Below are 56,031 nucleotides of genomic sequence, written 5' to 3' on the forward strand. Positions count from 1 at the left end.
CCACGCTGGCGGGACACTTTGGGACGGCTTTCTTGCCGAGGCGGTCGCCTATATCGAGATGTCGCTGGAGCCGGAAATTCAGCGCATCATGTTGCTGGATGGTCCTGCTGTCCTCGGCGACCCATCGCGTTGGCCCAATCAGAACGCCTGTCTGCGCACCACGGCGGATACGATCAGCGCTCTCATCGCCGAAGGGACGGTCAAGAGTATGGATGCGGAGGCCGCCGCACGTCTCATCAACGGTGCGGCACTCAACGCCGCACTGTGGATCGCTGCGGCCGACGATCCGCCGGCCGTGTTGGAAAAAGCCGTCGAAGCGTTCCGTCATCTTGCCAGCGGGTTGCTGACGAAACAGCCCGTATGATCGCCCACCTCAACCTCGACGGCGATAAGTCGGAAGATTGCGAATTCCTGAGAGGATCTCCACTTCGTCCTCGCTCTTCGGCTTGCCGAGGAGAAAACCCTGCAGCTGTTCGCAGCCGTCTTCGACCACCATCCGGTGCTGCCCGAAGGTCTCGATGCCTTCCGCGACGACGGGCAAGTCCAGGCTCTTGCCGAGACCGATGATGGCTTTGACGATGGCACGGGCGCTGTCGCTTTCCTCCATCTCGCTGATAAAACTGCGGTCGATCTTGATCTTGTCAAAGGGGAAGCTGTGCAGGTTGCTGAGCGACGAATAGCCGGTGCCGAAGTCATCCATCACCACATGGACTCCCAGCGCCTTCAACCGGAGCAAGGTCGCGAGCGTTGTGTCGCGGTCCTTGAGCAGCGAGGTCTCTGTGATCTCGAGTTCAAGCCGATGGGGCTCCAGACCGCTCTCATCCAGTGCCGACGCAATCATGTCGACAAGGTTCGGGAAGCGAAACTGGATGGCCGAAACGTTGACCGCTACCGCCAGGCCGTCATCCCAGGTACTGGCGACCCTGCAGGCTTCGCGCATCGCCCATTCACCGATCGGCACGATGATGCCGGTTTCCTCGGCAACCGGAATGAAGACGCTCGGTGAGACATTGCCCCATTGCGGATGCTTCCACCGCATCAGGGCCTCATAGCCCGAGCAGAGGCCGCTTGTGGCATCAAAGAGTGGCTGGAATACCATGCTGAGTTGCGAGCGCAGTACGGCGTAGCGCAACTCGCTCTCGATCTCGCGCCGCTCGCGCAGCTCTGCGTCCATTGCCGCGGAATAGAATGCTGCCGTACCACGTCCCGAGAACTTCGCATTGTAGAGGGCCATGTCGGCCGCATTGCGCAAGTCATCAGGCGTTTCTCCGTCGTCCGGATAAACCGCGCAGCCGATGCTTACGCCCACGGCGGTGGGATCGAGTGCGACATTCATTTCGGTGCGGAAGGTTTCCAGGATACGCTCGGCGAGCAGGTTTGCGCCCGCCGGCTGCTCGACGCCTGTCTGGAGGATGATGAACTCGTCGCCGCCGATGCGGGACGGCGTATCGGCCGGACCGACACAGCGCCGCAGGATATCGGCGACCCGGATCAGGACACGATCGCCTTCCGCATGGCCGAACACATCGTTGACGGCCTTGAAGCGGTCGAGATCAAGGGCAAGCACCGCCAGCACATCGCCGGAAAGTGCAGCCGTCCTCAAGGCACCGTCGAGCCGATCGTTGAAGAGCGTACGGTTTGGAAGGTCGGTCAACGCGTCGTGGCGGGCCATGTGTTCGATGCGGCGCTCCGCAATGCGCTTCTCGGTCAGATCGCGGACAGCCAGAACCTGGCAGGAGCGACCGCGATACTCGATCGTATGGACGGCAACCTCGAGAAAGACCTCACGGTCCGTCACTTTCGGCGTGGCAGCGACTGCGGAATTCCTTTGAGCCGTCAGCGGAAGACCGTCGGCTGCCGCCAGAAGATCGTCGGGATCTCGGCCGAGGATGTCTCGGTCGCGCAGCAACAGCAATTCGGCAAAGCGAGCATTGGTCTCGATGACGCGGCCATCGCGAACCACCGCGAGGCCTTCAAGCGTCGCGTTGGCGAAGCCACGCAAATCCGTCAGGTACCGGTCGATGAAGCTCGCGGCAACAGTCGTCAGCACGATCACACTCATGACGATCGAAACCGCGCCAATGAGCCAGATCCGCCCGCCACCGTCGAGCGAGGCCTCTGGAAGCGTCGGATCGGGGATCAGCTCGGTCGCCGACATTGCAGTAAAATGCAGGATGCAAATGGCAGCAACACTGGCAGCGACTGCACAGATCAGGCGCAGGGTGCTTCTTCGAAGCGTCGTGGAGGCGAACGCCGCGGTGAAGAGAGAGAAAGAGACAACAGAGCCGATCAAGATGGGCGTCATTTCGTAGCGGGTCGTTGCCGCGGCACGGATCGCTTCGGTGCCGATCAAGTGCATCGCGGCGACCGTGACGGTGGCGACCATGCCGGCTGCGAGCGAAGAAACCGTCTTCGATCGATCGGCAATCTGCAGCGCCAACCAGAAGCCCGCGACGGCAGTCAGAGCCGAGACAAGGGTGAGGACGCGCTCGAATTCGATCGCGATCGTGCCCTGGTAGGCGAGCATTGCCACGAAATGCGTCGACCAGATGGAAAGCCCGCCCGTGGCGCTGGCGACAAGGAGCCAGATCCGCCGCCGACGTTCGTTGCACTCGATCGCCCGTCTATGGATCAGAAAAAATGCGAGCATGCCGACGACGCAGATGCCGGCCGCGAGAAGAACAGTGCTTCGATCATGCTGAACCACGACGCATTCGAGAACTCGAAACATGGATGCCACCACAAGAACGCACGACGAACAATTTCATCGACTTGTCAGCAAAACATTAGGTGTTAATATTTAAGGAAATAATAATATACAGTGCCGGCATGCACGTGTCCAAGAACGCGCCTTGGGTACGGGATATCGATCCCAAAAGGCTTATCCGGCCGCCTTTTCAAGCCCGGAGCTCAAATCCACCGCCGCGAACGCAGCGGTCAGGATTTCGGTCCCAGCGCCAGGCTTCGTCGCCTCCGACGACAGGATCTGGCGGAACCGACGCGCACCGGGATAACCCTGAAACAGACCAACCATGTGACGCGTCACGTGATGCAATCTGCCACCGGAGGCGATAACCTGATCCGCATAGGCAATCATCGCGTCGCGCAGCGCCATCCAGTCAGGGTCTGGATACTCAGGTCTTCCATCCAGAAGCGCATCGACGCCCGCCAGCAAGCCGGTGTTGTGATAGGCAGCGCGGCCGAGCATGACGCCATCCATCACCTCAAGGTGTTCAGCAGCTTGCTTAAGATCGGCAATACCGCCGTTGATCCCGAGAAACACATCCGGGTTCTCACGCTTCATCCGATGGACCAGATCGTAATCCAGTGGAGGAACCTCGCGGTTTTGTTTCGGCGACAGTCCCTGTAGCCAGGCCTTGCGGGCATGGATCCAGATCGCGTCGGCACCGGCACCAATCATTCGCGCGAGAAAGTCCGGCAGTATTTCGGCCGGCTCCTGATCATCAACGCCGATACGGCATTTGACGGTCACAGGCGCCTGTGAAACCTTCTTCATGGCTGTGACGAGGTCTGCAACATGCGCAGGATCGCGCATCAGGCAGGCACCGAACGTCCCCGACTGCACCCGGTCCGAGGGGCATCCGACATTGAGGTTGATCTCGTCGTAACCGTAGTCACCGGCGATCCGGATCGCCTCGGACAGCTTTTCCGCATTCGAGCCGCCGAGCTGCAAGGCAACAGGATGTTCTGCCGGCGAATAGGACAAGAGCCGCTCCCGCGGCCCATGGATGATCGCATCGGCGACGACCATCTCCGTATAAAGAAGCGCGCGCGACGACAGCTGCCGGTGCAGGAAACGGCAGTGACGATCGGTCCAGTCGATCATCGGGGCGACAGCGAAGACTTTTTTATGAGGATGCGTTGGCATTGGTTCCGAGCGACTATTCCGGTGCGTGGCGGCACGGATAACAAGATTTTGAGCCTGGCGAAAGACAAACGGCAAAAATGCGTTGTCGCCAGGTTGGTGCGGATTGGAACCGGCTGGAGCGTAGATGGGCTGTGTCTCGAGGTGAAAGCCTCTTCTACAGGGAATTCGACTTTGGACGGACGAGATGCCATCGAAGGTGAGCGGTCGCCAACCAAGGTGCAAACCCTACCCTTCAGTAGCAAATTTTGTTTAATCCGAGCAAAATGCGTGCTATTCAGGCATATGAGTTCTTCTCGCGGTCTTGAGATAGATTTTGCAGAGCCGGCCATGGCGCATGTCGCACGGGCGGCGTTCGACTTGAACGGATTTTCGGCCGAGTATGTCGAGCTGAGCGGTGCTGAACCGTATGACTTCAGAAGCCGTGGCGAGAACCACTATCTCGCGTTGCACGATATCACTCTCACTGATGGTGAGCTGCGCGTGGACGGTCTTCCGACGCTCCATAAAAAGGACTTGCGCGACACGATCACCTTCGTGCCCAAGGGCTGCGGCATCGAGGGCTGGTGCCAGCCTCAGCCACGAACCAACCGATTTGTCGCTATGTATTTCGATCCAAAGGCGATCCGCGAAGATCTGGCTGGTAGATATGCGGAGCGGGATCCTGCGCCGTTCGCTTACTCGCGCGATCCACAGTTACGCGTCACACTCAAGAAACTTGAAGCGGTTCTCAGGGCGCCTCATGTGGACGAGCTCCACGCGGAGAGCGTCTGCCTGCTGGCATCGCTTGAGGTTTTCGGGGTCATGGCCGACAGGCAGGGGCGTCTGTCGGACCGACAGATCGCCGCGGTCACGGATTTCGTGGAGGGGCATCTGCAGGCAACAGTCGGCCTGGCCGAGCTGGCCGCTGTTGCCGGGCTCAGCCGTTTCCACTTTTCCCGCGCCTTCAAGGCAACGACCGGGGAAAATCCACACTCGTTTGTTCAACGGCGGCGCATCTCGCGAGCTGTCACGCTCCTTGCTCAGGTTGACCTGAACATCGACGCGATTGCCGGGGCAGTCGGGTACAAGGGCACACCACAGTTTCGAAGGGCGTTTCATGACGTGATGGGGACCTCTCCGCTGAAATATCGTCTGCAACGTTAGGCAAAATGGCGGGGGCCACCAATGGGCTATGAGTACACAGATGCCAGTCTGATCGTCTGCGATAGGGAGCCGATCACGCGGCTCGAAGAGATCCAGAACTTCGCGTTCCTCGTTGCGATGTCGAACGACTGGACGATCGTTCGCGTATCCGAGAACTGCGAAACATTCTTCACCGTCAAACCGGAGAAACTCCTGGGCACGCGCTTCGACACGTGGATCAGTGAGACGGCGCTCCACGACATCCGGAACCGGATGGCGATTTTGGCGTCAACGACAGGAGAGAGAATCTTCGACGTGAAGCTGGTGCAGGGATTGCCCAACGTCGATCTGTCGATCCATTTTCAGGGCGATCTTCTGATTGTCGAAGGCGAACGGACACAAAAGACCGAACGGGTGGAGGCGGCTTCGATGGTTCGCGCAATGGCTGCGCGTCTGACCAAAGTTCCTTCAATCGAGAAATTCCACAGAGATGCGGTCCGACAGGTCCTGGCGATCACCGGCTTTGATCGAGTAATGATCTATCGGTTCGACACAGACGGCCATGGCGAAGTCATCGCGGAATCAACACGCGCCGGGGTGGACAGCTTCCTCGGGCTTCATTATCCCGCGTCGGATATCCCACGCCAGGCGCGCGAATTGTACCTGCGCAACCCCTTCCGCATCATAGCCGACGTCGCAGCACCGACCGTGGCGTTATTGCCTCCCGCGGACGCGGTCACGCCACCGCTTGACCTGTCGATGTCGATCAGCCGCGCCGTGTCTCCGATCCATATCGAATATCTGCGCAACATGGAGGTTGGTGCCTCCCTATCCATTTCGATCGTCGTCGAGGAAAAGCTGTGGGGGCTTATCGCATGCCATGCCAATGGACCGCGCCTGCCGAGCTTCATCATGCGGACCGCATCGGAACTGTTCGGCGCGATGTATTCGATGATGCTGGAGAGCCGTCTGCGGCGCGGCAGCGAGGAGCACGAGCATCGCGCACGTGCTTTGGCTGATCGCGTCATTACGATGATTGCTGGTGATGAATCGTTGATGGAAGATGCTCAGTGGCTGCAGGACATGACGCGCGACATGTTGGATTGCGATGGTGTCGCAATTTACCGTCGCGGCAAAGCTCATCTTCACGGGGCCACTCCGTCGGAACATAATGTCATCTCTCTGGCGCATCATCTGAACGCCGCCTCGCCGAGCCGGGTCTTCACGACCGACAACTTGGCTTCGGTCCATGCGCCGTGCAGCGAGACAGCGGACCGCGCCGCCGGCATGCTGTCGATCCCCATCTCGCGGGTTCCGCGCGACTATATCTTGCTGTTCCGCCGCGAGCGGCTGAGCGAGATCAGGTGGGGTGGCAATCCTGCAAAGCCAGCGGAAGCAGGCACCGAGAGCGAACGCATATCGCCCCGCAAAAGCTTCGCAGCATTCGCCGAACTCGTCCGCGGCAAATCCAACCCCTTTTCCGATCGCGATCAGCGCATCGGCGAAGCGATCAGACAGGCACTGATCGAAGTCATCCTGCGCTATTCGGACGGCGCCAGCGACGAGAGACGACGTGCTTCCGAACGTCAGGAAGTGCTGATTGCCGAACTCAATCACCGCGTCCGCAACATCCTTGCGCTGATCCGCAGTCTCATGACGAAGACAAGCCACACGGCCGTTGATGTCGCGAGCTATGTCGAATCGCTCGGCGGACGGGTGCAGGCGCTCGCACGAGCCCATGACCGCGTCACGCGCCAGAGCTGGGGCCCGGCGCCGCTCGCCGGCATCTTTCAGGATGAGATCGCGGCACATGACGGCGTACGCGGTCGATTTACCTTGAAGGGGCCGAACGTTCTGCTGCAGCCACAGGCGATGTCGACCATTGCGCTGGTGGTTCATGAACTCGTCACCAACAGCTGCAAGCATGGCGCGCTTTCGGCCAACGGCCGCATAGAGGTGACCGTCGACTCGGTCGACGGTGAAGGCGTTTACATCAAATGGAAGGAAATCGGCGGCCCGGCCGTGGTTGCGCCGACACGGCGAGGGTTTGGGTCTGTCATCGTCGAGAAAACGATTCCGTTCGATCTGAAGGGAACGGCAGAGGTCCGCTTCCTGCTGGCCGGGTTGGAAGCGGATTTCTTTATCCCGCTGAATTATGTGATCATTGCGCCTGAAGACCCGGCACCGGCGCAGACGATGCTTGAGCCCGATACCCTGAAAGCAACCAGCCTCCCCCCAAAGCAACTACTGCACGATGCGCAGGTTCTGCTGGTCGAGGACAACATGCTCATCGCACTGGAGGCCGAGGACATGCTGTACGAGCTGGGCGCGGTTCAAGTTCACCTCGCCTCCACTATTGCCGAAGCCGAACAGTTGCTTGCCAAGCAGAGTTTCCAGTTCGCTATGCTGGACATCAATGTCGGTCGCGGCACAAGTTTCGATCTTGCGACCAAGCTCGGGCAAGCCGGAACGCCGTTTATCTTCGCGACCGGCTACGGCAACGAACTGGCGATCGCGCGCAGAAAGGAAAGTGAGGTCGTCATCCAGAAGCCCTATGAGCGTGATCATCTTGCGCGCGCCGTGCAACAGGTGCTGACGAAAGCGACTGTCGAAGGTGGCTGACGAAAGTGCTCGCGCTCTCGTCATTCATCCGCTCTGAAACGACGTTCCCTGCTCCCACTGCGGTCAATGACCTCAACCGGCAGGTTCCCAGCATGACAGCCCGTTCAGTGAACCGACTGTCCGTCGTCCTCTTCGAGGAAGCTTTTGATGCCATCGCGTTCGGCGGTGGCGAGGAATTCTTCCCAGGCGTCCTTGTCGGTCGCGAACGTCTCTTCCCAGCTGGTCACGACTTCCGTCTGGCTGATGACCTCGAGCGTCCAGTCGCCATTGGTATCGGCCGGGCGATAGATATCGACGAGCACGGTGACGCCATCGTCTTCGAACTCACCGGCGAATTCTGAATGTTCGAGTTTGGGCTGTTTCGTCATCGGTGAAGAACCTTCGTTTTCGTGCTGTCTTTAGAGAGACGCCAGCTCAACAAGCCGGCCCTTGTTCGGTTGCATGGCCGGCATATTTGCCGAATGCGCTTTCCCTTATAGCAAAGCGGAAATTCACGCCAGCCGTACGGCTGTGCAGAAATCGGGCTAGGATTGTCGGCCGAATTGGTGGACAAAGGACGCATATTGATGACCGGAGGATTTTTTTCGATGCGCGCTACCGTGATCCCTGCCCCCAAGCCCGTGCTTCTTGATGTCGAGGGCGAGACCGAACAGTTCCCGGTGCGCCGGGTCTATTGCGTCGGCCGCAACTATGCCGACCACGCCATCGAAATGGGCCATGATCCCTTGCGTGAGCCGCCCTTCTTCTTCCAGAAAAATTCCGACAATCTCTATCATGGCGACACCTTTCCCTACCCGCCGGTCTCTTCCGATGTGCATTTCGAAGTCGAGCTGGTGATGGCGCTTTCCGGTGGCGGCGCCGACATTCCGGTCGAGGAAGCCCTGTCCAAGGTCTATGGCTACGGGATCGGCATCGACTTCACGCGGCGCGATGTGCAGGACAAGGCAAAGAAGATGAGCCGGCCGTGGGAAGCGGCAAAGGCGTTCGAACATTCGGCGCCCGTCTCCGCACTCGTCCCGGCCGCCAAGATCGGGCACCCGCAGGAAGGTGCGATCTGGCTTGAGGTCAACGGCGAACGCAAGCAGTCCGGCAACCTCAACCAGATGATCTGGAAACTGCCGGAAATTATCGCCGAACTGTCGAAGCTTTTCGTGCTTGCACCCGGTGACGTGATCATGACCGGAACGCCCGCCGGCGTTGGCCCGATCGTCAAGGGCGACACGATCACCTGCAGCGCCGAGGGTGTCGGCGAACTCTCTCTCTCAGTGGTCTGAAGCACGAACCGGGGATCAACAGATGCCGATCTACGCGCTTGGCGAATTCCAGCCGAAACTGCCCGCACCCGACCGCTTCTGGATAGCGCCGGATGCGAACGTGATCGGCAAGGTGGAACTGGGCGAGGATGTCGGCATCTGGTTCGGCGTGACGCTACGCGGCGACAACGAGCCGATTACGGTCGGCGCGCGGTCAAACATCCAGGAGGGCGTGATGGTGCATACCGATCCCGCCTACCCCGTCGTGATCGGCTCGGACTGTACGATCGGCCACCATGCGATCGTGCACGGCTGCATTATCGGCGACAATTCGCTGGTTGGCATGGGTGCGACCATTTTGAATGGCGCAAGGATCGGCCGGAACTGCCTGGTGGGCGCAAATGCGCTTGTGACCGAGGGGAAGGACTTCCCCGACAATTCACTGATCGTGGGATCGCCTGCCAAGGCGATCCGTACGTTGGATGATGACGCTGTCGAGCGGCTGCCGCAGTCTGCGGCGCGCTATGTGGAAAACTGGAAGCGGTTTTCCCGGGATCTCAGAGCCCTGTGATCACACAGGTTATGCTGCGCATTTCTCGCAGATGCCGCGGATCTCGATCGTCGTCTTTGATGGCTTAAAGCCTTTGCTGGATGCCCAGTCGGTAAGGTGGTGATCGACCTCGTGATCGTGGAATTCCAGCACCTGGCTGCAGCTTTCGCAGATCGCGAAGGCAACCGTGCCGTGGCCATGACCTTTTCCGCAGCATTCGCTTTCCCGGTGGGCGCAGGCGACGAAGGCGTTGAGGCTTTCGAGCCGGTGGACCATGCCGAACTCGGTCAGCTTGTCGAGCGCACGGTAAACCTGAAGCGGTGCACGGAAGCCGTGGTCGCGCAGTTTGTCGAGGATCGTGTAGGCGCTGAGCGGCCCATCGGCACGGTCCAGCGCATCAAACACCAGCGACTGGTTCTTGGTCAGGGCCGGATTGACGATCGGGGCGTTCATCCGCGCACTCCTTTATTGGTTGCCCGCTCATTCGTTTTGCGGCCGAAGGCGGGAAGCAAACTCATGATGAAAAGTAGGAGTGCGGCCACCACGATGGAAGGGCCGGACGGCGTATCATAGGTCAAAGAGCCGAAAAGACCGCCGACAACCGCCGCAGCGCCGATCAGCGAGGCGAAGACCGCCATCCATTCGGGGCTCGCCGAAAAGCGTCTGGCCGTCGCGGCTGGAATGATCAGCAGCGAGGTGATCAGCATGATGCCGACGATCTTCATGGCGATCGCGATGACCAGCGCCATCAGAAGCATGAAGAACAGCTTTGCCTGCGCCGGCCGCATGCCCTCAGCTTCCGCCACGTCTTCGCTCACAGTCGATGCGATGAGCGGGCGCCAGAGGAATGCGAGCGCTGCGACGACGACGATACCGCCTCCCCAGATCAGAGCGATATCGGACGGCGTGACCGCCAGGATGTCGCCGAACAGGAAGGCGATCAGATCGATCCGAACCCAGGTCATGAAGGCAACGAGGACAAGGCCGATCGCCAGAGCCGAATGGGAGAGGATTCCGAGCAGCGCATCCGCAGACAGCGACTGGCGACGCTGAAGGAGGAGCAGCAGGCCGGAGACGAGGACGGCGACGCCGAACACCGACAGAAGAAGATTGAGCTCGAAAAACAGCGACAGCGCCACGCCGAGCAGCGCCGAATGGGCCATCGTGTCGCCGAAATAGGCCATGCGCCGCCACACGACGAAGCAACCGAGCGGTCCGGCTGTCAGCGCCACGCCGACGCCGGCGATCAGTGCGCGAGTGAAGAAGTCGTCAAGCATGGGGCTTGCCCTCGCCGTGATGGTGGTGGGCGTGGTCGCCATCGTGGCGATGGTCGTGAGCACCATCGTGATGGTGCTCGTGGTCACAATGGTCGTGGTCGTGCCCGGCAGCAGGCTCGTGATGATGGCCGTCCTTGGGATGGCAATGATCGGTGATCGAGCCGTCGCGGTGCTGGACCCGACCATCCGGCAGATGGGTATGGTCGTGATTGTGGCTATAGACGGCGAGCGCACGGCCGTTGGCGCCAAACAGCTTGGCATAGTCCGAACTCTGGCTGACAACTTCCGGCGTGCCACGGCAGCAGATATGACCGTTGAGGCAGATCACCGTGTCGGTTCCCGCCATCACCATGTGCAGATCATGCGAAATCATCAGGATGCCGCAACCGGTCGTGGTGCGGATCTTGCGGATCAGATCGTAGAGCGCTGCCTCGCCAGCGAAATCGACGCCCTGCACGGGCTCATCCAGCACCAGCAGGTCCGGCTTGCGTGCCAAGGCGCGGGCCAGCAGCGCGCGCTGGAATTCGCCGCCCGACAGGTGCCGGACTTCGGCATCGGCCAGATGCGCGATGCCGGTCGCTTCGAGCGCTGCCATCGTATCCTGATCGGAAATCGAGCTTGTCAGCCGCATCAGGCGACGAACCGAAAGCGGCATCGTCCAGTCGATCGAAAGCTTTTGCGGCACATAGCCGATGCGCATATCGCTGCTGCGGGTAACGGTGCCCTCGTCCGCCTTCAGGACGCCGATCGCCATCTTGGCGGTCGTCGACTTGCCGGCGCCATTGGGTCCGATCAGCGTCACCACTTCGCCGCGGGCAATCGACAGATCGACGCCGCGCACCAGCCAGCGATTATCGCGGAAAATGCCGGCATTCGACAGCGATACGAGTTTCGCTGCGTCCTTTGCATGATCTCCAAGCGGCAGGTCGGCCCGGTTTCTCATCAGCATGGTCGTCTAAAAATCCTGTTGTCAGGCCTCTTGCAGACCCTCATCGCACACGTTATAGCATAACGCAATTGATGTAATAACATTACGTCATTTCACAAGGAGCTATCCGATGAAATTTGCCGCAACCCTCCTCCTCTCATGCTCGGCCCTGATGACCGCATCGAATGCATTTGCCGATGCACCCAGCGTCGTTGTCTCGATCAAGCCGATCCATTCGCTGGTCGCCTCGGTCATGAAAGGCGTGGGCGAGCCGAAGCTGATCGTCGAGGGCGCGGCCTCCCCGCATACCTACAACATGCGCCCATCCAACGCGTCGGCCCTGCAGAAAGCCGACCTGATCTTCTGGGTCGGCCATGGCATGGAAGCGTTTTTGGAAAAGCCGCTTGAGGCGCTCGGCGCCAAGGCTGCCGTGGTAAGCCTGGAAGACGCGCCGGGCCTGACCAAACTGAAGTTCCGCGAGGGCGGTGTGTTCGAGCCGGAAGCCGAAGAGGAAGGCCATGATCACGGACATAGTCACGGCAGCGAGGATCACGCAGCCGGCGCGGAGGACGACGGCGACCACGACCATGACGGCAATGACGTGCATCTATGGCTCGACCCGATGAATGCCAAGGCGATGGCGCAGGAGATCGAAAAGGCGCTGGTGCAGGCCGACCCGGAAAACGCGACGACATATCAGGCGAATGGCGCAGACCTGATGAAGAGGCTCGATGCACTCGATACGGAACTGAAGACCACGCTCGAGCCGGTCAAGGACAAGCCGTTTATCGTCTTCCACGATGCGTATCAGTATTTCGAGAACCGCTACGGCGTGAAGGTCGCAGGCTCGATCACGGTCAGCCCGGAATCCATTCCAGGCGCTGAGCGCGTCAAGGAAATTCATCAGAAGGTGGAGGAGCTGGGCGCCACCTGCGTGTTCGCAGAACCTCAGTTCGAGCCGAAGCTGGTGAAGGTCGTGACGGAAGGAAGCAAGGCGCGTTCCGGTGTTCTCGATCCGGAAGCAGGCGCACTGACCGAGGGGCCGGACCTCTACTTCGAGTTGATGCGCGGTCTCGCGACCTCATTGAAGACCTGCCTCTCGCAGGCTTCCTGATCCCTTAGAAATTCGCGGTGCTGCGACCTGCGATGCCGATCAGAGATAGTTGGGGGACGTCGATCACTCGACGTCCCCCAACTCAGTTCAACGACCGGAGATGATGTTTGCGATCACGCCGCTGGTGATGCCGACGAGAATGAAGTCGTTATCAACCTTCACCCAACGCTGGCCGCGCGGCGGGGCCGAGAGACGGTAGCGGCGATAGTCGCGGACTTCCGCCATATGGCGACGCTCGGCCTGAGTCATGCGGTGACCGCGCACAAAGCGCTTCTTGGTGACGACGACTTTCTTCTTCTCAATGACGACGTGCTTGCCGGCCGGGCGGTGATGCTCCTGCCCCTTGCGCCAGTCCTGCGCCTGCGCCGTGGAGGCGATCGGGGCGACCAGAACCGTTGCGGCTAGCATGGCAATGATGAACTTCTTCATGGTTGTTTCCTCGTATTGAACACACGAGAGAATTAGAGCCCAACCGATGAACGCGAAATGAATGCAATATTAAACTTACGTAATGATCCTAGTGTCTTGGCGTCTGATCCTAACACCGGAAGTTAAGCGCTTCGGGAGTTCTTCACTCGGTCGGCTTGTACACGAAGTCGTCGAAGTCAGCATGCTTCGCACGACCTGATGTATCGAAGGCGAACACGCCCACGAACGCGCCGGTGAATGAGCCATGCTCGCCGCGTCCACCTTCGTCTGAGATGACAGAGGCGTCCAGCATCGGTCCGATCGGCTCCCAGTCGCTCGCTCCACCGGCGCGCCAGAAGAACTGGAGATCATTGTCATCGACCTCAATTGCCAGATGCACCGGTCCGTCCGGCACCGGCACGCCGCTTCCGGCTGGCCAGACGAGCTTTGCATGAGGGAAGTCGCCGGGGCATGACAGTACCGTTACGACGCGGCCAAGCTTCTCGTGCAGCGTGACGGCAACCGCATGCAGCTTGTGGCGATTGTAGTAGTGGGTAAGGCCTGCCACCTGCTGGTACGTATCGGGTAAGAAATCGACCACCGTCTCGGCGCGGTAGCGATGGTGCTCTTGCCGCCGGGCGACCAGCGCCTGCTCGAACCAGGAACCAATGCTTTCCCGGCCGATCAGGCGCAGATGTCCGGGGCGCTCCGTCAGGCTGAAGATCCGCTCCGGCTCCGGCGTGCGCAGCCACTGGAATTCGCTCGGCAGCACCGCCGTGTCGAACCGGTGCGCTACGCGACCGGTATCCGACGTCACCGCCGCGCTGTTCGTTACGGGGACGTCGACGGCGGGAACCACGCCTCCATGTTCGAGATAGAGCCAGTCGTCCTTCCAGACGCATTTCTGCAACGCCGTCTCGCGCCCGAGAGGTGAGCGGCGATGCGGTTCGATCGGTCGGCTGCAAAGATGTGTATGATAGACCTCGCCTTGCGGCGTCTCCACATATTGCCCGTGTCCGGACCGCTGCAGCACAGCTTCCGGTGCATCCTTGGACGTGATGAGATGGTTATCGGGATGAAGCTCATAGGGGCCGCCGATCGTCCTGGACCGGGCCATCGTCACGGCGTGGTTATAGCCGGTACCGCCTTCTGCCGTCGTCAGATAGTACCAGCCATTGCGCTTGAAGAGATGCGGGCCCTCGACGAGCCCGAGCGGACTGCCCGGGAAGATGTTGCTGATCGGGCCCTTCAACGTCTTCGTCCCGGCGTCCCATTCCTGCATGAGGATGCCGTCGAACGCGGGAGATTGCGGCGCGCCGCCGAAGCTTTCGGTCCGGTGGTTCCATTGCATGTTCAGGAACCACTTTCGTCCATCGTCATCGTGGAACAGCGACGGATCGAAGCCGGAAGAATTGACATAGATCGGATCCGACCAGTCGCCTTCGATTGTCGGCGAGGTCACGATGTAATTGTGAGCGTCCTTGAAGCTGCCGTCGAACCGTTTCACGTCGGTGTAGACCAACCAGAACAATCCGTCCGCATAGGAAAGGCACGGTGCCCAGACGCCGCAGCTGTCGGGATTGCCGCGCATGTCGAGCTGGCTTTTCCGCTCCAGAGGTCGCCGCACGAGCGTCCAGTTCACGAGATCGCGGGAGTGGTGGATCTGAACGCCCGGATACCACTCGAATGTGGAGGTCGCGATGTAATAGTCCTCGCCGACACGGCAGATCGATGGATCGGGATTGAAACCCGGCAGGATGGGATTGCGGATCATGAATTTCCTCCGGTATGCACTAGGTCTCTAAGATGCAGACTGCTCTCCTCAGTCTGCATCCCGTTGTTTCCCGCTGTGGGGAGGTTCACTTGCGGCCGGGACCCTCGCGTTCGGCCGATGCTGCCCAGAGGTTGATATCGGCTTCCTTGGCGAAACCGTCGATCTCGGACAGTTCGTCTGCCGTAAACTCCGGGTTCTCCAGCGCCTTGACGCAATCCTCGACCTGTTCCGGACGGCTGGCGCCGATCAGCGCCGTGGTCACGCGGCCGCCGCGTAGAACCCAGGCAAGCGCCATCTGCGCCAGCGTCTGGCCTCGCCTTTCGGCAATGGCGTTCAGACCTTTGAGGTTCTCGACATTCTTGTCGTTGAGGAAGGCCGGGCGCAGCGACTTGCCCTGGGCGGCACGGCTGTCTTCTGGAATGCCGCCCAGATATTTCGATGTGAGCATGCCCTGAGCCAGCGGCGAAAACACGATCGAGCCGACGCCGAGATCATCCAGCGTGTCGAGCAGACCGTCTTCCTCGACCCAGCGATTGATCATCGAATAGCTCGGCTGATGGATGAGAACCGGCGTTCCGAGAGCCTTCAGGATCGCCGTAGCCTCCCGGGTGCGCTGGGAATTGTAGGACGAGAGGCCGACATAAAGCGCCCTGCCCGAGCGAACGATGTGATCCAGCGCGCCGCAGGTCTCTTCCAGCGGCGTATCCGGATCGAAGCGGTGCGAATAGAAGATATCGACATAGTCGAGACCCATGCGCTTCAGGCTCTGGTCGCAGGATGCGATCAGGTACTTGCGGCTGCCCCATTCGCCATAGGGGCCGGGCCACATGTTGTAGCCGGCTTTCGACGAGATGATCAGTTCATCCCGCAGTCCATGAAACTCATCGCGCAGGATCTGGCCGAAGGCCGTTTCGGCGCTGCCAGCCTTCGGGCCATAATTGTTGGCGAGATCGAAATGGGTGATGCCGAGATCGAAGGCTTTTCTGCAGATATCGACCTTGCGCTGGTGCGGGGTGTCGTCACCGAAATTGTGCCACAGGCCCAGCGAGATTGCCGGAAGTTTGAGGCCGGACCGGCCGCAGCGATTGTATTTCATGGTGTCGTAGCGGTTGTCCGCCGGGTGCCAAGCCATCTCTGAAAAATCCTCCGAATGAAAAACGGCGCCGACCTCTTCTTCGGCGCCGTGCACGTCATAGAGTATCAGACAAGAAGCGCCAGCGCTTCATCGATGCCGAGCGCGGCCGGTTGAGTGCAGGTCGTTGTGGTCGCAACGAAATTGCCCTCTTCTCCGGATTTCAGGATCGAGGTCATGACGTCGACGCCATGCAGCGCCCGGTCGATCGAGCAGCGGATGTCTCGCCCCTCGATCAGTGCCATTGCCATGTCTGCCAGACCTGCGGTGCGATAATTGGCGCGCGGGCCGTTCGTCGGATGCTCCTGGTTGTTTTTGCTGAAGGGATGATCCCAGTCCTTGAGCGGCTGGATATCCTTGCCGCGGCCGCTTGCTTCCACCACGCCACCGAAGAAGTTCGGGTCGGGGACGTAGATCGAGCCTTCCGTGCCGTAGAGTTCCATATTGGCATGACGATGCGACCAGACATCCCAGCTGGCCGAGAGCGTGATCGTTGCGCCTGCCGTGAACTCGAGCAGAGCATGGATGTTGGTGGGGGTCTCGACAGGGATGCTCTGTCCCTTCAGCGGTTCGCTGGTGATCGTCCGCGTCGGATTGGCCATCGACGTCAATGCCGCGACCCGTTTGACGGGACCGAGGAAGTTGACGAGGTTGGCGATATAGTACGGCCCGAGGTCGAGGATCGGCCCGCCGCCGTTGAGGAAGAAGAAGCCGGGGTTCGGGTGCCACATTTCCATGCCTGGGCTCATGACATGGCATGTACCCGACGTGATGCGTCCAACGCCGCCGTCATCGATAAATTTCCTCGCCAGCTGGTGCGCGCCGCCCAAAAAAGTGTCCGGGGCACAACCGATCGCCATCCCCTTTTCCCGTCCGAGGGCCTGCAGCTGCTTTCCCTCTTCCAGCGTGATGGTCAGCGGCTTTTCGGAATAGACGTGCTTGCCGGCATCGAGAATGGCTTTCGAGACCTCGAAATGCGCGGCCGGGATCGTCAGGTTGACGATCACGTCCAGCTCGTCATTGGCGAGCAGCTCCGGAATGGTCTGCGCCTTCACGCCGTATTCAGCTGCCCGCAGCCGCGCCGCCTCGGGATTGAGGTCGGCGCAGGCCAGAACCTTGATCCCCTTAAACAGCGGAGACAGCGCGAAATAGGTCATGGAAATGTTGCCGCATCCGATGATGCCGACGCCAAGTTCCTTGGTCATGGGAAACTCCGATCCAATATCTGAATTCAGTAGGTCTTGAAGGCGGCCATCGAACGGGATGCGAGCCGCTCGATATCCTTCGGGTTGTCGTGCTCCAGCACGAAGTGCTTGGCGGGTGTCTTTTTCAGTGCCGCCATCAGATCTTTCCACGGCACGGTGCCATGGCCGACATCGGCCCATCCGTCTTCATCCGTGTTCTCGCCCGCTGGCGCGATGTCCTTGACGTGAACCGCCGAGATCTTCTTGCCGTAGCTTTCGATCCAGGTGAACGGATCGGCGCCGCCACGGACGACCCAGGCGATATCCGCTTCCCAACTCAGATCAGGGCCGCCGGCAAAGATCTGTTCCTGGGGCGTGGAGCCATCCGGCAACTGCTTGAACTCGAAATCGTGGTTGTGCCAACCGAATGTATAGCCGGCGTCCTGATAGCGTTTTCCGGCTTCCTGCAGGCGCTGACCGAAGGCGAACCAGCCTTCCGCATCCGTGGGTCTCTGATCGGCTGCGAGGTGGGGGCAATAGATGGCACTGATGCCGAGCGTCTTTGCGATCAGCAGTGCCTGGTCAGGCTCCTGTTCGAGGAGGTCGAGACCGAAATGGCCTGTGGGCATCGTGAGTTCGTTGGCATCGAGCTCTGCACGAAACTTTTGGAGACCCGCTTCATCGAGTGTCCCGTAGAGACCGCCATAGCCCTCGACCTCACGGTAGCCGTGACTGGCCACGAGTTTCAGAACATCGGATAGCGGCGGGAAATTGCGGGCGCTGTAAAGCTGGAAACCGAGCGTCGTCATGTCATTCTCCTTGAAATGAAACTTTGGTCCGCGGAAAGCGAGAATACCGCCCCCACGGCTGGTCACCCTCCTGGGGAGAGGTGAACTGTTTAAAAGCTGAGGATCAGATCCGCTCCTCGGTCGCCGCATCAAACAGCGACGCCATGGTCATGTCGAAACCGAGCCGGACCTTCGATCCGACCGCGTAACGACGGGCCCCGCCGACGCGGACAGAGAGTGTGTGGGAGGCGAGTTTCAGCCAGATAAGATTGTCTGCACCCATCGGCTCCTCGATGTCGACGATCGCCTCATGGACCTCCTCACCGGCGATATCGGCATCGACCTTGATATGCTCCGGACGGACGCCGAGGACGACCTTGCGCCCGGGCGTCAACGGTTCAGATGCGCTGTAACCATCGAGCAGGAAGCTGACGCCGTTGGTCTTGAAGACCGGACGGCCGCCCTCCTCCGCAAGTTCACCATCCAGAAAATTCATCGAGGGTGAACCGATGAAGCCTGCGACGAACTTGTTCTTCGGGCGGTTGTAGATTGTGACCGGGTCGGCAAGCTGCTGGATGACACCGCTCTTCATGATGGCGATGCGGTCGGCCAGCGTCAGTGCCTCGATCTGGTCGTGGGTCACGTAGATCATCGTGTTCTTGAGCTGCTGATGCAGCCGCTTAATCTCGACGCGCAGCTCGGACCTCAGCTTGGCGTCCAGGTTGGAAAGCGGCTCATCGAACAGGAAGACGTCGACATCGCGCACCAGCGCACGGCCGATGGCGACACGCTGCCGCTGTCCGCCAGAAAGAGCTGCAGGCTTTCGCTGCAGAAGCGGTTCGATCTGCAGGATCGCCGAAGCACGCGCGACGCGTTTGGCGATGTCTTCCTTCGGCAGTCCGGCAACCCGCAGGCCGAAGGACAGGTTCTTTTCGACCGTCATCTGCGGGTAAAGCGCATAGGACTGGAACACCATGCCGATGCCGCGATCCTTGGGTTCTTCCCAGGTGACGTTGCGGCCCTTGATGAAGATCTGGCCATCTGTCGGCTCCAGCAGGCCGGCGATGCAGTTGAGGAGCGTCGATTTCCCGCAGCCGGAGGACCCGAGCAGAACCAGGAATTCACCATCGTGAATGTCGAGGTTCAGGTCTTCGAGAACGGTGACTGCCCCGAAGGACAGCGACAGGTCGCGGATCGAGACGCTGTGCTCGCCCGATACGGCAGAGGCTTCGGGCAACGAGGTTGCCCCTGGGGGAAATGCGTTGGTGTGTGGTGTCTGGACGGAAAGAGTGGTCATGGGGTCATCCCTTCACTGCGCCAGCGGCGATGCCGCGGACGAAAAGGCGGCCGGATACGAAATAGACGATGAGAGGGACAGCACCCGTCAGAAGCGTCGCCGCCATGTTGACGTTGTATTCCTTCACCCCCTGCACGGAGTTGACGATGTTGTTGAGCTGCACCGTCATCGGGTAGCTGTCGGGCCTCGTGAAGACGACGCCGAACAGGAAGTCGTTCCAGATGCCGGTAACCTGCAGGATCATCGCCACCACGAAAATCGGGAGTGCCATGGGCAACATGATGCGCCCGTAGATCTGCCAGAACCCGGCACCGTCGATGCGCGCCGCCTTGAACAGTTCCTCGGGCAGCGAGGTGAAATAGTTGCGGAACAGCAGCGTCAGGATCGGCATGCCGAAGATGGTATGGACGATGATGAGCCCGGTCAGGGTTCCGTAGATTCCCATTTCACGCAGGATGATGACGATCGGATAGATCATGACCTGATACGGGATGAAGGCTCCGATGATCAGGATGGAGAAGAACAGCTCCGACCCTTTGAAGCGCCAGTTGGCGAGCGAGTAGCCGCTGACCGAGGCGATGAAGATCGAGACCACCACAGATGGCAAAAGGATGCGGACGGAGTTCCAGAAGCCGCGTGACAAGCCGTCGCAATTGAGGCCGGTGCAGGCTTCTGCCCATGCCTTTACCCAGGGCTCGAACGTGATCTCCATGGGCGGCGAGAAGACGTTGCCCATCCGTATCTCCGGCATGCCCTTTAGCGATGTCACGACCATCACGTAAAGCGGCAGAAGGTAGTAAAGCGCCGCAAGGCCGAGCGTGCCGTAGAGGATGATGTTGCGGCGTGAGAGCCTGCGCTTTGGTTTGCGACCACTCGGGCCCTCCAGTGCGCGTGACGGTGTTGTCGCCAGCACTGCGGCATCTGTGACGACGGTCGATGTGGTGTCGAAAGTGGAAACGTTAGCCACGCTTGCGCCCTCCGAATTCGAGATAAGCCCATGGGACAATGATGATGGCGACGGTCAGCAGCATCATGGTCGATGCGGCAAAGCCCTGGCCAAGGTTCTGCGCCTGAAACATGTAGTCGTAGACGTATTTCGCGGGCACTTCGGACGCGTTGCCGGGTCCGCCTGAGGTCTGCGCCACGACGAGATCGTAGAGCTTGACGATGCCGCTCGCGATGATGACCAGCGTGGTGATGAAGACCGGACGCATCATAGGGATGACGATGAAGAGGTAGGTCCGCCACATCGGAATGCCGTCGACGCGCGACGCTTTCCAGATATCCTCGTCGATGCCGCGAAGACCTGCGAGCATGAGGCACATGACGAGCCCCGTGCCCTGCCACAGCCCGGCAATCAGGATGCCGTAGATGACGATGTCGGGGTCATAGACCGGATTGAATTCGAAGGTCTCCCAACCGAGCGACCGGACGATGTGCTGGATGCCGAATTCGGGGTTCAAGATCCATTGCCAGACGAGGCCGGTGACGATGAAGGACAGCGCGAACGGATAGAGAAAGATCGTCCGGAAAACGTTTTCGAAGCGGATCTTCTGGTCCATCAGCGCGGCGAGCACAAAGCCGACAACGAGGCTGAAGATCAGCGACAGGATGCCGTAGATCGCGAGATTCTGGATGGAGATCAGCCAACGTGCCGAGCCCCACAAGCGCTCGTACTGATCAAACCCGACGAATGTTGCGCGCGGCAGAAGTCTCGAATTGGTAAATGAGTAGATGACCGTCCAGACGGAACCGCCGAGGAAAATTACCAGCGCGACGAAGATCATCGGGATGGAGGCAATTTTCGAATTCAGGTTGCGAAACAGCTGGTTTGGTCTGGCAGATTGATGGGTTTTCGCCATGTGTTGTCCTCGATCGGCTGCAGCGTGAAGGCCGCAGGTTTCCGGGCCGGCCCCGCGCTGATGCGGGGCCGGTCAAGGTCAGCGATTTGAAGCGGTGTCAGTCCGCAGAGCTGATGATATCGACGAAGCGCGCCTGAGCATCCTTCACGGAGATGGAGCTGCTGAAGAACTCCGACATCAGATCTTCCTTCTGTTTCTGCGTATCGGCAGAGACAAGCTGGTCGGTGCTGGTGGCGGTGTTACCCTTGGCGATGATCGCGATACCCTTCTTCATGCAGTCGTTGGCGGCTGCCATGTCGATATCGCCACGGATCGGAACCGATCCCTTTTTCAGGTTGAATGCGACCTGTAGCTTGGGATCGACGATCGTTTCGGCGAGAACGTTCTGCGCCTCCGACTTGGCTTCATCCTTCAGCAATGGGAAATAGATGGCATCGCCGTTGGTTGTCAGCACGTCGTTGATGCCGAGCCCTGGCAGGCAGGTGTAGTCGGTGCCGGCAGTCTTTCCTGCCAGCGAGAACTCACCCTGTGCCCAGTCACCCATGACCTGGCCACCGGCCTTGCCGGTCAGCACCATGTTGGTGGCCTGGTTCCAGTCCTGTACGTTCGAACCCTTGGCGAGTTCGCGTGCCTTGTCGGCTGCTGCAAAGATCTTGGCCATTTCAGGCCCTGCAGCAACCTTCGCGTCCTTGTCCTTGTAGACCTTCTCGTAGAGGTCTTTGCCGCCCAGCGAGATCAGCAAGGTATCGAACAGGCCATTGGCCTGCCACGGCTGACCACCCAGTGCCAAAGGCTGGATACCGGCCTTCTTGAGCGCGGGCGCTGCTGCGACGAACTCGTTCCAGTCCTTCGGAACGGCAACGCCTGCCGTCTTGAAGGCTGCGTTCGAGAGCCACAGCCATTGCCACGAGTGGATGTTGATCGGGGCACAATAGATCTTGCCCTCGAACGTGCAGCTGTCGAGCAGGTTGGCAGGCTTGATAACCTCTTTCCACTTGCCCTTCTCAGCCACATCGCTCAGGTCTCGCATGAGACCCGACTGGACCAGTTCTTCGGCCTGCCGGCCGTGGTTGAACTGCGTGGCGCCCATCGGGTCACCACCGGTGATCCGGCTGATCATGATCGGCCGCGCGGTTCCTCCCGAACCTGCGATGGCTCCATCAACCCATTTGTTGCCGGTAGCATTGAAAGCGCCTGCCAGTTCCTTGACAGCTGCAGCCTCTCCCCCCGACGTCCACCAATGGGTGACCTCAAGATCGGCTGCCTGAACAAAGCACGGCAATGCCACGGTGGCAGCCATAACGGCTGCTAAAGCACGGATGCGCATGAGTCTCCTCCCTCACTGAAACGTTGCAGTAAAAGGCTAGGACAAACATCGATGGAGGGCAACCGAAAATCGCGTGAAAGATTTGGAGCAGGTTCGCAGCAATGTCCGACAGCAGCCCGCGTGCTTCGTGTTGATGCAATTATCTCTTTACATAACAATGCTTTATAGAATTATCGAATTGATCCCTCTTCGCAGACGCAAAAGAATTGTGCGTCTGCGTTGTAACGGGTATATCGACGGCAAGTCGTTGGTTTTCAGCGAAAATAGGACTGTATCGTTGCAGATTTTTACCGTATGAACGGTGCTTGTGGAGAAGGTCGCAGTCGCCGGTAATCTCCGAGAAAGCTGCAGCCATGGATGAAGACAAACGTAGATCCTTCGGGACGATCGGCAATCAACGCCCGACCCTTAAGACAATTGCCTACATGACGGGGCTGGGTATCACGACGGTGTCGCGGGCCCTCAAGGATGCACCCGACATCGGGGCCGACACGAAGGAACGCGTTCGACTTGTGGCCGGCCAGCTCGGCTATCACCCGAACCGGGCGGGCGTCCGGTTGCGCACAGGCAAGACCAATGTGATCGCGCTCGTGCTCAGTATCGAACAGGAACTGATGGGCTTTTCCAGCCAGATGGTTCAGGGCATTTCCGAGGTTCTCGGGGGCACGCAATACCACCTCGTGTTGACGCCCCACTCTTTCGAGAAAGACCCCATGGTGCCGGTGCGCTATATCCTTGATACGGGATCGGCAGATGGCGTGATCATCTCGAGGATCGAGCCGGACGATCCGCGTGTGCGGTTGATGACGGAGCGCAACCTGCCTTTCGTCACCCACGGCCGAACCAGTATGGGGATCGAGCACCCCTACCACGACTTCGACAACACGGCGTTTGCCTATCAGGCGGTCGAGCGGCTCGCCAAGCGAGGCAGGCGGCATATCTGTCTGCTCGCCCCACAGAGCAGGTTTGCCTACTATACCCATAGCCGCATCGGCTTTGAACGGGCGCTTGCCGATTTCGGCGTGAGCGAGGTGCCGATGGGACGGATCACGACGGAGACGTCGCTGGAGGATATCAGAGCCTATTCGGAGAAGCTGTCGCGGCTTCCGCAACCGCCTGATGGAATCATTTCGATGAGCGGCTCTGCAACGATCGCGATCGCCTCAGGCCTTGAAGCTTCCGGTCGAAAACTCGGCCGCAATGTCGATATCGTGTCAAAGCAGTCGGCCGAATTTCTCAACTGGATCAGGCCGGAAATCCTTGCCGTAAACGAGGACATCCGTTGGGCGGGACGGGAACTTGCAAAGGCCTTGCTGGCCCGGATCGATGGGGCGGCCCCAGAGCTTTTGCAAAGCGTCAGCCAACCGGAATGGTCGATCAAGTCACCACAGGACTGATCGAATGCAAAAAGCCCGGCGCTTGGCCGGGCTTTCGGTGTTTGCAAGAAAGTCTCAGGCGAAGTCGGCTAGACCGCTGCCCCACGGGCCATGGTGCTTGTCGACGCCGTCGAGGCGATCGAAACCGTGGGCACCAAAGAAGTCGCGCTGCGCCTGGATGAGGTTCGCTGTCCCGCGACCACGGCGGTAGGCATCGAAGTAGGACAGCGCGGACGAGAGTGCCGGAACCGGCAGGCCAGACATGACGGCATAGGAGACAACGCGGCGAAGTGCGCCGTCGGTGTCTGCGACCATCTGGGCGAAGGCCGGCGTCACGATCAGGTTTGCAACATCCGGGTCCTTCGAGAAGGCCGAGGTGATCTCATCGAGGAAGGCCGAACGGATGATGCAGCCATCGCGCCAGATCTTGGCGATCGTCGGCATCGGCAGGTTCCAGCCATACTCCTTGGAGGCGGCAGCCATGACGGCAAAGCCCTGCGCATAGGCGCCGATCTTGGCCGCAAGCAGCGCGTTTTCGAGATCGGCGAGAAACGCCGCGCTGTCTACCGGCGCATCGATCGCTTTCGGCAGGCCAAACTGCTTTTCTGCGGCGAGGCGCTCGGTGCGCTGAGACGACAGAACACGCCCGGCGACGGCGGCCTCGATTGCGGTTGCCGCGACACCCATGTTCTGGGCTTCGATGACCGACCACTTGCCGGTGCCCTTCTGGCCGGCGGAATCAACGATCACGTCGACCATCGGCTTGCCGGAGATCGGGTCCTTTGCCTTCAGAACCTTCTCCGAAATCTCGATCAGGTACGAATTCAGGCGGCCGGTATTCCACTTGCCGAAGACGTCGCCAATTTCGGTGGCGCCCATGCCGAGACCATCGCGCAGGATGCCGTAGATTTCGGCAATCATCTGCATGTCAGCGTATTCGATGCCGTTATGGATCGTTTTCACGAAATGGCCGGCGCCGTTTTCACCGAGCCAGGCGACGCAGGGTTCATCGTGGAATTTCGCGGAGATCGAGGTCAGCACCTTCTCGACGCGCTTCCAGCTTTCCTCAGCACCGCCGACCATGATCGACGGTCCATGGCGTGCGCCTTCTTCCCCACCGGATACGCCCATGCCGATAAAGGTCAGGCCTGACCCTTCGAGGTTTTCGAAACGGCGCATCGTATCGCGGAAGTTGGCGTTGCCGGCATCGATCATGATGTCGCCTTGCGAAAGATAGGGCTTCAGGAGCTCCATCTGCTGATCGACCGGATCGCCGGCCTTGATCATGATGATGATCGGGCGCGGCGGCCGGATTGCCGCGATGAAGGCTTCCAATGTTTCGCAAGGGATGATCTGCCCTTGCAAGTCGCCCGCCTCGGCGTAAAATTTCTTGGTAACTTCCGCTGTCCGGTTGAAGACGGCGATCTTGTTGCCTTTTTCCGCGATGTTGAGCGCGAGGTTTGCACCCATAACGCCAAGACCGATAAGACCGATTTCTGCCTGTTCCACGGATATGCCTCCAGTTTTAATTTGACGCTGTTTTGGCATCCTCGTTTCCAAACGGCAAGGCTAAGACGAAAGCGAGCCCGTTTATTCGCGGATGCGCCGGCTTGTGCGATCAAGAGGATTTCCGAGTGGCATGCCACTCGGCGTAGAACCCAAGGAGGCCTTCATGACGGTCATGCCCGCACGCGTAATCCACCTCTCGATCGAGCGGAACTGGAGGGATGTCTACGCATTTGCAAGGCGTCCGGAAAACATGGCAAGCTGGGCTTCCGGCCTTGCCGCAGACCTGCGCGCCGAAGGTGAAGACTGGATCGGCGATGGCGGTCCGGTTGGAACAATCCGTGTTCGCTTCGCTCCCGACAACGACTTCGGCGTGATCGATCACAGGGTCACGTTGGAAAACGGGATGTCGATGGACAACGCGCTGCGTATCATACCGAACGGTGATGGAGCTGAAGTTCTGTTCACTCTTTTGCGCCAACCCGGTACCGACGATGCGGCGCACGAAGCGGATGCCGCGCATGTCCTCAAGGATCTGCAGTCGTTGAGGGCAATCATGGAACGCTGAGCGTCAGGCCGCAGGCCTCTTCCGCCGATCGGCGGTCTCTTGAATGACCAGGAGAACACCGATCATCGTTGAAGACCGCTGGAACGGCGACATGCGGCAGCGAAGCACAAGCGTCTCGCCTCCGACTTGATCTGCATAGGTGACCGACGTGCTTTCGCCTTCGAAGCAGCGGTCCAGGTTCGGCTTGAACTCGTTTCGAAATCGATGGAGACCGACAAATTCCCCGATGTGCCGGCCGACGAGTTCCTCACGCGGAATGTTCAGCCGCTGCGCGTTCGTCTCGTTGGAATAGAGAATGCGGTAACCGGGAGCGACGACAAGAATGCGGTCCGAAAGCTGGTTCAGGAGGGAATCGTCGAGAATGCCGCTGGAGACGGCTTGGTCGATCGGCGACGATTGGTCCTGCCCCTCACCGGGAGCTCCCGGCGCTTCCGCACAGGTCGTCTGCGGTGCAAGATACCGCTCGACCAGGGTCTGCAGGAGGTGAGCGTTGCGCCTAACGCAGCTGCGATCGTCCGCTTCCTCGTTCAGGAGGTCGAGCGCAAAACGAAACTGGGCTTGAATGCTGCCGGCATCGGATTCGGCGCTGCCAAAGATCGCCAGGAGCAAAGGATCAAGTTCGCGGTCGAGACTGGCTGTCAAAGCCTCGTCTTCGCGGTCGATCGCCTGCTGTAGCTCTCCATATTTCGACCAGAAAAGATCGATCAATGCTTGCAAGACAATGCCCTCTCCACACGAGCCTCACGTCAGCCGTGGCCCTCTGAGACGACTGCGTCCAATCTCGTATAATACATCACACGTTAAATGTAGTCTCAAAAACGGCCCCTAAAAATGGCCGGTAAATACCCGTAGACGCTTGCAACCCACGAGAATTGTGGCCTCAGGAAATCAATCTGTGACCGTTTTCTTGATGTGCCAGCGGTCGTGATACCACAGCCACTGTTCAGGGTATTCCCGCACCCAGGATTCGACCTTGTCGTTCAGGACCTGAGACGTGCCCTGAATGTCGAGATTGCCGCGTTCGTCGCGCGGAAGTTCGATGCGAGGCTCTATCTCAAGGCGAAAACGGTTGTTCGGGAGACGGATGCAGCGGGCCGGATAGACATCCGCATCAAACTGACGCACGAGCTTGGCAAGAAGCGGGTTCGTCTTAACAGGGCGTCCGAAGAAATTGGTCGACAAGCCTTTTCTGAACTTCTGGTCGACGAGGACACCCACCCCCCCGCCCGCGTCCAGGCGCCTTGCCAGCGAGAACGATGACCCCGCATGCGACGGCACGAGCTGCCCCATGCGGGCACTGCGGAACGAGAAGACCTTATCGGCGATGTAAGGGTTGTTCGGCGGACGGAACAACACCATGACCTCGAGACCAAAGGCCTTGCCGGCGACAGGCAGGAGCTCGAAATTGCCGGTGTGGGCGGTAAAGACGATAAACGGACGTGGGTTGTCGCGCAGGTCCAGGAAGATCGGGGTGCCCGAGACTTCCACCCTGCCCGGCTCTGCCTGTTCGGGGTCGAAATCGAACAGCCGGTCGAGGAAGACATATTCGGCGGCGAGCCTGCCCATGTGTCCCCAACTCGCGACAGCGATCTCCTGCAGCTCCGCCTCACCCTTTTCCGGAAAGGCGTTGCGCAGATTGGTCATCATCAGTTTATGACGCCAGAATTTCGGCCCGATGTAGCGTGCGAAGCGATCGGCAAACCGGATCGCCGGATCCGCCGGAAAGATCTTCAGGAAATTCAGCAGCCCGAACGTGAGCTGCGCCACCAGCCATTGGCGGAAGTGGATAAGCTTCAGAACAATCCGGGTAATGACCATCTTCATCAGTGGTCAGTCCATCCTCAGGACGATCTTGCCGAAGATCTGGCGGCTCTCCATGCGGGCAAGTGCCTTGTGGATTTCATCAAACGTGACTTCTGTGTCGATCACCGGATGAACGATGCCCTGGGCCATCTTCTGCATGGCATCGGCCATGTTCTCCATGCGGCAGCCAAACGAGCCGACGAGCTTCAACTGCTGCTGGAACAGCATCATCAGATTGAGGTCGGTGGAAACACCCGAGGTGGAGCCGCAAGTGACGAGGCGTCCGCCGCGCTTCATGCACAGCATGGAACCCGCCCAGGTATCCTTGCCGACATGTTCGAAGACGACATCAACGCCCTTCTTCTTGGTCAGCTTGCGCACGACGCCTTCAAACCGATCGACGCGGTAGTTGATGACATGATCGGCGCCGAGGGCCTTGGCCTTCTCGATCTTGTCGTCCGAACCGACCGTGGTGATGACCGTGCAGCCCATTTTCTTTGCCAGCTGGATGGCGGCAGATCCGATGCCCGAGCCGCCGGCGTGAATAAGGATCGTCTCGCCGGGCTGGAGCTTGGCGTTGTCGAACAGCATATGCTCGACCGTGCCGAACGTGACAGGCGCGAGTGCTGCTGCAACGGCATCGACGCCCGGAGGTGCCGGAACGAGAAGACGGGCCGGAAGATTGGCCTTTTCCTGCGCGAAGCCATCGAGATGGAAGCCATGAACACCCGAGACATTTTCGCAAAGGTTGTCGCGCTTTTCGCGGCACGCCTTGCAGAGACCACAGGTACGGGCGCCGTAAATCGACACAAGCTGGCCGGGCAGAACATTCGAAACACCGGGACCGATGGCTTCCACGACGCCGGAGGCCTCGGCGCCGATCGTCAGCGGCATCTTGCGCTTGGCGAATGCCATACCGCGCCAGCCCCAGACGTCGATGTGATTGAGTGCTACGGCCTTGACACGCAACGTGACTTCGCCAGGACCCGGCGCCTCCGGCTCGGGAATGTCGACGGCTTCGAGCTTGCGGTCATCAATCAGTTGCAGCGCGCGCATAACAGGTCATCCTCCGCCCGTTTGGGCGTTCAAAAGTCTATCAAATCTCTTGGGGGCTCGCCTTACGCCGGTTCAAGCGTCATGACAAGGCTGGCGTTCTGGCCGCCGAAGCCGAAGGAATTGGACAGAACCGCCCTCGGCGCACCGTCCCGCTTCACATTCGGCACCACATCCAGCTCGATCGTCGGATCGGGATTGGTGTAGTTGATGGTCGGCGGCAGAGTGCCGGTCAGCATCGTCTGGATCGAGAATACGGCTTCGACAGCGCCGGCTGCCGTCAGCGTGTGACCGATCATCGACTTGTTCGACGACACCGGAATACCCTTCAACCCCTCGCCGAACACCGCCAGCATGGAGCTATATTCCATCTTGTCGTTTTCCGGCGTCGATGTGCCGTGGGCGTTGATATAGCCGATGCCGCTTTCGTCCATGCCCGCGTCTTCGAGCGCCGCCCGGATCGTGGCGATCGCCGGGCCGCCGTCCGGGGACGAGCGGGTGCGGTGGAAGTGATCGGCCTTTTCGCCAAGACCCTTGACGATGCCGAGCACCTTGGCGCCGCGCGCGATAGCCGACTGCAGGGACTCCAGAACGAGCGTTGCCGCGCCTTCAGCGATGACGAAGCCGTCACGATCCTTGCTGAACGGCTTGGACGCCTTTTCCGGCGGGTCGTTTTGCGTCGAAAGCGCAGACAGAAGCGAGAACCGCACGAGTGCCTCGACGCTGACAGAACCGTCGGTCGCAGCGACCAGCGCCTTGTCGGTACGACCCTGACGGATCGCTTCGACGCCGAGCTGGATCGCGGTTGCACCAGAGGCGCAGGCGGTGGAAAGCGTTACGGGCAGGCCACGGGTACCAAACTTGTCGGCCAGGCGCTCCGAAATCGAACCGAACTGGACGGCTTCGAGAAAGACAGGATCAGGACGCTCGCGCATGGCCGTCAAAAAGCGATCGTAGGCATCGCCCTCCTGCGTCGATGGCGGTGCCCGGTCTGCGAGCGCAAAACGGTCGGACCATTCGGGTTCTACAGGCGGCGCTGCCAGAAACAGCGGTCCGTCGAAATCGCCGGACAATCCGGCTTGTGCCAGCGCCTCCGCGGTCGTCTCGCGAGCAAAGGCAAAGGAGCGCTCGACCGAGTTCTCGGCCGGCACCTTGATGAAGTCTACCGTACCGCTGATGCGGGTCGAAAGGCCTTCGGTCGGAAAACGGGTGATCTTGTGGATGCCCGACGTTCCCGAGGTCAGCGCTGACCAGTTGTCCTCAAGGCCCTGTCCGAGCGAGGTGATGACGCCCATGCCGGTGACCGCGACGATGGGCCGGCCGAGATGATCCGTGAAGCGGTTGTCACTCATGACTGTCTCCTTCACGCTTCAGCAGAGAGGACAGCAATCCCCTCGCCGCGCGTATATCCAACTGTAGTGACAACCGCCTGCTTTGCCGGGGACGCCATCGGCGTCTCGTTTTCAGGGTCGAAAGCCGGGACCTTGGCAGTCGATTCGAGCGTCAGCGCTGCAAGGGCGATGCCGAGCGGGAACTGCGCTTCCATCGCGTGGCCCGTAACGCCGCCAAAGCCGCGGATCGCGGAACCCGGGAAAGCCTGCTCTAGCGCTGTCTTTTCGCGCTTCGCGAGATCGACCATGCCGCTCGCGCCGGAGAACACGACAGTTTCCGCCCCTTGCGTGCCGTGGGCGGTGAGCCGCGACATGCGCTTCTCGAGCCCGCCATCGTCGCGGTTGCCGCGATCGCCTTCGACGGCATCGATCGTTGCATAGATCCGGGCACCGCGCGCCTGCGCATAGCCGCGGGATTCGAGCACCAGGAAGGCGCCCACCGAACCGGTGATCATGCCACCGCCATTGTCCGGCGAGCGAGACCACAATGGCTGCCATTCGCCTGTCGCGTGGGCACGGATGCCCTCGACCAGCAAAAGAATATCGGCGCGTTCCGCCACGAAGGCGCCACCGACGAGACTGTGGCTCGACTGGCCCGCCTTGATGCGGTGGAAGGCGGTTTCGATGGCCGAGATACCGGCCGATTCTTCGCCCATGAAGGTGCGGGACGATCCGGTTACCTTGTGGACGATCGAGATATTGCCCGCCATCAGGTTCGAAAGCTGGGCGAGAAACAGGGTCGGACGCAGCTCCGTCGTCAGCTTCTCGTTCAAGACCATGTCGCGATCGTTGCGCTTCAGGGCTTCGTCGACAATCAGCGAGTCGACCTTGATGTCGCGCTCACCGCCGCCGGCGGCAACGATCATGTCCATCGAGGCGCAGGCATCCGCATCCGTCTTCAGGCCAGCGTCGTCGAGAGCGAGGCCAGCGGCGAACACGCCGAGACGTTGCCAGTTTTCCATCTGGCGCTGATCACCGCGCTTGGCGATCTGGGCGGACCAGTCGATCTCAGGCATGGGATGGACAGGATAGGGTTTGAAACGCTCCGTTTCGACCTTGGGCTCGTCGATGGACGATCCCGTCAGAAACGCGACATGCGGCTCGATGCCGACGCCGAGCGAGGTCACGATGCCGACCCCGGTAATCACCACATCATTGTCAGACTTCATAACTGTCCTCTTTGCGCGGCCATTGACCAGCGACGACATCAGGCACGACGGGACACTTTAGAACCGGTCCGTCCGGGCCGCATTATTCCCGAAGGCTTTGCGTCAGGTGCCGGCTTGCATCGCCGCAATGAGGCCGATCTCTTCGGCGCGCTTGCGCACGATCGGCGCCAGCGGAACTTCACTGAAAGGCATGGTCCGCAGCTTGAGCTGCGCATCGCACACCTTCTTGCCGCCCGACGTAATCTTTGCCTTTGTCACCATGTAGCCGGAACCCTCATGCTCCAGAAACGCCTCGATGTCGAGCACGGCGTTCGGCTCGACAAACGCACGCATCTTGGCACTGTCCACCGACATCAGAAATGGCATCGCGGCGAAATCGGTCGCCGCAAGTACCAGCATTCCGGATGCCTGCGCCATGGTTTCGATCAAAAGCACGCCCGGCACGAGCGGCATTCCCGGAAAGTGCCCTTCGAAAACAGGGCTCTTTTCAGGAACGACCGAGCGTGCAGTCAGCGTCTTTCCCGCGAGATCAAGCGTTTCCACCCGATCAATCATCTGGAAATATTCAAGCAGCATGAACTTGCGTCGGCTTTGGGCTTTAGCCCTTTGCCGCCTTCAGTTCGTCGATCTTGGCGCAGAGGTTCTTCAGAACGAAGTATTCCTCCGTCGAGACCTTGCCCTCGTTCACTTCCTGGGTCCACTGCTCGAGCGGAATCTTGATCCCGAATTCCTTGTCGATCGCGAAAACGATGTCGAGGAAGTCCAGGCTGTCGATGCCAAGATCGTCGATCGTGTGGCTCTCCGGCGTGATCGTCTCGCGGTCGATCTCGCTGGTTTCAGCGATGATGTCGGCAACTTTGTCGAATGTAGCAGTCACGCCCATGTCCTTTTAAAAAGTCTGTATTCGGTGTTCCACATAAGGAAACCAATCGAAAATGCCAATGGGTTCCAACAAGACGGCGCCAATTTGCCGCTACATTGTTGCCTAAACATCGATTGCCGATCGGTCAGAATGCCAAACCACCCTCAAATTTGAAGAGGGCTAGGCCGGCCGACCTGCCGTCAGCGCGACACGGATAACGTCCAGGACCTTTTCGGGTTGGACACCGACCGCGACCTTCTGGCTTGGCTGACCATCCCAAGGACTATCGACGAACCGTCGGCCTGTGTCAGGCGCCTGGATCGTCTCGCCATCGGCAATGCCGCCGCAGACCACGCGGACAGGGCCGCTGCGGAGTTTGAACAGATCGGGCGCCACCAGATAGACGCAGGCACAGCTGTCGTGGATTGCCATTCCATCGAGACCCGCGCCCTGGCGGTAGAAATCGATATAGAACTGCGAAAGGTCGGACAGGAGTGTTAGCGCCTTATCGCCACCCTTGGCCAACTCAGCCATATCATCTGACGACATCATCGTCTTCATGGTGACGTCGAGGCCGAAAGCAATGACGTTCCACGGCGCGGTAAAGACGATATCGGCGGCATCCGGATCGCCGTGAATATTTGCTTCGGCTGCTGGCGTCACATTGCCATTGACGTCGAAAGCGCCGCCCATGATCACCACCTGCTTGGTCAGGCCTGCGATCTCCGGATCAGCCTGCAGCGCCAAAGCCAGGTTGGTCATGCGACCGACCGCGACAATGGTGATTTCGCCGGGATTGGCCCTGATCGTATCGATGATGAATTGCGATGCCTCGCGCGGATCGAGCGGCCAATCGATTTCGAGAGGCACGCCGATATTGCCGAGGCCGTCCTCGCCATGCACGATCGTCGGCGAGTGCTGCTCGACCCGCGACGGATCAAGCGTCTTGCCCGCCCCTTTGGCGATGGGCGCGTCGATGCCCCACTCCTTGTGCAGGAACTGCGCATTGCGCGTGGTCAGTTCGATCGAGGCATTTCCGAACACCGTCGTCACGCCGAGAAGATCGATATCCGGATGGCGATGCAGAAACAGCAGCGCCATGGCGTCGTCTACGCCGGGGTCAGTATCGAATATGACTTTTTGCATGCGAATACCTTGAAATGCTCGCCGCCTGCCAGCGGCCGTTCATCGCGCAACATAGCGCCGCAACGGTTTACTGCAATGCAGCCGCAATCTGCAACCGCTGCCAGCGCCCCTCCTATTGCCGGATCACCGATTCGGTGCCACAAGCCGGCGCGCATCCCTTCGCCATTTCCCCTCCTCTCCTTCACGCAGAGCGCCAGCCTTGAGCGACATTGCATTTCAGCTGCTTTTTCTTCTTTTCCTCGCAGCCATCTTCGCGGGGTTCGTTGATTCGATTGCGGGTGGCGGCGGGCTGATCACCATCCCCGTCCTGCTCATTGCCGGCATTCCGCCGCTGGAATCGATCGCGACGAACAAGCTGCAATCCCAGTTCGGCTCGGCATCGGCAACAATCGCCTATGCGCGCAAGGGCCATGTGAAGCTGAAAGAGCAGCTGCCGATGGCAGCCATGGCGGCGCTCGGCGGCGCCATCGGTGCGCTGCTTGCCTCCATCGTTCCAGCCGAATTCCTGACGACCGCGATCCCCTTTCTGCTCGTGGCAATCGCAATCTTCTTTGCGATCAAACCCAATCTCGGCGATCTGGAAAGTCACCGACGGGTGACGCCGTTCGTTTTCGGGCTGACCGCCGTGCCGATCGTCGGGCTCTACGATGGCGTCTTCGGGCCAGGCGCCGGATCATTCTACATGCTGGGCTTCGTTCTGCTCGCCGGCTTCGGACTGCTCAAGGCGACCGCCCACACGAAGCTCATCAATCTCGGCTCCAACTTCGGGTCGTTTCTGGTGTTTGCAGCGTCGGGATCGGTGCTCTGGAAGATCGGCCTGATGATGGGCGTTGGCCAATTCATCGGTGCGCAGATTGGGTCGCGACTGGCGATGCGGAACGGTGCGAAGATCATCAAGCCGCTGCTGGTGATCTCATGCATTGCGCTTGCGACCAAACTGATCGCCAATCCGGCTCATCCGGTTCGTATCTGGCTGGGGTTCTAGATTATCTCCCGACCGAAACCAGTATAGCCCGTCACCCCTTCATCTTCAGCGGTAAGCCGGCGGCCACGAGAAATACATCGTCTGCCACGGCTGCGATTGCCTGATGCAGGCGGCCGGCATGATCGCGGAAGTCTCGCGCCATGCGATTGTCCGGCACGATACCGAGACCGACTTCATTCGACACGAGGATGACGGTCGAAGCAGTATCCCTCAGATAAGACAGAAGTCCTTCAGACGCTGAGGCAATGTCTGCCTCCGCCATCATCAGGTTCGTCACCCACAGCGTGAGGCAGTCGACGAGGATGACGACATCATCAGAGTCTATGCTGCGAAGGTTGGCTGTGAGGTTCAACGGTGTTTCGTGGGTGATCCAGCCCGTGCCACGGTCGTCTTGATGGCGCAGAATGCGTTCTTCCATCTCGGCGTCATAGGCGCGGCCTGTTGCAACGTAGTGCCTGTTGAGACCGGTTTCGCCGCTAAGTTTCTCAGCGAAGGATGACTTGCCGGATCTGGCGCCGCCAAGGACAAGGACGACGCGCCCGGAGCGGGTCATGGCAGCAGGCCGATCGCAGAGAAAGGGACCGGACGATTCGTAGATGAGGAAGGCGTCCGGCCCTGCTGGTGTTTGCTCTGGATTTGCATTGCAGCGCCATGTTGACTCGTTGAAGGTCGCCCGTCAATCCCATGCGGGTTAGACATTTCGGGGCGCGATCTCACAACTTTCTCAATGGGCATTCTGTTTGCGACATGCGCTGCCGACTTGTTGCGTTGAAACGCGCTGGTTTGCAGCTTATCTGAGCGCACACGAAAACGACATGGCTTCGTTCTACGAAGCCTCTGAGGAAACACCGATGCTTTACATCTTCAAGAACAATGACGGCGTTCAGATTGCCTGGAATTCGAGCCTTCCGCGTCGTGATCGTCAGACCCGCGCCATGGAACTCGACACGCGCTTTTCGCTGCTCGGTTTCATCCGTACGTTCAGCGCTGGCTGATGTGAAATGAGAACCCAAAAGTCGACATGAACGCAACCATAGCGCGATCTTTCATTTCGAGATCGCTTGCGTCACTGCAAAATGGTTATGGCGGCCGGTATGCACTACCTGATCCGGCGCCAAGTCGTTCGAGGACGACCATGGCGGCAACATCTACGCGTACATTCTTACCGTATGGTTATTAGCGCGTTACCAATGCCTGCAGTTTCAATTTTTTCCCCACACTGCGTGAATTTTTATTTGCGACAGCGAGGGCGCTAATCAGCCACTAAACGTCAAATATCGGTCGTGACAAAGTGCCGCCTGCATGAACGGGCTGCTGCTGGTTGCAGAGTTTGCTTAGTTATTGCCGGCGATGGCGCTTTTGTCGTCACAAAAGACGCGAACACGATATCTTACAAGGGCTTGGTGATATGCCCGTTATTGTGCGGTTACTCGCGGACAGTTGATTTCTGCTTCGGAAAACGTAGGCTGATACTGCTGACACATTATTGCGCAACGCCTGTGACATCATTCGCTGGCGTATAAAAGACGCATGAGGCCAGCTGGCCGGTGCAATCACATCTACCGGTTGATCGCACAAAGCCGCAGTCATCGGGTGCCGGCTATCGGCGCCTCCAGAGTTGAACACTGTCACGAATAAGACTGGGAGGTCTTACACATGAAGAAACTCCTCACTTCCGCAGCCTTCGCCGCCGGTCTTTACGCTTTTGCCGGCACTGCGCATGCCGACTGCGGTTCGGTATCAATCGCAGAGATGAACTGGGCGTCCGCAGGGGTTGCCGCTCATATCGACAAGATCATTCTCGAAAACGGGTATGGCTGCTCGGTGGAAATGGTGACCGGCGACACGATGCCGACCTTCACATCGATGAACGAAAAAGGTCAGCCTGACCTTGCACCCGAATTCTGGGTCAACGCCGTGCGTACCCCGCTCGACGCAGCTGTCAAGGAAGGACGCCTCGTCATCGCTGCGGAAATCCTTGCCGACGGCGCTGTCGAAGGATGGTGGATCCCGAAATTCCTTGCGGACGCGCACCCGGATATCAAGACCGTTCAGCAGGCGCTTGCTCATCCCGAACTCTTCCCGGCACCGGAAGACAAATCCAAGGGCGCGGTCACCAACTGCCCGTCCGGCTGGAACTGCCAGACATCGACCGCCAACCTCTACAAGGCTCTCGGTGCAAGCGAAAAAGGCTTTGAACTGGTCGATACCGGCTCTGCTGCCGGGCTCGACGGCTCGATTGCCGGCGCATTCGAGAAGAAGACCGGCTGGCTCGGCTATTACTGGGCTCCGACCGCGATTCTCGGCAAATACGAGATGGTGAAGCTGTCCTTCGATACGCCGCATGACAAGGCCAACTGGGATGCCTGCACGGCGGTTCCGGATTGCCCGAACCCAAAGGTCAACTCCTATCCGAGTTCGGAAGCCTTCACGGTCGTAACGAAGAAGTTCGCCGACAAGGCCGGCGTCGCGATGGATTACATCAAGGCCCGCAAATGGGGCAACGCCACGATCAACAGCGTTCTCGCCTGGCAGACCGACAACCAGGGCACCAATGAAGACGCAGCCAAGCACTTCCTTACAACCAGCCCGGAAATCTGGAGCAAGTGGGTCAGTGCCGACGTCGCCGAAAAGGTAAAGGCCGCTCTCTGAGCCTAGCCTTGCCAATGAGGGAAGCCGATCTGCGGCTTCCCTCTCAAGGCGCGTGAGAAGTCGCGACAAGCCGTCCACCGCTGACGGTCGCGCGAACCCGACGCCTTATCCATTGCAGACGTGCATGAAGCTGATTTGGTCAGGAAGGCGCTCGGGCAGCCATGCCGGGTTACGCCAAAAATCCAACCTATAAAGGGGAACATCATGGCAACCTGCAACTTCCTGCCGAACGCTCTCTGTAGCTTTCCGGCGATCAGCGACGCTTCCATCCGTGAAGCACGCAAGGTCATCGATGAGGGGTTCAAGAGCCTTGTTCGCGAATATACCGGCTTTATCGATACGATCGTCCAGCCCCTGCAATGGTTCCTGAACTTCCTGGAAAGGCTGTTCACCAACTCGCCGTGGATCATCGTCCTCGCCGTCATCCTCACCATCGTCTATCTCGGCAGCCGCAGCATCCGCATCACCATCGGTACCGCGCTCGGAATGTCGTTCATCGGCTTTATCGGCCTTTGGAACGATGCGATGATCACGCTCGCGATCACCACGGTCGCAACTCTGATCTCCATCATCGTCGGCATCCCTATCGGCATTCTGATGGCGCGGTCCGACCGGGCGCAGGCAAGCGTCAACCCGGTTCTCGACGTGATGCAGACCCTGCCGAGCTTCGTCTACCTCATTCCCGTCGTGATGATTTTCGGTATCGGCAAAGTTCCGGGACTGATTGCGGTGGTCATCTATGCGGTCCCGCCAATGATCCGCCTGACCAATCTCGGCATCCGGCTTGTCGACAAGGAAGTGCTCGAAGCCGCGGATGCGTTCGGTTCGTCGCCAAGCCAGAAGCTGAAGAACGTGCAGATGCCGCTGGCCCTGCCGACAATCATGGCCGGGATCAACCAGACGATCATGATGTCGCTGGCGATGGTCGTAGTCGCATCCATGGTCGGCGTCGGCGGGCTTGGCCGCAACACGCTGCAGGCGATCAACAACCAGTTCTTTACGTTCGGCATCATGAACGGTTTCGCGCTTGTTGCGATCGCCATCATTTTCGACCGAACAAGCCAGGCATTCGGCAAGCGCCTGCAAAAACATTCGGAGGTGGTCCATGGCTAGTCACGGCATCGAGATCAAAGGTCTCTACAAAATCTTCGGCGCGAACGGTCGCCAGTATATCGACGCCATCAAGGCGGGCATGACGAAGACCGAGCTCAACAAGAACCACGGTCATGTGCTCGGCCTGAAAGACATCAACATATCCATGCCGGCGGGCGGCATCACGGTCGTCATGGGTCTGTCTGGTTCCGGCAAATCGACCCTGATCCGCCATATCAACCGGCTGATAGACCCGACCTACGGCGAAGTCGTCTATGACGGCGTCGACGTGTGCACGATGAGCGAAAACGATCTTCGGGAATTCCGTCGGCACAAGACGGCGATGGTGTTTCAGAAATTCGCGCTCCTGCCGCATCGGACCGTGATCGAGAACACCGTCTACGGGTTGGATATCCAGGGCGTGCCTCGCGCGGAAAGCTTCAAGAAAGGCCAGTACTGGATCGAGCGGGTCGGCCTCTCCGGCTTCGAGAACCACTACCCGAACCAGCTTTCCGGCGGCATGCAGCAACGCGTCGGCCTCGCACGGGCGCTGACCAACGATGCCGACATCCTTTTGATGGACGAGGCCTATTCCGCGCTCGATCCGCTGATCCGCGTCGACATGCAGACCGTGCTTCTCGATCTGCAGGCGGAGCTCAAGAAGACCGTCGTGTTCATCACCCATGACCTCGACGAGGCGCTGAGACTGGGCGACAAGATCGCCATTCTACGCGATGGCGAAGTGGTGCAGCAGGGAACCGGCCAAGATATCGTCCTGTCACCTGCTGATGACTACATCACCGCCTTCGTCAAGGAGGTGAACCGAGGGCGTGTGTTGCAGGCAAAAACCGTCATGAAACCGTTCGACGGTCTGACTGACGGCATCAGGCTTGCGGGCAACACGACGATCGAAGCCGCTGCGAGAGCGATCTGCGAGGCGAGCCTGACACGGGCAACGGTGACAGATCCGGGTGGAGCGCCTGTCGGGACGCTCGACCTGCACACCATCATTTCTGCCATGGTCAGCCCTGCATCATCCGAGGAGGCACGGATCGCTGCGGAATGACAGGGCTCGGCGTCGGACCGTTCTGACGCCAAGCCGCCATATGCCGACGTCCTTATCGACAAGGTCGACATGTTGGGCGATAAGATCGACAAAGGTCAGGACGGCGCTCCCCACGGTGTGGAGGCGTGGATCTGGCGTGAAACGATCACGGTAAAGGATGAAGACGTGAGCAACATTTCGCCAATTGGCAGCCGCGAGACCGTTGCCGAGAGTTTCGAGAACCGGTCGGCCGAACAGCAGTCCTGGCTTGTTCTGTTGATGGAGAACCCGTCGAGCGATGACCTTCTCCTGTCGGGTCTGCATCTCTACCTGGATCAGGCGAGTGAAGGACGGTTTCTCAACTCTTTGAAACTGGAAAAATCTGGTGGATGGCTCGGCAATGCAGCGCCGGCGCGGCTTCAGATCCGCATTGCGGAAGCGGCGAAATCCAGCCAGCACCCGGCTTATCAGGCGTTCAAGAAGGGTCTTGATCAGTCAGGCGGCTTCGAGCGCGCCTATCCGAAGGCTCGAGTCTGATCAAGTCGAGCAAAGCGCATCGAAACTGGCGTTAGCTTGTAAGCCAAGACCGCCCTGCCCCTCGCTGCGGGGCACCTCAGCAGCCTCGCTGCCGGCACGTGATGGCCGACAGCGGAGCTGGGGAGTAACTAATTACTGTGCAGCCTTGCCAACGCGGTGGCCGGCGTCCTGGGTGGCGTTCACGGTGTTCGCCGTGTCCTGGCCTACGCCGCGGATCGTGTTGCCACACGAGCTGAGCGAAGCTGCCGTTACGAAAAGTGCGGCGATAACCGTGACTGTCTTTGCCGTCATGTTAGAAAACTCCCTGGATGAAGATCAAATCGTTCGGAAAATCAATTTCCGGCACAGGAACGTTCCAGCTCGGAAAAAGTTCACGTGATCAAATGTGATGTGTCTGTTAGCGACCGCTGTGATGCTTTTTGGCAACAGCCCAATCGCGCCCGATGACTTCACCGCCGGTTCCAGCACAATGATACAGGACAAATCGGTTGTCGCAGCGCGCGAACCGAGAGGTCGGTGTGAATTTGCCAATCTTTCCCCGTTACTATGAGCGCGCACGCTACGCGGTCAATTACGGGGCAGGCCCATGACGGAACATTCATCTTCTCGGGTTTTGATCATGACTGCTGGCGGCATAAACCCGCAGGTGATGATCAATGCCATCCATCGGGAGTTTTCTGATCTCCACGTTATCCAGGAGGAAGCGGAACCGAAATCGGTGCTTCTGAAGCGGCGCGCGAAGCGGTTTGGATGGATGCATGCGCTTGGTCAGCTGGCTACGATGATTGCGTCACGGCTCGGCAAAGGCATCGCAGCGAGACGGTCTGAAGAGATCATTCACGAGCACGGGTTGATAGCGGCTTCCAACCCGGCAGTTCCTGTGACATCCGTATCGTCCCTGAATGACGCTTCGTGTCACGCTGCGGTAAGTGCAATCCGACCGGCAGTCGTCTTCACGATATCCTGCCGTATCCTGTCATCCCGAACGCTTGCCGCGATCCCCTGCCCCGTGATCAACTTCCACGCCGGCATCAACCCGATGTATCGTGGCCAGATGGGCGGGTACTGGGCTCTCGTGGAAGGCGATGCGCAGAATTTCGGGGCAACCGTCCATCTCGTTGACAACGGGGTCGATACCGGCGGAACGCTTTACGAGAAACGGATATTTCCGGCCCGTTCCGACACGATGGCAACCTATCCGCTCCTGATGACGGCATCCGCGACGGATATCGCAATCAAAGCAATCCAGGATGCGATCACGGGCAATCTGAAGCCGTATGAACCAGCCGGGCCATCAGCCCTGCGCTTTCCGCCGCCGATCTGGACATGGCTTTATCACGGCATCACCAAGAAGATCTGGTGATGCTAACGGAAATGACCGAGTTCAGGCCGCCGTTGCCAGCGCGCCGAACGCTTCCCTCATGCTTTCCGCGACAGCCTTGGCCGGGGCCGAGAGATGGGGCGCGGTTAGAAGCCGAATGTCGAAGCTGATGAGTTCTGGCAGCCCTTCCTTGGCGCCCAGAACCTGCATGTCGCTCGTGACATAGGAAAGCGGGAATGGTGCGATCGCAAGGTCGGACACGACTGCTGCGCGCTGCGCCATCGTATGGGAGCTCGCATAGGCGATACGATAGGAGCGCTTGTGGCGATCGAGCTGAGAGATCGCATCCTGCCGCCACACGCACCCATCCTCCCAGACGGAGATCGGTAGCGGATCACGCAAGTAGGCATTGCCGCATTTAGCACCCGCCCAGACGAGCCGTTCGGAATGGATCACTTCACCGGTGGTCGGGAAAGGCCTTGTCGCGCAGTTGATCAGGGTGAGATCCAGCCGCTGCTCATCCATCCGCCGGCGTAACTGCAGGCTCTGGTCAACGGTGACATCGACCATGATCCCCGGAAAGCTCTCTCCGAAATCCTTCAGGAGCTTTGGAAGTAACCGCTCGGCGATATCATCGGGAGCGCCCAGCCTCACGACGCCCGCGAGATCGGGCATGACGAATCGCGAGACCGCTTCGTTCGATAGAGCGAGCATCCGGCGCGCATAGGACAAAAGCATTTCGCCATTCTGCGTCAACGACACGGATCGCGCGTCCCGCAGGAACAGCGTCGTCTTCAACTGTTCTTCGAGCTTCTTGATCTGCATGGACACGGCCGACGGTGTTCGCAGAACCGCTTCGGCCGCAGTCGAAAAATTGCCCGTCTCGGCAATGGCAACGAAGGTTCTGAGGATGTCGATATCGAGCAATGGAAGAGGCGGTCGAAACGGCACGGTCATCGTCATCACCATCAATTAAATTGAACCTAAGCACCATATCATTTCGTTTGATTGAAAGTCAAACAGGTCGCACTCTTGAAAACACGACACGCCATCTCAAAACCAAACGAATCTTGATGGGATGGATCATTTTAATTCTCTTTTTTGATGACTGACCGCAGTTCACATTGAATCGGCGTCCAGTGCTCGAACGAGAGCCCCAAGGAGAAAATCGATGAGCATCATGACCTATCGTGAGAGTGTACAGCCACGACCATCGCAGTCGTCATTTGCGACATACGTCGGGCTTGCCCTGAGCACCGTTTCAAGCCTGCGGGACGCATGGCGCCGCCGTCAAAATGAACAGGTCCTTGAGGGCCTGCCACCAGAAATCCGCAAGGATATCGGTTGGCCATCCACCGACAACGACCTCAAGCGCCATTGATGCCCAATACTCATGGCCTGCATGCGACATGCAGGCAGGTCTTGATGCTGCGTCTTTTTTGATCGCCTGTTAACGAGATTATAGTGTGTGCGACCTTTGGACGTCGCAAATTTGACATTTCGCCGTCGTCAAATGTCCTTCTCCGTCACCGCCTTCCGTGTCAATGTCGCTTTTAAAGAAACGACCGGATCAACGGCGGCCAGCGAAGGGAACAGCGACATGGATATAACAAACCGTGGGCACGCGAAGAAACGCGCGCTCGTTTTCTTTCTTGTGCCGCATTTTACGATGCTGCCCTTTGCAGCCGCCGTCGAAACCCTGCGGATCGCAAACCGCATGCTTGGCTACGCCGCCTATACCTGGCGCCTCTGTTCCGTCGATGGCGAGAAGGTCTACTCGTCCAGTGGTATCGGTCTCGAAGTCAATTCCTCTCTTGCAGACGAACGCCGTCACCTGAGCGGTGAGCATCGCCCCAGCATGGTGCTGATGTGTTCCGGCATCTATGTGGAGGAGTTCAACAACAAATCTGTCAACGCCTGGCTGCGCGAGACCTATAACCGCGGCACGGCTGTCGGAAGCCTTTGCACCGGGGCGCATATTCTGGCGCAGGCGGGGCTCCTGAACGGCAAGCGCTGCGCGATCCACTGGGAGAACCTCCCGGGTTTTGCAGAAGCGTTTCCACAGGCGGAAGTCTATGCGGATCTCTACGAGGTCGACTCCAACCTCTATACCTGCGCTGGCGGCACCGCGTCACTCGACATGATGCTGAACCTGATCGGCCAGGATTTCGGCGACAATCTCGTCAACCGTGTCTGCGAACAGCAGCTGACAGATCGCGTCCGCAACCCGCATGACCGCCAGCGTCTTCCCTTGCGTGCCAGGCTCGGGGTCCAGAACTCCAAGGTTCTGCAGATCATAGAGCTGATGGAAAACAATCTGGCCGAGCCGCTGTCACTGGTCGAAATCGCCGAAGATGTCGGCCTGTCCCGCCGCCAGATAGAGCGTCTGTTCCGGCAGGAAATGGGGCGATCCCCTGCCCGCTACTATCTCGAGATCCGCCTTGACCGCGCCCGGCATCTGCTGGTGCAGTCCTCGATGCCGGTCGTCGAGGTTGCGGTCGCCTGTGGGTTCGTGTCGGCGTCTCATTTTTCCAAGTGTTACCGCGAGGTCTACAACCGCTCACCCCAGCAGGAACGCGCAGAGCGCAAGCTTTCGCTCAACACCGCACGCACCGGGGTCGTCGTGTAAGTTTTTTGGAAAGCGGCACGCCATCGATATGAGGTGCCGCTCGCTTTGCACACTCAGCAGCTCTCAAGAAATCAGGCAACATTCCTGACGTCGGCTGCTGGAGCCTTCGAGCGCATCGTGCGGATCTGGATCAGCGTATCCAGGTTCTGGTTGACGCGGCAGTAGAACTCCTCGTCGATGAAGGGCCGCAACATGAAGTCATTGCCGCCGGCCTTCAGGAATCGGGCGGAAAGCAGCCGGTCCGACGACGAAGACACGCCGATGACGCGCAGTTCGTGGGAACCGCGAACCGAGCGGATGCGGCGCGTCAGTTCGAAACCATCGATATCGGGCATGTTGTAGTCGGTGACGACGAGACCGATATCGGGGCTCTTCTTCAGGATCTCGAGGGCCTTGGCGCCGTTCTCGGCGACACTGACCCTAAAGTTATAGCGCTTCAGACGACTCGACAGCAGTGCACGGGCGGTCATGCTATCATCGACGATCAGGACGTGATGGCGGTGGTTCGTCAGGAACCTGCAAACCGATTCCGCCAGCATGTCGACCGCAAAGACGTTGTCCTTCAGGATATAATCCACGATATCCTTGGCCAGAAGCCTATCGCGTGTTTCCTGCTGGAAGGTGCCGGTAAAGACGATGGTCGGGATCGACAGATCGATCAGATATTCCAGCGCCTCTCCGTTTTCAGCACCCGGGAGGTTGATGTTGGAGATCGCAAGCGTGACAGGCTCGGTGGAGCGATCGTAAGCAAGCTGCAGATCTTCGAAGTTACGGCAGATCTCAATCTCGATGCCGAACAGTTCTTTCAGTCGGGTCCCGACCATCGACGTAAATACGTTGGAATCTTCCGCAAGCAATATGCGCGCATTCGCCAAAGATTCGCCGGAATATTGCATGCCGGAAATGCCGAGAAATGTCATGGTACCCTTTTAACCCCGATCCTTGCCCCATTTGTTTAACTCTATGCGAAGCAATTTTCAGAAGCGTTAATTAGGCAGTACTTTCACATCTTGAGCGCAGCGGTCATCGAGTTACCGCTGCCTAAAGTGAATGATGTATTATTCCGGTACCTTACCATTCTCGGCGTGTGGCTTTACGCGCCACCCGCCGTATCTCCCTCATCCGGCAGGACCGGCTTTCCGCGGTGGAAGACGATCTCCTGCTGCGGGAACGGAATCTCGATGCCCTCCGCGCGGAAGCGCTGCAGAATGGCGATCCTGAGGTTGTTCCGGATGCGAAGACCATCGCCCATGTCAGCGAGATGGAAACGAAGCTCGAAATTCAGCGACGACGGCCCGAATGTCAGGAACTCGACGTGAGGCTCCGGATTCCGCAGCACTTCGGGGATCTGGTCGACGAGTTCCAGCAGAATGTCCATCACCCGTTGCGGGTCAGCGTTGTAGCTGACAGCGATCGGAATTTCCGAACGGCCGATCTTGTTGCGATGCGTCCAGTTGCCGACCGCGGCGTTGATCAGGTCGGAGTTCGGCACGATGATCGATTGTTTGCGGAAGGTCTCGATCTCGGTCGCACGTACAGAAATCCGCTTGACGATGCCTTCGTTTGCACCCGTCACCACGTGGTCACCCACCTTGAACGGACGTTCCACCAGCAGAATCAGTCCCGATACGAAGTTCGATACGATGTTCTGCAGACCGAAACCGATACCGACCGACAAGGCAGACGCGACAAGAGCAAAGCTTGAGAGGTCAATACCCGCAGCCGACACGCCGACGATGACGGCAAGTCCGACGCCGAGATAGCCGATGCCCGTCTTCACCGAGTTTCGGACACCGAGATCCACCTGGCTTCGAGCAAGAACGTTGTTGTCGATCCACTTCTGAACCCAGTGGGTGACGACAAAGCCTAATCCGAACAGAAGGATGCCGCCGAAAATGCCGACGATCGAGATTGAGACGTTACCGATCCGAATTTCGGTGAAGAAATTGTAGATCCATGCCTCGATATCGGTGGTCTGGAAGCCCCAGGTCAGAAGGATGAGCGGGATGCCGAGAAACAGGGCGAACGCATAGATGCCGAGGCCGGCAACAAGCCCTGTCTGGTCGAGCGCGACCTCGCCAAAATTGCGGCGCTCCGCCAGCTGCCGACCGGCGCCGGTGTTCTTGAACGCACCCTGCTTGGAGATCGCCTTGCCCGACAGGAAGCCCAGATAGACCAGGACGACAACCGCGCCGGTCAGCACGATCTGTGTCGCGACAAAACGGGCAAGACCAATGTAGCCCGTCAGGACAGCAAGCAGAAGCAGCCCGCCCATGATCTTCAACAGACCGGAGAAAAACCGCGGCCAGGGATGGCCGGTACTGCCGCCACGATCCTCGCCCTCGGCAACGCGCGGCCGAACAAAGGAAATGGCGATCAAGATGAGACCAACGATGACAGCGGCGAACAGGCTCTTGACGATCGTCAGAACCAGCGGCGAGTTCAATGCCTCGCTGATCGCGCCGAGAAGGTAATCCAGTCCGTTGACCACCGCCATGACGAGCACGGCCAATGTCAGCAGCCGCGCGCCCTTGTCGGTGATGCGCACCAGTCGCCATGCCGGCTCTCCCGGCGCCATTACGCCATAGGTGAGCTTCCAGACAAACGAGACGAACCAGATGAAGCCGAACAGCGAAGCAATGATCGGCGCCACATCGGGTCTGAGAACATTGAACCCATCGAGGAAGAGATAGGAGGTCACCAGAAAGGCCGCGATCGAGACCGTCTGGATCACGGTCGACCAGAAGGCGACCGAAAGACGCTTGATGTAGGATGGATCTTCCTGACCGTTGCGACGAATGAAGCGGCCGAAAATGCGGTAGCCGCCCCAGAGGAATAGGGCCGCAGCACCGATGGACAGCGCGATGGCGCTCAGAAGCTGAAGCAGCTTGAAGCGGATGACAAAGCCGATCCAACTGCCAAGCGTCGCGTTGAAGTTGTGCACTTCAGTTACGAAGGCATTGCCCGCCTCGATGAATAGATCGGCGTTCAATTCCGTATGACGAAACAGCGTCTGCGCGAACAGGGCACGGCGCAGGTTGGTGATCGTGTTGGCGAGATTTGTCGCGCTGTTGGCCAGGTTGTTGGCATCATCGACGATGAGGTTCAGCTCGGAACGCTCATTGACCAGCTTGCCGCGCTCCTCGGCGACGGCCGGCGCTTCCTGCGGCTGCCCTTCGGCCGGTGGTTCTCCGAGGCTCGTCAACCTGGACTGGATCTGCGTGACACGTGCCTTCAGCGTGTCAGACGCGCTGCGCATCTGTTCGACGATCTCTTCCGCCTGCAGGCGAAGCTCGGCCAGTCGGCCGTCGTCGGTCGTATCCTGCCTGACCTGATCGTTGAACGTGGTCAGCCGGCCGCGAAGGCTGTCCAATGTCTCCTTCATTTCATGATTGATCGAGTCGACCGTCACCATCGACTGTGGGTTTTGCTGAGCAGATGCCTGCGGTTGCCCGGCCTGCCCGGGGGCTGCCTGGCCCGGCGCGGTCTGGGCTGGTGCCGCTTGGGTCGGTGCAGCCGGGGTTGGCGCAGCCGGGGTCGGCGCAGCCTGGGTTGACGTCGTACCGTTTTGCGGAGCCTGCGCATTGGCCGTAAACGCTGCTGCGGTCACAAGCAGGACGATCATGGATGCGCGGATCGTTCGCGTCATCAGCGACAAGGGATCGAAGGAGTTCACGCGCACCGGTCTCTACTCTTCTCAGGACAATCGGAATCGCAGGCACGAATAGAGGCACTTCAAGGCGAAGAAAAGGACGTCCTGCACAGCTTGAAAATTCCTTGGGAACTTTGGAACATTCTGCTGCGTTACCAATCGCAAATTCAAAACGTGAGGGTAAGACATGGAAGAAGCAGGCATCGGCTGGATCGCAGCCATCATCATCGGCGGCATTGCAGGCTGGCTGGCAGAACAGTTCATGAAGAGCAATATGGGCGTCTTCATGAACATCCTTCTCGGCATTGTCGGCGCGATCATCGCCAACGCCATTCTCGGCTTCTTTGGCGTTGTGCTGGGCGGCTGGATTGGCTACCTCATCGCCGGCTTTATCGGCGCCTGCATACTTATTGCAGTTGCGCGCGCCTTTAGACGCTAAGCGCTGATTAGATCAGGTCTGATCAAAAACCCGACCCCGGCAGAGCAAGATACTCGAGCTCTTCCGGGGTCGAATTGCGTCCGAGCAAAGCATTTCGATGCGGGAAGCGGCCGAACTGACGGATCACCTCCCGGTGCTTGACCGCGTAGTCGTGATATCGTTCGTCGCCGAGGAGAGCAAAAAGCTCGACTGCGCGATCCTGGTCTTCAAGCGCTTCCGAATGCTCGAAGGGCAGATACAGGAAGCACCGCTCATGCAGACCGGCGCCCGTATCGACACCTTCGTCGACTGCCAGCCTCGCCTCCCGCAACGCGATCCAATCTGTTGCGAACGCCAGCGGTGTGCCCCGATAGATATTGCGAGAAAACTGGTCGAGTACGATGATGGCCGCGAGCTGCCCCTCGCGTGAACCTCGCCACGTATCCAGATCTCCATGCGCCAGAAACAGGTGCGTCGCTGCGAAATGCTTCGAGATTGCGACGTCCAGCGCAGGGTTCTTTTCGAACCATTTCTCCGGTCCCAGTTCGACAAACCAGAAATTCAGCACGTCTTCAGGGGTACGAACCGCTTCAGAACTCATCAAGCTTGCTCCAGTTGAACACCTTCGGACGACTTGCCCATCATCACCAGCAGAGCCTCCACGACGAGCCTGTGATCGTCTCGCTGCGGGAGACCCGATACGGTGACTGCGCCGATACAGCCCGCGCCGTTCACCTTTATCGGAAAACTGCCGCCATGCGGTGCATAGTCGGCAATAGGAAGCGAGAACTTTGCCTCGAGTGTTGTCTCCTGCCTGGTCATTTTCAGACCCATTCCATAGCTCGACTGAAAGAAGCGCAGGACGACATTGCTCTTGCGCCGAACCCAGTCTTCGTTGTCAGGCATCGACCCCGGCAACGCCGTGTAAAAGAGTGGCATCGAGTGAAGCCGGATACCGATCGCGACTGGCAGCCCCTTCTCGATCGCCATGTCGCGCAGCAAAGAACCGAGTCGCCAGGCTTCGTCTGGACCAAAGCGGTCGAAGATCAGGGCCGCTTCCTGCTCGGCGATCCTGGCGATATCCTGTTCAAGCGTCATGGTATTTCCCCGTTTGTAGCCTCATTGATGACGGTGGAATTGGGGAATGTAAATATCCTGCCCGCCAGCGCCGTTGCTGATCTTCCGGCAGACCATCCGTTCCACGGTTTGCGCAAAGACAATTGTAAATTGCTTGTGCGCAACCGCGAAGAAGCGGATAGAGGAAATTACCTCCAATCCTTCCCATTCAGGCCTCCCTATCATGGATCTATTTACCGCTGCTGGCTTGGCTGCCCTCGTCGAGGTCATTGCCATCAATCTCGTGCTGTCCGGCGACAACGCGATCGTTATCGGTCTTGCCGCTGCCGGCCTTCCGGCGGACATGCGCAAGAAGGCAATCCTGTTCGGCATCGCGGCCGCAACCGTGCTTCGTCTGATCTTTGCAGCGGTCACCTCATACCTTCTCGGCATCGTCGGGCTGCAGCTTGTCGGCGGCCTGTTGCTCGCCTGGGTGTGCTGGAAAATGTGGAGCGAACTGCGTGCCCACGATACGGCAGACGCCGACGCGCTCAACGCTGCGGCCGCCAACCAACCGCAAAAGACGTTTTTTCAAGCGGCAATGCAGATCGTCGTCGCTGATGTGTCCATGTCACTGGACAACGTCCTTGCCGTTGCCGGAGCTGCTCAGGAGCATTCCGCAGTCCTGATCATCGGTCTCGTCGTGTCGATTGCGATGATGGGTATCGCTGCCAATTTCGTGGCGAACCTGCTCAACCGCTACCGCTGGATCGCCTATCTCGGCCTCGCCGTGATCGTCTATGTCGCAATCACCATGATCTATCACGGCACGATCGAAGTCTTGCCGCTGATTCAGTCTGCCTAGTCGTTTCGGCTCGTTTTGAAACAGCGGTTTAAACGCTCATTATCATACAATCGAGATTGACCGTCGAATCAGAGCGCTGCCATTGAAGCAGGCCGGCTAGCAACGTTAGGTGGTCGCAGCCGGCAATAACCGGTCAGGGGCTCGCGGACCCCCAGCTCGAAAGTGCTGGTGAGCCCCGTCCAATCGTTGACTGAGGTCAAGGCCGGTTCGCGCCCGACGCGAGGCGGGTCAAACTTCGGTTATCCCCTGCCGTGATGCGATTGACCGTACCAGCACTCTCCTTTAGAAGCGGCATTCTTCCGAAGCAGGCTCTTCGGTGTGACGAATATTCCGGAGTTGGAACGGATGGCGGTGTTTCCGGCAGGAACACGAGAGACGGCCCGGTGCGCGCAGGACAAGCTCCCGTCGCAATGGGCAGTCTTTGTCGCGGCACTGCTGATCGCCTTCGTCGCTCTGGTTTCCGGCGGACTTCGCGATAGCCAGGCGATCCTGCGCATCGCGCATTCCAGCGAAAAGAGCTCGGAGACGCCACAAGCCAGCAAGCGCGATCCTATTCGCACGCTGGCGACTGCCGACCGCAGGGAGGCTGGTCCCAGCCAGTGGAGCGGCGCAGACGGCGCTTTGGCTTTCACCGCCTCGACACTGACGATTCCGGAATTTGCTCAGGCGATTGCATCCGCACTCACCGATGCCAACCCTATCGGCACGCATTGGCCGGCTCCGCTGCCGCGCGCACCGCCCGTCGTCTCCTGAGCGCGATAGTCGAACCTCACACGCATACGGCCCCTTGCTGCGAAACGCGCAACCGGGGCGAAGCAGGATCTTAAAACATGAGAAATTCACCCTGGCTGGTGGCGAGCTATATCCTCGTCATCGTGTTCGGCTTCCTGGTGGCGATGCCGAACATTTTGCCGCAATCGGTCCTCGACCGCGTGCCGTCCTTCCTGCCTCACAGCCGCGTATCGCTCGGTCTCGACCTTCGCGGCGGTTCGCATCTGGTGCTGGAAGTGGACCGCGCTGATCTCATCAACGAGCGTGTCCAGGGCCTGATCCAGGATGCACGCCGCGTTCTGCGCGAAAAGAACCTCGCAACATCGGCTATCCGTCGCTCGGGTGAGGCTGTGCTAGTTACGCTTCGCGATCCAGCGCAGCGCGATCAGGCCGTCACCGAGTTGCAGACGCTCGCGAACCCGATCGGGCTTGGCACGACGGTTGGTGGCAGCGACCTTTCCATCACCAGCCAGGGCGACAACACGATTTCCATCGCTCAGACGGATGCGGGGATCACCTCCCATATCAACGCTGCCGTTGAGCAAAGCCTTGAGATCATCCGCCAGCGCGTCGACCAGGTCGGCGTCGCCGAGCCGACGATCCAGCGTGTGGGTTCGGACCGCGTTCTCGTCCAGCTTCCAGGCGAACAGGACCCTTCGCGCCTGCGCCAGCTTCTCGGCTCGACCGCCAAGATGAGCTTCCACCTTCTCGGTGACCAGGGCCAGCCGGGCGTAACCATGATCGCAGACGAAAGCGGTCAGCAGTATCCGGTGCTCGACCGCGTCGAGCTTTCCGGTGACCGCCTGACCGATGCCCGCGCTGCCTTCGACCAGCAGAGCCGCCAGCCGATCGTCACCTTCCGGTTCGACAGTGCCGGTGCAGCCCGCTTTGCCCAGATCACACAGGCCAATGTGGGCCGTCCGTTTGCGATCGTGCTCGACAACAAGGTGCTCAGTGCACCCGTCATCCAGACGCCGATCACCGGCGGTTCCGGTCAGATTTCGGGCAGCTTCACGCCTGAGGACGCGACCACCCTTTCCGCGCTGCTGCGCGCCGGCTCCCTGCCCGCCAAGCTCACTGTCATCGAAGAACGCACCGTCGGCGCCGACCTTGGCTCCGATGCGATCGAAATGGGCATCTTCACCGGCCTCATCGGCTTCGTCCTCGTCGTCTGCTTTATCTTCTTCCTTTACGGAAGCTGGGGCATTCTGGCCAACGCTGCGCTTCTCATCAACGTCGTCCTGACCTTTGCCGGCCTCACCTTGATCGGGTCGACGCTCACCCTGCCCGGCATCGCCGGCGTGGTGCTCGGCATTGGTCTTGCAGTCGATGCGAACGTTCTGATCAACGAGCGCATCAAGGAAGAAACCCGCAAGGGCAAGAGCGCGTTTGCGGCAATCGACTCGGGCTTTGCCCGCGCCTACTCGACCATCGTCGACAGTAACGTCACGGCGCTGATCGCGACCGTCCTTCTGTTCTGGTTCGGCTCCGGTCCTGTCCGCGGCTTCGCGGTCACCATGGGCCTCGGCATCATGATCTCGATGTTCACCGCCGTGTCGGTCGTTCGCGTCGCGATGATCTACATTGCCGCACAGCGCAAGCTGAAGAAGATCGAGATCAAGCCGCTTCTACCGATCAATCTCGTTCCGGATGGTACGCGTATCCCGTTCATGAAGGGTCGCTTCATCGGTATCGGCGTGTCGGTTCTCCTGTCGATCGCCTCGCTCGTGCTGTTCGTGACGCCTGGCCTCAACTACGGCGTCGACTTCCGCGGCGGTATCCAGATGGAAGTGGTGACCGCCAACGAAGCGGATCTTGCATCCTTCCGTTCGGGCCTCAACGAACTCGGTCTCGGTGAAGTGGCACTGCAGGAATTCGGTGCCCATAACAGGCTCCTGGTCCGTGTCGAGCGCCAGCCAGGCGGCGAGATCGCCCAGACAGAGGCCGTCGAGAAGCTCAAGACGGAAGTACTGAAGATCGACCAGACTGCCAAGGTTGAGCGTACCGAAGTCGTCGGTCCGAAGGTATCGGGCGAACTTGCGACTGCCGGCTTCCTGTCGGTCCTGCTCGCCTCGATTGCCATGATGATCTACATCTGGGTGCGGTTCGAATGGCCCTTCGCCGTCGGTGCCATCGCGACACTCGTGCTCGATGTGACAAAGACGATCGGCTTCTTCGCAATCACCGGTCTCGACTTCAACCTGACAGCGATTGCCGCGCTGCTGACGCTGGTCGGTTACTCTGTCAACGACAAGGTCGTGGTCTATGACCGCATGCGCGAGAATATGCGCCTCTACAAGAAGATGCCGCTGCGCGACGTGATCGATCTGTCGATCAACGAAACGCTGGCTCGAAGCCTCTATACCTCGGCAACGGCGTTCCTCTCGCTTCTGCCAATGGCTATCTGGGGCGGCAGCGCCGTATCCAGCTTCGCGATCCCGATGGTGTTCGGCATTCTCGTCGCTGCCCTCTCGTCGGTGTTCATCGCAGCGCCGATCCTGCTGTTCCTTGGCGACTGGCGTACCCGCCATCAGGCACAAAAGCCTGTTGCAGACGACACAGCCGTCGATTCCAAGCAGATCGGCAACGTCTGAGACGTTCTACCATCCAGACAAAAGGGCGGGTCGTTTCCCGCCCTTTTTCATTTCCACGTTTTAAACCCGGTTTTCCATGGTCGATCTTGCCGCCTATGCGGGCCTGTTCTTTGCTGCATTCATCGCTGCCACGATCTTTCCGATGCAGTCGGAAGCGGTCCTTGTCGGCCTCATCCTGTCGGATCGCTATGCGCTTGCGGCCCTCGTCCTCACGGCCTCCGTCGGCAACACGCTCGGCTCGGTGGTCAACTGGCTGATGGGATTGGGCGTGGAGCGGTTCCGGGACCGACGCTGGTTCCCCGTCAAGCCTGACAAGCTTGAGAAGGCAAAGACCTGGTATCGCAAATACGGAAAGTGGTCGCTTCTCCTGAGCTGGCTACCGATCGGCGGCGATGCCATCACCGTGGTCGCGGGTGTTCTGAAAGAACCGCTGCCAACGTTCCTTGTTTTGGTCTTCATCGGCAAGACGCTTCGCTACGGCGTCGTCGCGGCTGTAACGCTCGGCGTGATCGGTTAAGCCATACCAAACATGGAACAATCGTGTGATGTTCCCATTAGTGTTGCCATGTAGGACCATGTTGGGAGGCAGTCATGGCAGAGGCGTTCGGCGCGAAAGAAGAAACACCTGAACTCAAGCGCGTGATGGGCCCCGGCCTGCTGCTGCTGTTCATCGTTGGCGATATTCTCGGAACGGGGATCTACGCGCTGACCGGACAAGTGGCCGCTGAAGTTGGAGGCGTTGTCTGGCTTCCATTCCTCATCGCTTTTCTTGTCGCCCTGCTCACCGCCTGCTCTTATCTCGAACTCGTCACCAAATATCCGCAGGCAGCTGGTGCTGCGCTCTACACCCATAAAGCCTTCGGCGTCCATTTCGTGACGTTCCTCGTCGCCTTCGCTGTGATGTCATCAGGCATCACGTCTGCGGCGACGGCATCGCGGGCGTTTGCCGCCAACTTGTCGACGTCGCTCGGGCTGGATCTCGGGGTCTGGGGCGTACCGCTGATTGCCGTCGGCTTCATTGCGCTGGTGGCGGCGGTCAATTTCCGCGGTGTCGGTGAAAGCGTAAAGCTCAACGTCGTGCTGACCGTTGTGGAACTGACCGGCCTTCTCATCATCATCGGCATCGGCCTCTGGGCAATTGCTGGTGGCGAGGGCGATGTATCGCGTGCCTGGACGTTCGCCACACCGGAAGGCAGCGGAACGTTCTGGCCAGTCGTCGCCGCAACCGGTCTTGCCTTCTTCGCGATGGTCGGGTTCGAGGACTCGGTCAACATGGCCGAAGAGTGCAAGGAGCCAAGCCGTCTCTTCCCGAAAGTGCTGCTGACCGGTCTCGCGATCACCGGCGTGATCTACATTCTCGTGGCAATCTCTGCGATTACTCTGGTGCCGGCGAACGAACTGGGCGAAGGGGAGACACCGCTTCTGAAAGTCATCCAGGCCGGAGCGCCCGCGTTCCCGATCAGCATTTTTGCAATCATCACGATGTTTGCCGTCGCCAATTCGGCGCTGATCAACATGATGATGGCAAGCCGACTCATCTACGGCATGGCCCGCGAAAATGTGCTGCCCGCCATGCTCGGCAAGGTGCACGCAACGCGCCGCACGCCGTATATCGCAATCGTTTTCACATCGCTTCTCGCCGTCTGTCTGATTCTCTTTGCAGGCGGCGTGCCCGCTCTTGGCGGGACGACTGCACTGCTGTTGCTTTGCGTCTTTGCGATCGTCAATGTCGCCGTGCTGGTGCTGCGCAAGGACAAGGTCGATCACAAGCACTTCCGGACACCAACGATCTTGCCGGTTCTTGGTGTGATCTCCTGCGTTTTTCTGGCGGGTCCCTGGGCCGGTCGCGATCCGGTCCAGTATGCCATTGCCGCCGCCCTGCTTGGCCTCGGCGTCATACTGTGGATCGCCACCGTCCAGTTCATGAAAACATCCAGCAGGGCTGCCTGACCGGTACTAGAAGACCGGCGTCAGCCTCTCACGCTCTGGACTGAAAGGTGATGACGCCGTCGTTGGCGACGCTTACCGAAACACCGGTATAATCCGGGATCCGGAAGTGCCCGCCTTCGACGTCGTGGGTATGGGTGGCGGTGATCACCATGACATCGGCACCCGCCGCCTCGCCTGCCTTGATGCCGGCAGGGACGTCCTCGAACACCATCACGTTGGACGGGTCTGCGCCAAGCCGTTTCGCGCCGAGCCTGTAGCCCTGCGGGTCCGGTTTGCCGATCGTGACGTCCTCGGCAGTGACCAGCATGGACGGTATCGCAAGGCCAGCTGCGGCAAGTCTTGCCTTTGCGAGTTCCAGCGGCGACGACGTCACGACACCCCATTGGCCCGCGGGCAGGCTCGCCAGGAATTCAGCAGCGCCCGGTATCTGGACGATACCTTCGACGTCATCGATCTCGCCGCGCAGAACCTTCTCGGCTTCCGCTGCGGGATCAAGACCCGGAAGGTTGAGGCTGGTGATCGTGTCGATGCCGCGCTTGCCGTGCATGAAGGGGAGGAATTTCTCCACGTCGAGCCCCTGCTCTGCCGCCCAGCGTCCCCAGACACGTTCAGCGGAAGCAATCGAATTGAGGATCGTTCCGTCCATGTCGAAGAGAAAGCCGCGATAACCTCTGGTCGGCAGGACGATGACGTTTTGGGAGACTGACAATGCGGAATTCCTTTTGGAGAGACTGACGGGATTTGCAGGACCGGATACGCATCCGGACTACAGATAGGAGGGAGCCGGCGCAATTGACGGCGAGGTTCGAAGCGTTAGAACTGAGAATGGGAATGGAGAAAACCCTATGAATGAGGATTTGATGGGGCACGCGGATCTGCGCGGCCGCGGCGTGCTGATTACGGGCGGCGGATCCGGCATTGGAGCGGCGCTGGTCGAGGGATTCGCGGCCCATGGCGCGAAGGTCTCGTTTATCGACATTGCCGACGAACCCAGCACAGCACTGGCGGACCGGCTTTCCGCGATCAACGATCATCCAGTCCAGTATATAAGGGCGGACTTGCG

The 56,031-nt window shown here is 59.4% G+C and carries 56 protein-coding genes (2 of these 56 running past the window's edge); 24 read left to right on the plus strand and 32 right to left on the minus strand.

The window, feature by feature from the left end; all coding sequences use genetic code 11:
- Positions 1-364 carry the 3' portion of a TetR/AcrR family transcriptional regulator gene (locus IFT59_RS08120; RefSeq protein WP_113112177.1) on the plus strand. It extends 239 nt beyond the left edge of the window, so only the last 364 of its 603 coding nucleotides appear in the window; its start codon lies off the left edge, out of view; the stop codon is at positions 362-364.
- 9 nt (positions 365-373) lie between these two features.
- Here IFT59_RS08120 and IFT59_RS08125 read toward each other — a convergent pair whose 3' ends face one another.
- The gene (locus tag IFT59_RS08125) at positions 374-2,731 is read right to left on the minus strand and encodes a bifunctional diguanylate cyclase/phosphodiesterase (RefSeq protein WP_192086588.1); all 2,358 of its coding nucleotides are present in this window, start codon (positions 2,729-2,731) and stop codon (positions 374-376) included.
- Positions 2,732-2,881: 150 nt separating this feature from the next.
- A complete protein-coding gene (dusA, locus tag IFT59_RS08130) occupies positions 2,882-3,847 on the minus strand; it encodes a tRNA dihydrouridine(20/20a) synthase DusA (RefSeq protein ID WP_249407514.1) in 966 nt (321 codons plus the stop codon).
- Here dusA and IFT59_RS23360 point away from each other — a divergent pair.
- Together IFT59_RS23360 and IFT59_RS08140 are read left to right on the plus strand one after the other, a co-directional pair.
- On the plus strand, positions 3,824-5,032 hold the full coding sequence (locus IFT59_RS23360; RefSeq protein ID WP_342366080.1) for an AraC family transcriptional regulator: 1,209 nt from the start codon (positions 3,824-3,826) through the stop codon (positions 5,030-5,032). The genes dusA and IFT59_RS23360 overlap by 24 nt on opposite strands.
- A 21-nt stretch (positions 5,033-5,053) precedes the next feature.
- Complete coding sequence (locus IFT59_RS08140; protein ID WP_192086590.1) at positions 5,054-7,633, plus strand: HWE histidine kinase domain-containing protein; 2,580 nt, start codon at positions 5,054-5,056, stop codon at positions 7,631-7,633.
- Between the two features lie 104 nt (positions 7,634-7,737).
- On the opposite strand, the gene IFT59_RS08145 is transcribed toward IFT59_RS08140, so the two are convergent.
- A complete protein-coding gene (locus IFT59_RS08145) occupies positions 7,738-8,001 on the minus strand; it encodes a hypothetical protein (RefSeq protein WP_062457099.1) in 264 nt (87 codons plus the stop codon).
- 219 nt (positions 8,002-8,220) lie between these two features.
- On the opposite strand from IFT59_RS08145, the gene IFT59_RS08150 reads away from it, so the two are divergent.
- Together IFT59_RS08150 and IFT59_RS08155 are read left to right on the plus strand one after the other, a co-directional pair.
- Complete coding sequence (locus IFT59_RS08150; RefSeq protein WP_192086591.1) at positions 8,221-8,907, plus strand: fumarylacetoacetate hydrolase family protein; 687 nt, start codon at positions 8,221-8,223, stop codon at positions 8,905-8,907.
- A gap of 22 nt (positions 8,908-8,929) precedes the next feature.
- Complete coding sequence (locus tag IFT59_RS08155) at positions 8,930-9,457, plus strand: gamma carbonic anhydrase family protein (protein WP_192086592.1); 528 nt, start codon at positions 8,930-8,932, stop codon at positions 9,455-9,457.
- A 9-nt stretch (positions 9,458-9,466) separates the two neighbouring features.
- On the opposite strand, the gene IFT59_RS08160 is transcribed toward IFT59_RS08155, so the two are convergent.
- From IFT59_RS08160 to IFT59_RS08170, 3 genes are read right to left on the minus strand one after another with little or no spacing between them, the layout of a single operon-like run.
- Complete coding sequence (locus tag IFT59_RS08160) at positions 9,467-9,889, minus strand: Fur family transcriptional regulator (RefSeq protein ID WP_192086593.1); 423 nt, start codon at positions 9,887-9,889, stop codon at positions 9,467-9,469.
- On the minus strand, positions 9,886-10,713 hold the full coding sequence (gene znuB / locus IFT59_RS08165) for a zinc ABC transporter permease subunit ZnuB (protein WP_192086594.1): 828 nt from the start codon (positions 10,711-10,713) through the stop codon (positions 9,886-9,888). Before znuB ends, IFT59_RS08160 begins: the two co-directional genes overlap by 4 nt.
- Positions 10,706-11,656 (minus strand): ATP-binding cassette domain-containing protein, encoded by a 951-nt coding sequence (locus IFT59_RS08170; RefSeq protein ID WP_446737831.1) that lies wholly within the window; start codon positions 11,654-11,656, stop codon positions 10,706-10,708. Before IFT59_RS08170 ends, znuB begins: the two co-directional genes overlap by 8 nt.
- 115 nt (positions 11,657-11,771) lie before the next feature.
- On the opposite strand from IFT59_RS08170, the gene znuA reads away from it, so the two are divergent.
- A complete protein-coding gene (gene znuA, locus IFT59_RS08175) occupies positions 11,772-12,755 on the plus strand; it encodes a zinc ABC transporter substrate-binding protein ZnuA (protein WP_113112168.1) in 984 nt (327 codons plus the stop codon).
- An 87-nt stretch (positions 12,756-12,842) separates the two neighbouring features.
- Here the strand turns inward: znuA and IFT59_RS08180 are convergent, their stop codons facing one another.
- The 9 genes from IFT59_RS08180 to IFT59_RS08220 all read right to left on the minus strand — a co-directional run bounded on the left by IFT59_RS08180 (position 12,843) and on the right by IFT59_RS08220 (position 22,527).
- Entirely contained in the window at positions 12,843-13,184 is a 342-nt protein-coding gene (locus IFT59_RS08180; protein WP_192086596.1) for an RcnB family protein, read from the minus strand.
- A 142-nt stretch (positions 13,185-13,326) separates the two neighbouring features.
- Positions 13,327-14,937 carry a glycoside hydrolase family 43 protein gene (locus IFT59_RS08185; protein ID WP_192086597.1) on the minus strand — a complete coding sequence of 537 codons (1,611 nt, stop codon included), beginning with the start codon at positions 14,935-14,937 and terminating at the stop codon, positions 13,327-13,329.
- A gap of 85 nt (positions 14,938-15,022) precedes the next feature.
- On the minus strand, positions 15,023-16,069 hold the full coding sequence (gene mgrA, locus IFT59_RS08190; RefSeq protein WP_192086598.1) for an L-glyceraldehyde 3-phosphate reductase: 1,047 nt from the start codon (positions 16,067-16,069) through the stop codon (positions 15,023-15,025).
- A gap of 68 nt (positions 16,070-16,137) precedes the next feature.
- Entirely contained in the window at positions 16,138-17,274 is a 1,137-nt protein-coding gene (locus IFT59_RS08195) for a Gfo/Idh/MocA family protein (RefSeq protein WP_192086599.1), read from the minus strand.
- Positions 17,275-17,300: 26 nt separating this feature from the next.
- Entirely contained in the window at positions 17,301-18,062 is a 762-nt protein-coding gene (locus IFT59_RS08200) for a sugar phosphate isomerase/epimerase family protein (RefSeq protein WP_192086600.1), read from the minus strand.
- A 103-nt stretch (positions 18,063-18,165) separates the two neighbouring features.
- Positions 18,166-19,338, minus strand: coding sequence for an ABC transporter ATP-binding protein (locus IFT59_RS08205; protein WP_192086601.1), 1,173 nt, complete (start codon positions 19,336-19,338; stop codon positions 18,166-18,168).
- 4 nt (positions 19,339-19,342) lie between these two features.
- On the minus strand, positions 19,343-20,305 hold the full coding sequence (locus IFT59_RS08210; RefSeq protein ID WP_113112165.1) for a carbohydrate ABC transporter permease: 963 nt from the start codon (positions 20,303-20,305) through the stop codon (positions 19,343-19,345).
- The gene (locus tag IFT59_RS08215) at positions 20,298-21,200 is read right to left on the minus strand and encodes a carbohydrate ABC transporter permease (RefSeq protein ID WP_062457134.1); all 903 of its coding nucleotides are present in this window, start codon (positions 21,198-21,200) and stop codon (positions 20,298-20,300) included. The genes IFT59_RS08210 and IFT59_RS08215 overlap by 8 nt, the downstream gene beginning before the upstream one ends.
- Before the next feature lie 97 nt (positions 21,201-21,297).
- Entirely contained in the window at positions 21,298-22,527 is a 1,230-nt protein-coding gene (locus IFT59_RS08220; protein WP_092662250.1) for an ABC transporter substrate-binding protein, read from the minus strand.
- Between the two features lie 353 nt (positions 22,528-22,880).
- On the opposite strand from IFT59_RS08220, the gene IFT59_RS08225 reads away from it, so the two are divergent.
- Positions 22,881-23,924, plus strand: coding sequence for a LacI family transcriptional regulator (locus IFT59_RS08225; protein WP_062457145.1), 1,044 nt, complete (start codon positions 22,881-22,883; stop codon positions 23,922-23,924).
- A gap of 54 nt (positions 23,925-23,978) precedes the next feature.
- Here IFT59_RS08225 and gndA read toward each other — a convergent pair whose 3' ends face one another.
- On the minus strand, positions 23,979-25,412 hold the full coding sequence (gene gndA / locus IFT59_RS08230; protein WP_192086602.1) for an NADP-dependent phosphogluconate dehydrogenase: 1,434 nt from the start codon (positions 25,410-25,412) through the stop codon (positions 23,979-23,981).
- A gap of 163 nt (positions 25,413-25,575) precedes the next feature.
- On the opposite strand from gndA, the gene IFT59_RS08235 reads away from it, so the two are divergent.
- Positions 25,576-25,977, plus strand: coding sequence for a hypothetical protein (locus IFT59_RS08235; RefSeq protein ID WP_062580617.1), 402 nt, complete (start codon positions 25,576-25,578; stop codon positions 25,975-25,977).
- 3 nt (positions 25,978-25,980) lie between these two features.
- Here IFT59_RS08235 and IFT59_RS08240 read toward each other — a convergent pair whose 3' ends face one another.
- The 8 genes from IFT59_RS08240 to IFT59_RS08275 form a co-directional block, all read right to left on the minus strand.
- Positions 25,981-26,694, minus strand: a complete 714-nt coding sequence (locus tag IFT59_RS08240) for a PAS domain-containing protein (RefSeq protein WP_162237989.1) — start codon at positions 26,692-26,694, stop codon at positions 25,981-25,983.
- A 171-nt stretch (positions 26,695-26,865) separates the two neighbouring features.
- Positions 26,866-27,801 carry a lipid A biosynthesis lauroyl acyltransferase gene (locus tag IFT59_RS08245; protein WP_062457157.1) on the minus strand — a complete coding sequence of 312 codons (936 nt, stop codon included), beginning with the start codon at positions 27,799-27,801 and terminating at the stop codon, positions 26,866-26,868.
- 6 nt (positions 27,802-27,807) lie between these two features.
- On the minus strand, positions 27,808-28,836 hold the full coding sequence (locus IFT59_RS08250) for a zinc-binding dehydrogenase (protein ID WP_192086603.1): 1,029 nt from the start codon (positions 28,834-28,836) through the stop codon (positions 27,808-27,810).
- A gap of 62 nt (positions 28,837-28,898) precedes the next feature.
- Entirely contained in the window at positions 28,899-30,185 is a 1,287-nt protein-coding gene (locus IFT59_RS08255; protein ID WP_192086604.1) for a beta-ketoacyl-ACP synthase, read from the minus strand.
- Positions 30,186-30,196: 11 nt separating this feature from the next.
- Complete coding sequence (locus IFT59_RS08260) at positions 30,197-31,393, minus strand: beta-ketoacyl-ACP synthase (RefSeq protein ID WP_192086605.1); 1,197 nt, start codon at positions 31,391-31,393, stop codon at positions 30,197-30,199.
- A gap of 102 nt (positions 31,394-31,495) precedes the next feature.
- Entirely contained in the window at positions 31,496-31,969 is a 474-nt protein-coding gene (locus IFT59_RS08265; protein ID WP_062457169.1) for a 3-hydroxyacyl-ACP dehydratase FabZ family protein, read from the minus strand.
- Between the two features lie 22 nt (positions 31,970-31,991).
- Positions 31,992-32,276, minus strand: coding sequence for an acyl carrier protein (locus IFT59_RS08270; protein WP_092662234.1), 285 nt, complete (start codon positions 32,274-32,276; stop codon positions 31,992-31,994).
- Positions 32,277-32,435: 159 nt separating this feature from the next.
- Positions 32,436-33,401 (minus strand): nucleoside hydrolase, encoded by a 966-nt coding sequence (locus tag IFT59_RS08275; protein WP_062457172.1) that lies wholly within the window; start codon positions 33,399-33,401, stop codon positions 32,436-32,438.
- Between the two features lie 199 nt (positions 33,402-33,600).
- Between IFT59_RS08275 and IFT59_RS08280 the strand changes: the two genes are divergently transcribed.
- The gene (locus IFT59_RS08280; RefSeq protein WP_062457174.1) at positions 33,601-34,386 is read left to right on the plus strand and encodes a TSUP family transporter; all 786 of its coding nucleotides are present in this window, start codon (positions 33,601-33,603) and stop codon (positions 34,384-34,386) included.
- A 31-nt stretch (positions 34,387-34,417) separates the two neighbouring features.
- Here the strand turns inward: IFT59_RS08280 and cobU are convergent, their stop codons facing one another.
- On the minus strand, positions 34,418-34,939 hold the full coding sequence (gene cobU, locus IFT59_RS08285) for a bifunctional adenosylcobinamide kinase/adenosylcobinamide-phosphate guanylyltransferase (protein ID WP_192086606.1): 522 nt from the start codon (positions 34,937-34,939) through the stop codon (positions 34,418-34,420).
- A gap of 262 nt (positions 34,940-35,201) precedes the next feature.
- Here cobU and IFT59_RS08290 point away from each other — a divergent pair, with 262 nt between their 5' ends.
- From IFT59_RS08290 to IFT59_RS08310, 5 genes are all read left to right on the plus strand, one after another.
- On the plus strand, positions 35,202-35,381 hold the full coding sequence (locus IFT59_RS08290; protein WP_192077167.1) for a hypothetical protein: 180 nt from the start codon (positions 35,202-35,204) through the stop codon (positions 35,379-35,381).
- 661 nt (positions 35,382-36,042) lie between these two features.
- Positions 36,043-37,038 (plus strand): ABC transporter substrate-binding protein, encoded by a 996-nt coding sequence (locus IFT59_RS08295; protein WP_092662231.1) that lies wholly within the window; start codon positions 36,043-36,045, stop codon positions 37,036-37,038.
- 204 nt (positions 37,039-37,242) lie between these two features.
- Positions 37,243-38,151, plus strand: a complete 909-nt coding sequence (locus tag IFT59_RS08300; protein ID WP_062457186.1) for an ABC transporter permease — start codon at positions 37,243-37,245, stop codon at positions 38,149-38,151.
- A complete protein-coding gene (locus tag IFT59_RS08305) occupies positions 38,144-39,196 on the plus strand; it encodes a quaternary amine ABC transporter ATP-binding protein (RefSeq protein WP_192076854.1) in 1,053 nt (350 codons plus the stop codon). The genes IFT59_RS08300 and IFT59_RS08305 overlap by 8 nt, the downstream gene beginning before the upstream one ends.
- Positions 39,197-39,361: 165 nt before the next feature.
- Positions 39,362-39,712, plus strand: coding sequence for a hypothetical protein (locus IFT59_RS08310; RefSeq protein ID WP_062458086.1), 351 nt, complete (start codon positions 39,362-39,364; stop codon positions 39,710-39,712).
- A gap of 132 nt (positions 39,713-39,844) precedes the next feature.
- Here IFT59_RS08310 and IFT59_RS08315 read toward each other — a convergent pair whose 3' ends face one another.
- Positions 39,845-40,003: an entericidin domain-containing protein gene (locus tag IFT59_RS08315; RefSeq protein ID WP_062457192.1), complete on the minus strand. Its 159-nt coding sequence runs from the start codon at positions 40,001-40,003 to the stop codon at positions 39,845-39,847.
- A 295-nt stretch (positions 40,004-40,298) separates the two neighbouring features.
- Between IFT59_RS08315 and IFT59_RS08320 the strand changes: the two genes are divergently transcribed.
- Positions 40,299-41,075 (plus strand): formyl transferase, encoded by a 777-nt coding sequence (locus IFT59_RS08320; protein ID WP_192086607.1) that lies wholly within the window; start codon positions 40,299-40,301, stop codon positions 41,073-41,075.
- Between the two features lie 21 nt (positions 41,076-41,096).
- On the opposite strand, the gene IFT59_RS08325 is transcribed toward IFT59_RS08320, so the two are convergent.
- Positions 41,097-41,990: a LysR family transcriptional regulator gene (locus IFT59_RS08325; protein ID WP_062458089.1), complete on the minus strand. Its 894-nt coding sequence runs from the start codon at positions 41,988-41,990 to the stop codon at positions 41,097-41,099.
- A 214-nt stretch (positions 41,991-42,204) separates the two neighbouring features.
- Between IFT59_RS08325 and IFT59_RS08330 the strand changes: the two genes are divergently transcribed.
- Together IFT59_RS08330 and IFT59_RS08335 are read left to right on the plus strand one after the other, a co-directional pair.
- Positions 42,205-42,414: a hypothetical protein gene (locus IFT59_RS08330; RefSeq protein ID WP_192086608.1), complete on the plus strand. Its 210-nt coding sequence runs from the start codon at positions 42,205-42,207 to the stop codon at positions 42,412-42,414.
- Between the two features lie 219 nt (positions 42,415-42,633).
- Positions 42,634-43,662, plus strand: a complete 1,029-nt coding sequence (locus IFT59_RS08335) for a GlxA family transcriptional regulator (protein ID WP_192086609.1) — start codon at positions 42,634-42,636, stop codon at positions 43,660-43,662.
- A 71-nt stretch (positions 43,663-43,733) separates the two neighbouring features.
- Here IFT59_RS08335 and IFT59_RS08340 read toward each other — a convergent pair whose 3' ends face one another.
- Positions 43,734-44,582 (minus strand): response regulator, encoded by an 849-nt coding sequence (locus tag IFT59_RS08340; RefSeq protein ID WP_174196706.1) that lies wholly within the window; start codon positions 44,580-44,582, stop codon positions 43,734-43,736.
- Between the two features lie 173 nt (positions 44,583-44,755).
- Positions 44,756-47,344 (minus strand): mechanosensitive ion channel family protein, encoded by a 2,589-nt coding sequence (locus tag IFT59_RS08345; protein ID WP_062457201.1) that lies wholly within the window; start codon positions 47,342-47,344, stop codon positions 44,756-44,758.
- A 157-nt stretch (positions 47,345-47,501) separates the two neighbouring features.
- Here IFT59_RS08345 and IFT59_RS08350 point away from each other — a divergent pair, with 157 nt between their 5' ends.
- A complete protein-coding gene (locus IFT59_RS08350; RefSeq protein WP_062457205.1) occupies positions 47,502-47,753 on the plus strand; it encodes a GlsB/YeaQ/YmgE family stress response membrane protein in 252 nt (83 codons plus the stop codon).
- Positions 47,754-47,775: 22 nt separating this feature from the next.
- On the opposite strand, the gene IFT59_RS08355 is transcribed toward IFT59_RS08350, so the two are convergent.
- Entirely contained in the window at positions 47,776-48,333 is a 558-nt protein-coding gene (locus IFT59_RS08355) for a DUF924 family protein (protein ID WP_192086610.1), read from the minus strand.
- Positions 48,333-48,830, minus strand: a complete 498-nt coding sequence (locus IFT59_RS08360) for a heme-degrading domain-containing protein (protein ID WP_192086611.1) — start codon at positions 48,828-48,830, stop codon at positions 48,333-48,335. Before IFT59_RS08360 ends, IFT59_RS08355 begins: the two co-directional genes overlap by 1 nt.
- A 202-nt stretch (positions 48,831-49,032) precedes the next feature.
- On the opposite strand from IFT59_RS08360, the gene IFT59_RS08365 reads away from it, so the two are divergent.
- The 5 genes from IFT59_RS08365 to IFT59_RS08385 all read left to right on the plus strand — a co-directional run bounded on the left by IFT59_RS08365 (position 49,033) and on the right by IFT59_RS08385 (position 54,968).
- The gene (locus IFT59_RS08365; protein WP_092662219.1) at positions 49,033-49,653 is read left to right on the plus strand and encodes a TerC family protein; all 621 of its coding nucleotides are present in this window, start codon (positions 49,033-49,035) and stop codon (positions 49,651-49,653) included.
- A gap of 318 nt (positions 49,654-49,971) precedes the next feature.
- Positions 49,972-50,406, plus strand: coding sequence for a hypothetical protein (locus IFT59_RS08370; RefSeq protein WP_192086612.1), 435 nt, complete (start codon positions 49,972-49,974; stop codon positions 50,404-50,406).
- A 77-nt stretch (positions 50,407-50,483) separates the two neighbouring features.
- Positions 50,484-53,018 (plus strand): protein translocase subunit SecD, encoded by a 2,535-nt coding sequence (secD, locus tag IFT59_RS08375; RefSeq protein ID WP_174196709.1) that lies wholly within the window; start codon positions 50,484-50,486, stop codon positions 53,016-53,018.
- A 76-nt stretch (positions 53,019-53,094) separates the two neighbouring features.
- Positions 53,095-53,535, plus strand: a complete 441-nt coding sequence (locus IFT59_RS08380) for a YqaA family protein (protein WP_062457227.1) — start codon at positions 53,095-53,097, stop codon at positions 53,533-53,535.
- Between the two features lie 74 nt (positions 53,536-53,609).
- Positions 53,610-54,968: an APC family permease gene (locus IFT59_RS08385; protein WP_192086613.1), complete on the plus strand. Its 1,359-nt coding sequence runs from the start codon at positions 53,610-53,612 to the stop codon at positions 54,966-54,968.
- Between the two features lie 28 nt (positions 54,969-54,996).
- On the opposite strand, the gene IFT59_RS08390 is transcribed toward IFT59_RS08385, so the two are convergent.
- Positions 54,997-55,677: an HAD-IA family hydrolase gene (locus tag IFT59_RS08390; protein WP_192086614.1), complete on the minus strand. Its 681-nt coding sequence runs from the start codon at positions 55,675-55,677 to the stop codon at positions 54,997-54,999.
- Positions 55,678-55,813: 136 nt separating this feature from the next.
- Here IFT59_RS08390 and IFT59_RS08395 point away from each other — a divergent pair, with 136 nt between their 5' ends.
- Positions 55,814-56,031 carry the 5' portion of an SDR family NAD(P)-dependent oxidoreductase gene (locus IFT59_RS08395; RefSeq protein ID WP_192086615.1) on the plus strand. It continues 553 nt past the right edge of the window, so only the first 218 of its 771 coding nucleotides appear in the window; it begins with the start codon at positions 55,814-55,816; the stop codon falls past the right edge of the window.

The sequence above is a fragment of the Rhizobium sp. CFBP 8752 genome (assembly GCF_014842035.1).
In the GTDB taxonomy this organism is placed as follows: domain Bacteria; phylum Pseudomonadota; class Alphaproteobacteria; order Rhizobiales; family Rhizobiaceae; genus Neorhizobium; species Neorhizobium soli.

What these genes read in the sequence shown, in the direction of transcription:
- IFT59_RS08125 (WP_192086588.1), bottom strand. Translation starts at nt 2,731, where the DNA reads ATGTTTCGAGTTCTCGAATGCGTCGTGGTTCAGCATGATCGAAGCACT.
- dusA (WP_249407514.1), bottom strand. Translation starts at nt 3,847, where the DNA reads ATGATCGACTGGACCGATCGTCACTGCCGTTTCCTGCACCGGCAGCTG.
- IFT59_RS08140 (WP_192086590.1), top strand. Translation starts at nt 5,054, where the DNA reads ATGGGCTATGAGTACACAGATGCCAGTCTGATCGTCTGCGATAGGGAG.
- IFT59_RS08145 (WP_062457099.1), bottom strand. Translation starts at nt 8,001, where the DNA reads ATGACGAAACAGCCCAAACTCGAACATTCAGAATTCGCCGGTGAGTTC.
- IFT59_RS08150 (WP_192086591.1), top strand. Translation starts at nt 8,221, where the DNA reads ATGCGCGCTACCGTGATCCCTGCCCCCAAGCCCGTGCTTCTTGATGTC.
- IFT59_RS08155 (WP_192086592.1), top strand. Translation starts at nt 8,930, where the DNA reads ATGCCGATCTACGCGCTTGGCGAATTCCAGCCGAAACTGCCCGCACCC.
- IFT59_RS08160 (WP_192086593.1), bottom strand. Translation starts at nt 9,889, where the DNA reads ATGAACGCCCCGATCGTCAATCCGGCCCTGACCAAGAACCAGTCGCTG.
- znuB (WP_192086594.1), bottom strand. Translation starts at nt 10,713, where the DNA reads ATGCTTGACGACTTCTTCACTCGCGCACTGATCGCCGGCGTCGGCGTG.
- IFT59_RS08170 (WP_446737831.1), bottom strand. Translation starts at nt 11,656, where the DNA reads ATGAGAAACCGGGCCGACCTGCCGCTTGGAGATCATGCAAAGGACGCA.
- znuA (WP_113112168.1), top strand. Translation starts at nt 11,772, where the DNA reads ATGAAATTTGCCGCAACCCTCCTCCTCTCATGCTCGGCCCTGATGACC.
- IFT59_RS08180 (WP_192086596.1), bottom strand. Translation starts at nt 13,184, where the DNA reads ATGAAGAAGTTCATCATTGCCATGCTAGCCGCAACGGTTCTGGTCGCC.
- IFT59_RS08185 (WP_192086597.1), bottom strand. Translation starts at nt 14,937, where the DNA reads ATGATCCGCAATCCCATCCTGCCGGGTTTCAATCCCGATCCATCGATC.
- mgrA (WP_192086598.1), bottom strand. Translation starts at nt 16,069, where the DNA reads ATGGCTTGGCACCCGGCGGACAACCGCTACGACACCATGAAATACAAT.
- IFT59_RS08195 (WP_192086599.1), bottom strand. Translation starts at nt 17,274, where the DNA reads ATGACCAAGGAACTTGGCGTCGGCATCATCGGATGCGGCAACATTTCC.
- IFT59_RS08200 (WP_192086600.1), bottom strand. Translation starts at nt 18,062, where the DNA reads ATGACGACGCTCGGTTTCCAGCTTTACAGCGCCCGCAATTTCCCGCCG.
- IFT59_RS08205 (WP_192086601.1), bottom strand. Translation starts at nt 19,338, where the DNA reads ATGACCACTCTTTCCGTCCAGACACCACACACCAACGCATTTCCCCCA.
- IFT59_RS08215 (WP_062457134.1), bottom strand. Translation starts at nt 21,200, where the DNA reads ATGGCGAAAACCCATCAATCTGCCAGACCAAACCAGCTGTTTCGCAAC.
- IFT59_RS08220 (WP_092662250.1), bottom strand. Translation starts at nt 22,527, where the DNA reads ATGCGCATCCGTGCTTTAGCAGCCGTTATGGCTGCCACCGTGGCATTG.
- IFT59_RS08225 (WP_062457145.1), top strand. Translation starts at nt 22,881, where the DNA reads ATGGATGAAGACAAACGTAGATCCTTCGGGACGATCGGCAATCAACGC.
- IFT59_RS08235 (WP_062580617.1), top strand. Translation starts at nt 25,576, where the DNA reads ATGACGGTCATGCCCGCACGCGTAATCCACCTCTCGATCGAGCGGAAC.
- IFT59_RS08245 (WP_062457157.1), bottom strand. Translation starts at nt 27,801, where the DNA reads ATGAAGATGGTCATTACCCGGATTGTTCTGAAGCTTATCCACTTCCGC.
- IFT59_RS08250 (WP_192086603.1), bottom strand. Translation starts at nt 28,836, where the DNA reads ATGCGCGCGCTGCAACTGATTGATGACCGCAAGCTCGAAGCCGTCGAC.
- IFT59_RS08255 (WP_192086604.1), bottom strand. Translation starts at nt 30,185, where the DNA reads ATGAGTGACAACCGCTTCACGGATCATCTCGGCCGGCCCATCGTCGCG.
- IFT59_RS08260 (WP_192086605.1), bottom strand. Translation starts at nt 31,393, where the DNA reads ATGAAGTCTGACAATGATGTGGTGATTACCGGGGTCGGCATCGTGACC.
- IFT59_RS08265 (WP_062457169.1), bottom strand. Translation starts at nt 31,969, where the DNA reads ATGCTGCTTGAATATTTCCAGATGATTGATCGGGTGGAAACGCTTGAT.
- IFT59_RS08270 (WP_092662234.1), bottom strand. Translation starts at nt 32,276, where the DNA reads ATGGGCGTGACTGCTACATTCGACAAAGTTGCCGACATCATCGCTGAA.
- IFT59_RS08275 (WP_062457172.1), bottom strand. Translation starts at nt 33,401, where the DNA reads ATGCAAAAAGTCATATTCGATACTGACCCCGGCGTAGACGACGCCATG.
- cobU (WP_192086606.1), bottom strand. Translation starts at nt 34,939, where the DNA reads ATGACCCGCTCCGGGCGCGTCGTCCTTGTCCTTGGCGGCGCCAGATCC.
- IFT59_RS08290 (WP_192077167.1), top strand. Translation starts at nt 35,202, where the DNA reads ATGGCTTCGTTCTACGAAGCCTCTGAGGAAACACCGATGCTTTACATC.
- IFT59_RS08295 (WP_092662231.1), top strand. Translation starts at nt 36,043, where the DNA reads ATGAAGAAACTCCTCACTTCCGCAGCCTTCGCCGCCGGTCTTTACGCT.
- IFT59_RS08300 (WP_062457186.1), top strand. Translation starts at nt 37,243, where the DNA reads ATGGCAACCTGCAACTTCCTGCCGAACGCTCTCTGTAGCTTTCCGGCG.
- IFT59_RS08305 (WP_192076854.1), top strand. Translation starts at nt 38,144, where the DNA reads ATGGCTAGTCACGGCATCGAGATCAAAGGTCTCTACAAAATCTTCGGC.
- IFT59_RS08315 (WP_062457192.1), bottom strand. Translation starts at nt 40,003, where the DNA reads ATGACGGCAAAGACAGTCACGGTTATCGCCGCACTTTTCGTAACGGCA.
- IFT59_RS08320 (WP_192086607.1), top strand. Translation starts at nt 40,299, where the DNA reads ATGACGGAACATTCATCTTCTCGGGTTTTGATCATGACTGCTGGCGGC.
- IFT59_RS08325 (WP_062458089.1), bottom strand. Translation starts at nt 41,990, where the DNA reads ATGACCGTGCCGTTTCGACCGCCTCTTCCATTGCTCGATATCGACATC.
- IFT59_RS08330 (WP_192086608.1), top strand. Translation starts at nt 42,205, where the DNA reads ATGAGCATCATGACCTATCGTGAGAGTGTACAGCCACGACCATCGCAG.
- IFT59_RS08335 (WP_192086609.1), top strand. Translation starts at nt 42,634, where the DNA reads ATGGATATAACAAACCGTGGGCACGCGAAGAAACGCGCGCTCGTTTTC.
- IFT59_RS08340 (WP_174196706.1), bottom strand. Translation starts at nt 44,582, where the DNA reads ATGACATTTCTCGGCATTTCCGGCATGCAATATTCCGGCGAATCTTTG.
- IFT59_RS08350 (WP_062457205.1), top strand. Translation starts at nt 47,502, where the DNA reads ATGGAAGAAGCAGGCATCGGCTGGATCGCAGCCATCATCATCGGCGGC.
- IFT59_RS08355 (WP_192086610.1), bottom strand. Translation starts at nt 48,333, where the DNA reads ATGAGTTCTGAAGCGGTTCGTACCCCTGAAGACGTGCTGAATTTCTGG.
- IFT59_RS08360 (WP_192086611.1), bottom strand. Translation starts at nt 48,830, where the DNA reads ATGACGCTTGAACAGGATATCGCCAGGATCGCCGAGCAGGAAGCGGCC.
- IFT59_RS08365 (WP_092662219.1), top strand. Translation starts at nt 49,033, where the DNA reads ATGGATCTATTTACCGCTGCTGGCTTGGCTGCCCTCGTCGAGGTCATT.
- secD (WP_174196709.1), top strand. Translation starts at nt 50,484, where the DNA reads ATGAGAAATTCACCCTGGCTGGTGGCGAGCTATATCCTCGTCATCGTG.
- IFT59_RS08380 (WP_062457227.1), top strand. Translation starts at nt 53,095, where the DNA reads ATGGTCGATCTTGCCGCCTATGCGGGCCTGTTCTTTGCTGCATTCATC.
- IFT59_RS08385 (WP_192086613.1), top strand. Translation starts at nt 53,610, where the DNA reads ATGGCAGAGGCGTTCGGCGCGAAAGAAGAAACACCTGAACTCAAGCGC.